The 57,671-nt window shown below is 42.1% G+C and carries 47 protein-coding genes (1 of these 47 running past the window's edge); 38 read left to right on the top strand and 9 right to left on the bottom strand.

Annotation, left to right across the window (positions count from 1 at the left end; all coding sequences use genetic code 11):
* Positions 1 to 511, bottom strand: partial view of a substrate-binding periplasmic protein gene (locus BIZ38_RS02610; protein WP_054552462.1) — the 5' portion only. Its footprint begins 251 nt before the window's first position; only the first 511 of its 762 coding nucleotides appear in the window; its start codon is at positions 509 to 511; its stop codon lies beyond the left edge, outside the window.
* 104 nt (positions 512 to 615) lie between these two features.
* Here BIZ38_RS02610 and BIZ38_RS02605 point away from each other — a divergent pair, with 104 nt between their 5' ends.
* The 7 genes from BIZ38_RS02605 to BIZ38_RS02575 all read left to right on the top strand — a co-directional run bounded on the left by BIZ38_RS02605 (position 616) and on the right by BIZ38_RS02575 (position 9,535).
* On the top strand, positions 616 to 1,893 hold the full coding sequence (locus tag BIZ38_RS02605) for an EAL and HDOD domain-containing protein (protein ID WP_262387546.1): 1,278 nt from the start codon (positions 616 to 618) through the stop codon (positions 1,891 to 1,893).
* A 54-nt stretch (positions 1,894 to 1,947) separates the two neighbouring features.
* Positions 1,948 to 2,562: a paraquat-inducible protein A gene (locus BIZ38_RS02600; protein WP_138600179.1), complete on the top strand. Its 615-nt coding sequence runs from the start codon at positions 1,948 to 1,950 to the stop codon at positions 2,560 to 2,562.
* 43 nt (positions 2,563 to 2,605) lie between these two features.
* Positions 2,606 to 2,959, top strand: a complete 354-nt coding sequence (locus BIZ38_RS02595) for a hypothetical protein (protein WP_187489497.1) — start codon at positions 2,606 to 2,608, stop codon at positions 2,957 to 2,959.
* A gap of 104 nt (positions 2,960 to 3,063) precedes the next feature.
* Positions 3,064 to 4,386, top strand: coding sequence for a TolC family protein (locus BIZ38_RS02590; protein WP_187489496.1), 1,323 nt, complete (start codon positions 3,064 to 3,066; stop codon positions 4,384 to 4,386).
* Positions 4,379 to 5,836, top strand: coding sequence for an efflux RND transporter periplasmic adaptor subunit (locus BIZ38_RS02585; protein ID WP_187489495.1), 1,458 nt, complete (start codon positions 4,379 to 4,381; stop codon positions 5,834 to 5,836). The genes BIZ38_RS02590 and BIZ38_RS02585 overlap by 8 nt, the downstream gene beginning before the upstream one ends.
* Entirely contained in the window at positions 5,833 to 8,937 is a 3,105-nt protein-coding gene (locus BIZ38_RS02580; RefSeq protein WP_187489494.1) for an efflux RND transporter permease subunit, read from the top strand. The genes BIZ38_RS02585 and BIZ38_RS02580 overlap by 4 nt, the downstream gene beginning before the upstream one ends.
* Before the next feature lie 142 nt (positions 8,938 to 9,079).
* Positions 9,080 to 9,535 carry a hypothetical protein gene (locus BIZ38_RS02575; RefSeq protein ID WP_187489493.1) on the top strand — a complete coding sequence of 152 codons (456 nt, stop codon included), beginning with the start codon at positions 9,080 to 9,082 and terminating at the stop codon, positions 9,533 to 9,535.
* A gap of 3 nt (positions 9,536 to 9,538) precedes the next feature.
* On the opposite strand, the gene ppx is transcribed toward BIZ38_RS02575, so the two are convergent.
* The 3 genes from ppx to BIZ38_RS02560 form a co-directional block, all read right to left on the bottom strand.
* On the bottom strand, positions 9,539 to 11,026 hold the full coding sequence (gene ppx, locus BIZ38_RS02570; RefSeq protein ID WP_187489492.1) for an exopolyphosphatase: 1,488 nt from the start codon (positions 11,024 to 11,026) through the stop codon (positions 9,539 to 9,541).
* Positions 11,019 to 13,100 carry a polyphosphate kinase 1 gene (ppk1, locus tag BIZ38_RS02565; RefSeq protein WP_187489491.1) on the bottom strand — a complete coding sequence of 694 codons (2,082 nt, stop codon included), beginning with the start codon at positions 13,098 to 13,100 and terminating at the stop codon, positions 11,019 to 11,021. The genes ppx and ppk1 overlap by 8 nt, the downstream gene beginning before the upstream one ends.
* A 120-nt stretch (positions 13,101 to 13,220) precedes the next feature.
* On the bottom strand, positions 13,221 to 13,727 hold the full coding sequence (locus BIZ38_RS02560; protein WP_187489490.1) for a glycine cleavage system protein R: 507 nt from the start codon (positions 13,725 to 13,727) through the stop codon (positions 13,221 to 13,223).
* Between the two features lie 347 nt (positions 13,728 to 14,074).
* On the opposite strand from BIZ38_RS02560, the gene BIZ38_RS02555 reads away from it, so the two are divergent.
* From BIZ38_RS02555 to BIZ38_RS02510, 10 genes are all read left to right on the top strand, one after another.
* Complete coding sequence (locus tag BIZ38_RS02555) at positions 14,075 to 16,309, top strand: ABC transporter permease subunit (protein ID WP_138600186.1); 2,235 nt, start codon at positions 14,075 to 14,077, stop codon at positions 16,307 to 16,309.
* 15 nt (positions 16,310 to 16,324) lie between these two features.
* Entirely contained in the window at positions 16,325 to 17,974 is a 1,650-nt protein-coding gene (gene pstA, locus BIZ38_RS02550; protein ID WP_054552474.1) for a phosphate ABC transporter permease PstA, read from the top strand.
* Between the two features lie 26 nt (positions 17,975 to 18,000).
* Positions 18,001 to 18,828 (top strand): phosphate ABC transporter ATP-binding protein PstB, encoded by an 828-nt coding sequence (gene pstB, locus BIZ38_RS02545; protein WP_054552475.1) that lies wholly within the window; start codon positions 18,001 to 18,003, stop codon positions 18,826 to 18,828.
* Between the two features lie 47 nt (positions 18,829 to 18,875).
* Positions 18,876 to 19,577, top strand: coding sequence for a phosphate signaling complex protein PhoU (gene phoU / locus BIZ38_RS02540; RefSeq protein ID WP_138616855.1), 702 nt, complete (start codon positions 18,876 to 18,878; stop codon positions 19,575 to 19,577).
* Between the two features lie 150 nt (positions 19,578 to 19,727).
* Positions 19,728 to 20,405 carry a TIGR00153 family protein gene (locus BIZ38_RS02535; RefSeq protein ID WP_054552477.1) on the top strand — a complete coding sequence of 226 codons (678 nt, stop codon included), beginning with the start codon at positions 19,728 to 19,730 and terminating at the stop codon, positions 20,403 to 20,405.
* A gap of 43 nt (positions 20,406 to 20,448) precedes the next feature.
* Positions 20,449 to 21,717 (top strand): inorganic phosphate transporter, encoded by a 1,269-nt coding sequence (locus BIZ38_RS02530; protein WP_054552478.1) that lies wholly within the window; start codon positions 20,449 to 20,451, stop codon positions 21,715 to 21,717.
* A gap of 76 nt (positions 21,718 to 21,793) precedes the next feature.
* Complete coding sequence (locus BIZ38_RS02525; RefSeq protein WP_054552479.1) at positions 21,794 to 22,711, top strand: hydrogen peroxide-inducible genes activator; 918 nt, start codon at positions 21,794 to 21,796, stop codon at positions 22,709 to 22,711.
* A 120-nt stretch (positions 22,712 to 22,831) separates the two neighbouring features.
* A complete protein-coding gene (locus BIZ38_RS02520) occupies positions 22,832 to 23,374 on the top strand; it encodes an RNA polymerase sigma factor (protein ID WP_054552480.1) in 543 nt (180 codons plus the stop codon).
* Positions 23,367 to 23,966, top strand: coding sequence for a hypothetical protein (locus BIZ38_RS02515; protein ID WP_187489489.1), 600 nt, complete (start codon positions 23,367 to 23,369; stop codon positions 23,964 to 23,966). Before BIZ38_RS02520 ends, BIZ38_RS02515 begins: the two co-directional genes overlap by 8 nt.
* Position 23,967: 1 nt before the next feature.
* Positions 23,968 to 24,876: a hypothetical protein gene (locus tag BIZ38_RS02510; protein WP_187489488.1), complete on the top strand. Its 909-nt coding sequence runs from the start codon at positions 23,968 to 23,970 to the stop codon at positions 24,874 to 24,876.
* A gap of 23 nt (positions 24,877 to 24,899) precedes the next feature.
* On the opposite strand, the gene BIZ38_RS02505 is transcribed toward BIZ38_RS02510, so the two are convergent.
* Together BIZ38_RS02505 and BIZ38_RS02500 are read right to left on the bottom strand one after the other, a co-directional pair.
* Positions 24,900 to 25,103: a hypothetical protein gene (locus BIZ38_RS02505; RefSeq protein ID WP_054552483.1), complete on the bottom strand. Its 204-nt coding sequence runs from the start codon at positions 25,101 to 25,103 to the stop codon at positions 24,900 to 24,902.
* 233 nt (positions 25,104 to 25,336) lie between these two features.
* Complete coding sequence (locus tag BIZ38_RS02500) at positions 25,337 to 27,847, bottom strand: EAL domain-containing protein (RefSeq protein ID WP_054552484.1); 2,511 nt, start codon at positions 27,845 to 27,847, stop codon at positions 25,337 to 25,339.
* A 214-nt stretch (positions 27,848 to 28,061) separates the two neighbouring features.
* Here BIZ38_RS02500 and queA point away from each other — a divergent pair, with 214 nt between their 5' ends.
* The 5 genes from queA to secF all read left to right on the top strand — a co-directional run bounded on the left by queA (position 28,062) and on the right by secF (position 33,565).
* The gene (gene queA / locus BIZ38_RS02495) at positions 28,062 to 29,093 is read left to right on the top strand and encodes a tRNA preQ1(34) S-adenosylmethionine ribosyltransferase-isomerase QueA (RefSeq protein ID WP_054552485.1); all 1,032 of its coding nucleotides are present in this window, start codon (positions 28,062 to 28,064) and stop codon (positions 29,091 to 29,093) included.
* Between the two features lie 138 nt (positions 29,094 to 29,231).
* Complete coding sequence (gene tgt / locus BIZ38_RS02490; protein WP_058583935.1) at positions 29,232 to 30,359, top strand: tRNA guanosine(34) transglycosylase Tgt; 1,128 nt, start codon at positions 29,232 to 29,234, stop codon at positions 30,357 to 30,359.
* A 29-nt stretch (positions 30,360 to 30,388) separates the two neighbouring features.
* Positions 30,389 to 30,727, top strand: coding sequence for a preprotein translocase subunit YajC (yajC, locus tag BIZ38_RS02485; protein WP_036973302.1), 339 nt, complete (start codon positions 30,389 to 30,391; stop codon positions 30,725 to 30,727).
* A gap of 22 nt (positions 30,728 to 30,749) precedes the next feature.
* A complete protein-coding gene (gene secD, locus BIZ38_RS02480; RefSeq protein WP_166339885.1) occupies positions 30,750 to 32,609 on the top strand; it encodes a protein translocase subunit SecD in 1,860 nt (619 codons plus the stop codon).
* An 8-nt stretch (positions 32,610 to 32,617) separates the two neighbouring features.
* The gene (gene secF / locus BIZ38_RS02475) at positions 32,618 to 33,565 is read left to right on the top strand and encodes a protein translocase subunit SecF (RefSeq protein WP_054552488.1); all 948 of its coding nucleotides are present in this window, start codon (positions 32,618 to 32,620) and stop codon (positions 33,563 to 33,565) included.
* A 66-nt stretch (positions 33,566 to 33,631) separates the two neighbouring features.
* On the opposite strand, the gene BIZ38_RS02470 is transcribed toward secF, so the two are convergent.
* Together BIZ38_RS02470 and BIZ38_RS02465 are read right to left on the bottom strand one after the other, a co-directional pair.
* The gene (locus BIZ38_RS02470) at positions 33,632 to 35,128 is read right to left on the bottom strand and encodes a mannitol dehydrogenase family protein (RefSeq protein WP_138616866.1); all 1,497 of its coding nucleotides are present in this window, start codon (positions 35,126 to 35,128) and stop codon (positions 33,632 to 33,634) included.
* Between the two features lie 17 nt (positions 35,129 to 35,145).
* Complete coding sequence (locus tag BIZ38_RS02465) at positions 35,146 to 36,858, bottom strand: purine-cytosine permease family protein (protein ID WP_138616868.1); 1,713 nt, start codon at positions 36,856 to 36,858, stop codon at positions 35,146 to 35,148.
* A 596-nt stretch (positions 36,859 to 37,454) separates the two neighbouring features.
* Here BIZ38_RS02465 and BIZ38_RS02460 point away from each other — a divergent pair.
* The 5 genes from BIZ38_RS02460 (at position 37,455) to BIZ38_RS02440 (ending at position 43,475) form a co-directional block, all read left to right on the top strand.
* Positions 37,455 to 38,804 carry a carbohydrate porin gene (locus BIZ38_RS02460; protein WP_187489487.1) on the top strand — a complete coding sequence of 450 codons (1,350 nt, stop codon included), beginning with the start codon at positions 37,455 to 37,457 and terminating at the stop codon, positions 38,802 to 38,804.
* 256 nt (positions 38,805 to 39,060) lie between these two features.
* Positions 39,061 to 40,017 carry a sugar-binding transcriptional regulator gene (locus BIZ38_RS02455; RefSeq protein ID WP_138600201.1) on the top strand — a complete coding sequence of 319 codons (957 nt, stop codon included), beginning with the start codon at positions 39,061 to 39,063 and terminating at the stop codon, positions 40,015 to 40,017.
* A 117-nt stretch (positions 40,018 to 40,134) separates the two neighbouring features.
* Complete coding sequence (locus BIZ38_RS02450) at positions 40,135 to 40,683, top strand: hypothetical protein (protein WP_187489486.1); 549 nt, start codon at positions 40,135 to 40,137, stop codon at positions 40,681 to 40,683.
* Between the two features lie 87 nt (positions 40,684 to 40,770).
* Positions 40,771 to 42,561: a GGDEF domain-containing protein gene (locus BIZ38_RS02445; RefSeq protein WP_054552494.1), complete on the top strand. Its 1,791-nt coding sequence runs from the start codon at positions 40,771 to 40,773 to the stop codon at positions 42,559 to 42,561.
* Positions 42,562 to 42,644: 83 nt separating this feature from the next.
* Positions 42,645 to 43,475: a substrate-binding periplasmic protein gene (locus tag BIZ38_RS02440; RefSeq protein WP_166339893.1), complete on the top strand. Its 831-nt coding sequence runs from the start codon at positions 42,645 to 42,647 to the stop codon at positions 43,473 to 43,475.
* Positions 43,476 to 43,508: 33 nt separating this feature from the next.
* Here BIZ38_RS02440 and suhB read toward each other — a convergent pair whose 3' ends face one another.
* Positions 43,509 to 44,312 carry an inositol-1-monophosphatase gene (gene suhB, locus BIZ38_RS02435; RefSeq protein ID WP_054552496.1) on the bottom strand — a complete coding sequence of 268 codons (804 nt, stop codon included), beginning with the start codon at positions 44,310 to 44,312 and terminating at the stop codon, positions 43,509 to 43,511.
* Positions 44,313 to 44,826: 514 nt separating this feature from the next.
* On the opposite strand from suhB, the gene trmJ reads away from it, so the two are divergent.
* The 11 genes from trmJ (at position 44,827) to nagP (ending at position 57,321) form a co-directional block, all read left to right on the top strand.
* Entirely contained in the window at positions 44,827 to 45,549 is a 723-nt protein-coding gene (gene trmJ / locus BIZ38_RS02430) for a tRNA (cytosine(32)/uridine(32)-2'-O)-methyltransferase TrmJ (RefSeq protein ID WP_187489485.1), read from the top strand.
* A 202-nt stretch (positions 45,550 to 45,751) separates the two neighbouring features.
* A complete protein-coding gene (iscR, locus tag BIZ38_RS02425; RefSeq protein WP_054552499.1) occupies positions 45,752 to 46,243 on the top strand; it encodes a Fe-S cluster assembly transcriptional regulator IscR in 492 nt (163 codons plus the stop codon).
* Positions 46,244 to 46,265: 22 nt separating this feature from the next.
* Positions 46,266 to 47,483, top strand: a complete 1,218-nt coding sequence (locus tag BIZ38_RS02420; RefSeq protein ID WP_054552500.1) for an IscS subfamily cysteine desulfurase — start codon at positions 46,266 to 46,268, stop codon at positions 47,481 to 47,483.
* A gap of 40 nt (positions 47,484 to 47,523) precedes the next feature.
* Complete coding sequence (gene iscU / locus BIZ38_RS02415; protein WP_054552501.1) at positions 47,524 to 47,907, top strand: Fe-S cluster assembly scaffold IscU; 384 nt, start codon at positions 47,524 to 47,526, stop codon at positions 47,905 to 47,907.
* Positions 47,908 to 47,918: 11 nt separating this feature from the next.
* A complete protein-coding gene (iscA, locus tag BIZ38_RS02410) occupies positions 47,919 to 48,242 on the top strand; it encodes an iron-sulfur cluster assembly protein IscA (protein ID WP_054552502.1) in 324 nt (107 codons plus the stop codon).
* A 78-nt stretch (positions 48,243 to 48,320) separates the two neighbouring features.
* Positions 48,321 to 48,848 carry a co-chaperone HscB gene (gene hscB / locus BIZ38_RS02405; protein WP_054552503.1) on the top strand — a complete coding sequence of 176 codons (528 nt, stop codon included), beginning with the start codon at positions 48,321 to 48,323 and terminating at the stop codon, positions 48,846 to 48,848.
* 47 nt (positions 48,849 to 48,895) lie between these two features.
* Entirely contained in the window at positions 48,896 to 50,758 is a 1,863-nt protein-coding gene (hscA, locus tag BIZ38_RS02400) for a Fe-S protein assembly chaperone HscA (protein WP_187489484.1), read from the top strand.
* Between the two features lie 11 nt (positions 50,759 to 50,769).
* Positions 50,770 to 51,108 carry an ISC system 2Fe-2S type ferredoxin gene (gene fdx, locus BIZ38_RS02395; RefSeq protein WP_054563549.1) on the top strand — a complete coding sequence of 113 codons (339 nt, stop codon included), beginning with the start codon at positions 50,770 to 50,772 and terminating at the stop codon, positions 51,106 to 51,108.
* Positions 51,109 to 51,218: 110 nt separating this feature from the next.
* Positions 51,219 to 52,646, top strand: coding sequence for an NAD-dependent succinate-semialdehyde dehydrogenase (locus tag BIZ38_RS02390; RefSeq protein WP_187489483.1), 1,428 nt, complete (start codon positions 51,219 to 51,221; stop codon positions 52,644 to 52,646).
* A gap of 372 nt (positions 52,647 to 53,018) precedes the next feature.
* Positions 53,019 to 55,667: a family 20 glycosylhydrolase gene (locus BIZ38_RS02385; RefSeq protein ID WP_187489482.1), complete on the top strand. Its 2,649-nt coding sequence runs from the start codon at positions 53,019 to 53,021 to the stop codon at positions 55,665 to 55,667.
* Between the two features lie 367 nt (positions 55,668 to 56,034).
* Positions 56,035 to 57,321, top strand: coding sequence for an N-acetylglucosamine MFS transporter NagP (gene nagP / locus BIZ38_RS02380; protein ID WP_262387545.1), 1,287 nt, complete (start codon positions 56,035 to 56,037; stop codon positions 57,319 to 57,321).
* Positions 57,322 to 57,671 lie beyond the last annotated feature (350 nt).

Below are 57,671 nucleotides of genomic sequence, written 5' to 3'. Positions count from 1 at the left end.
GCTGTTGTTCAGAGTGAAAATCAACCCGTTTAAAGCGGTTATCGTCATAATAGTAATAGCCTAAAACAGTCCCTACGGGTTGATTACGAATACTGTTGAGTTGCTGCCATTGAGCCACCGAGCTTTTTAAACTCACGAGATACTCCTCAACTGCAAACAGGGTGTCTGAGTAACTAAATTGTCGGTTTTGTTTTTCTGTCTGGCTCAGCCACTCGGGGCTTATGACATCAAAATCAATATTCCCTTGGTGAAGGTATTTGACGGTTCGTTTTGCAGGAAGCTCGACATGCTTTACTTGAACATCAGCAAGCTGCATAACTTGCTTGATCAGTTCGGGGAGGATCCCTGGATTGCTTTTGTCATCAATATAATAAGGATAGTAGTTCCCAGAGCCGGTTACATTATATTTCAGTACAGGCTGCTGCTCAGCCAAAACTGCTTGAGTAAGAAAAAGTAACAGTAAGAAAATCGAGTTAGAGAAGCGCAATGGTCTGATTGAATTCGTTTTCATGTACCTAGTTTGGTTGGATTTTTGTTTTTTAGCAAGGCAAACATCTTTCACTATACTTATAACAATAGTAATGTGGAGTTAGCCACATTTAAGTGAGAAGTTGAATGTCAGAATTAAGTATGGAAGGTAATAAAAGTCAGAGCATGACTCAGTATATAGCCCGGCAGCCAATATTTAATGCTGATAGAAGTTTATATGCTTACGAATTATTGTATAGAGAATCGAGCGATAATGTCTTTCCGGTAGGAACGAGTGATGGCCAAGCAACGGGGCGGCTGTTTTTTAACGCGTTAATGTTGATGGGACTCGAGAAGCTAACAGGTTTTCAACCTGCGTTTATCAATCTATCGACTGACGCTATTTTGGATGACTTTCCTAAGCTGTTGCAGCCACGCAGTGCGGTTATCGAAATAGTGGAGCGGGCTACTAGCATTCCAAAAGTAGTGAACCGCGTTAAACAATTAAAACAAGAAGGCTATTTGTTCGCGCTTGATGATTATGATGGCACAGAGAAATGGCAAGATATTTTGCCTTTGATGGATTTTATTAAGCTTGAAGTTACGCAGCCGATTATCAAAACCAACATGATGATCAAAAAGCTTAAACGCAGCTTCCCAGAAACCACTATCATAGTGGAACGCATTGAAACTTATGAAGATTTTCAACAACTAAAAGCGGCAGGTTGTGACCTGTTTCAGGGCTATTTTTTTGCCAAGCCGGAGCTTTTGAGTTTTGGTAATGTTGAACCATCAAAAATTGCTGTGCTTGAATTACTTAACTGTACTGCGCAAACAGATTTAAATTTTGATGCAATTCAACAACGTGTTGCTAAAGATATTGGCCTTACTGCACGCATTTTAAAATTAGTTAATGCGCGTATAAGTAATAGCCGGCAAACAATTCGTTCGATTTCACAAGCGGTTATTTACCTTGGTGAAGATGCGATTAGACAATTTGTGCGGGTATTAGCGCTAAGCGAATTAGGCAATGACAAACCGCAAGAGCTGACCAAACTTGGTTTAACAAGAGCTAAATTTATTGCTTTGATGCTTGAACCCGGCGGTAAAGACCTAGCTGAACAAGGTTATTTAGTCGGCTTACTCTCTGTTTTAGACGCTATTTTAGATATGGAGCTTAATATCATTGCCAAAGAGTTTTCATTGGGTAGTGAGCTTTCGAGTGCACTGTTAAACTTTAATGGCATGCAAGGGGCGAGCTTACAACTTGCTAAAGCAATGGAAGAAGAGCAGTGGCACACAGCCCTTGAACTACTCAAGATGATCCGCCCAGCCTCAAAAATGGATGTGGTTTTTCAAGCTATGTATGATGCCCGCGCATACGCAGATGAAGTATTCGCAAGCTTATCTTCGGTTACAGACTAAGAGCGCAGAGTTCGTTATGATGCAGACTCTGAGTATTAAAAAGGTTTGTAACTAATGCGTGTTGTTTTTCCTATACTGGCTATTTTAATTGCCTTAGTGTTACTTATTCCCGGTGTAACCCAGCCAGTGCTCACCCTTGAAGGAAAAATTGATAAATCTAAGCTTGCCAAAACAGGTATTGAAATGATTGCCGATGAAGGCGATCGCAATACCCGTAGCGTGTTAATGATGGCATCAAGCATGCTGGGGCTTGATAAGCTTGAAGGAGAAATCGATGCCTACAAAAAAACACGCAGCATTTGGGGCACCGTGAATGAGCTTGCTAATAACAAAAACTACCTTGTTGCCGCGCTTGTAGCAGTGTTCTCAATTGTCATTCCCACCTTAAAACTCCTGATGCAATTGCTTTATTGTTTCTTACCAGTGAATAGGTTTAAGTATTTGCTCGGTCAACTCATACAAGGCCTAAGTAAATGGAGCATGGTCGATGTGTTTGTGATTGCATTGATCGTGTCTTATTTAGCAGGTAATGCCGATGGGCAAATGGGCGAGTTGATAAAAATGCATGCTGAATTGGGTGATGGATTTTGGTATTTTACAGGTTATTGCTTGTTTGCTATTGCTGCCAGCAGTAGCATAAAAATAGATAAACCCTTGTCGAGTTCGTAAATTTCGGGCTACAATTTGGGCACTTAATTTTTAAGGTATGATGATGACGCGACTTTCAAGCTACTTATTGATAGCTATGATGCTGCTCACTTTTGTGGGTCAGTCAGTTGCGTCTGTTGCTATGGTATGTGATATGCCACATGCCAGCATGCAAATGGATCATCATGCTAATATGAATGCTGACAGCGACATGAGTGATATGGATTGTTGCCATGAAGACGTAATGGATAACAGCGATTGTGCGTGTCCGTTCAATGCCTGTACAGCTCACTCACTCCTGCCGTTAAATGATTTAGTTGTTAAATCAATTAAGCAATCAGAAAAAGTCACCATGTCAGGCGCCAGCCAGCTTAGTTTTCACGTCAGTTCTTTATATCGTCCACCTATTACTGCTTAAGCAGGATAGGTCTGTCTAAAATTCAGTAAAACGCTGAAATACACCTCATTCTGCACCCAAAATCTATTGTTTTTTAACCATTTTTAAGATTTTTGGAGCATGTGATGATTCACAGCAAATTGATTAAGTCGCTTTCTCTAGGCGCAGTATTGATAACCTCAAGTTTAGTGAAAGCAGAGCCGTTAGCACTCAATAAGGTGATTGATTATGCATTGACTCACGAGCCTTGGTTACAGGCAAATAAATACCAGCAACAGGCGATAGAAGCGCAAAGCATTGCGGCAGGTACCTTGCCAGATCCTGTATTAACCGTTGGACTCATGAACTTACCAACCGATGGCTTTGCCTTTGACCAAGAGGGTATGACGCAATTCAAAGTGGGCTTGTCACAACAATTTAGCCGAGGTGATAGTCTTGCCTTACAGCAACAAGCTTTAAAGCAATCGGCTGAGCAATACCCTTGGCTTAGAGCAGACCGCCAAGCACAGGTTAAAGCCATTGTTAGCGAAGCATGGCTAAATGCCTATCGCGCACAAAAAAGCATTCAACTGATCAACCAAGATAAAGCCTTATTTAATCAACTTATTGATATTACAGAAGCAAGCTATGCCAATACACTAGGTGCGACTCGCCAGCAGGATATTATTCGCGCCCAGCTAGAGCTGACTCGGCTTGAAGATAAGCTGGTGATGTTAGAGCAACAGTTTGATAGTGCCAAAAAGCGACTAGCACAATGGCTACCTATTGAAATGCTAAACGGTGCAGTGAGCGATGAAAACACCAAGGTGGCCGCAGTAATGCCTTATCAAGAGCTTACATCATCGGGGGTGACTGAAGTGCTGATGAGCCACCCGGCAATTATCGCTATTGATCATGCTATGCGTGCCAAAAACACCCAAGTGCAAGTGGCTAAAGAGGCGTATAAGCCGCAATTTGGTATGAACCTAGGTTATGGCTATCGTGATGATACCCCGATGGGTGACTCTCGCGCTGACTTATTCTCTATTGGGGTGAGTATTGATTTACCGCTGTTTACTGATAATCGCCAAGATCAACAAGTTAATGCAGCAATAGCTAATGCCGAGGCGGTAAAAACCAACAAGCTTATTACACTGCAAAAATTGCAAGGTCAGTATTTTAAAGAGCTTAGCCAGTTGAGCCGACTTGCCAAGCGAAAAGCACTCTATCAACAGCAGCTATTACCGCAAATGGCAGAGCAAGCCGAAGCGACATTAAATGCTTACACCAATGATGATGGTGACTTTTCAGAAGTGATGCGCGCACGCATCAGCGAACTTAACGCAAAAATTGATGCGTTGAATATCGAAATAGACAAACAAATAACCCTCGCTCGCCTTAACTATTACGCAGCAGCAAAAGATAACCAAATAAATGCAGCACAAAGCCAAGGAGCTAGCAATGAATAACACAGTGAAATTAGTTATCGCTTTGGCGGTAGGTGCAGCATTGGCTACGGCTGTAAATAAATTGGCTGAGCCAGAGCATGCACAAATGCCAAGCGCTGAGAAAAAGCCGCTATATTGGGTGGCGCCCATGGACAGCAATTACCGCCGTGATGAACCGGGGTTATCACCAATGGGTATGGAATTAGTGCCCGTTTATGAAGAGCAAAGTAGCGCTGAAGACAGCCCTGGTACTGTGAGGATCTCACCCGCGGTCGTTAATAACTTAGGGGTAAGAACAGCGCCCGTACGGTTTAAATCATTACAAACGACGGTTGATACGGTTGGTTATGTGCAATACGACCAAGACCAACTCGTGCATATTCACCCTCGTGTCGAAGGTTGGATAGAAACCTTATATGTAAAAGCTGCAGGTGACCAAGTTAAGCAAGGCGAGCCACTTTATACCTTGTATTCTCCACAGCTAGTGAATGCACAAGAAGAGCTACTGCTTGCCCTTAAGCGTAACAATGCAGTGCTTATACGTGCGGCAAAAGCACGCTTAGCCTCACTGAATGTTTCTGACGATTTTATTGCGCGATTAGAGCAAAGCCAAAAGGTCAGACAAAACATTACCTTTTATGCCAAGCAAAGTGGCGTACTGGATGAGCTAAATATCCGCGAAGGTTTCTTTGTGAAACCAGGCACAACTATGATGAGTATTGCTCACCTAGAAGAAGTATGGGTTGAGGCTGAAGTTTTTGAGCGTCAAGCTGGGCTTATTCATAAAGGCTTGCCTGTTACCATGAGCTTAGATTACTTACCGGGCAAACGCTGGCAAGGCAAGGTCGATTATATTTACCCAACCCTTGATGAGAAAAACCGTACCCTGCGCGTGCGTTTACGTTTTGCCAACCAAGATGGCTTATTAAAACCGAATATGTTTGCTGAAGTGAGTATTACTACCAAGCCAACTGAGCCGCAATTAGTGATAGCAAAAGAAGCGGTGATCCGCACAGGTAGCCAAGACCGTGTCGTCATTGATTTAGGTGAAGGACGCTTTAAATCAGTCGCAGTGACACTAGGCCGCAGTGATAATCATGATGTCGAAATTTTATCAGGCTTATTGAAAGACGATAACGTAGTGGTTTCAGCGCAGTTCTTAATAGATTCCGAATCAAGTAAGAGTTCTGACTTTATGCGTATGCAAGAACCAGATAGCGAGAGCGCAATGGTGAATGGCGTGATCAACAGCATTGATCGCGAAGCCCGTACTGCCGTGATTAGTCGCGAAGCCATCCCTAAGTGGGGGCGCGGGGCTGCAACTATGGAGTTTCACTTTTCGCCGCGCATCGATATGTCTAGGTTACAAAGCGATGATGAAGTGCATTTTACCTTTAAATTGGTGGACGGTGAGTTTGTGATTTTTGACATCATGACCATGAGCCACCCTATGCAAGGAGAAATGCAATGATAGCTGCCGTGATCCGTTGGTCAGTCGGTAATCGCTTCTTTGTATTACTGCTGTCTTTAATGTTGGCAGGTTTTGGGATGTTTTCTTTAAAGAATACCCCAGTTGATGCCTTGCCTGACTTATCTGATATACAGGTTATTGTAAAAACATCTTACCCAGGACAAGCGCCACAAGTGGTGCAAGACCAAGTAACGTTTCCTATCACTACAGCCATGTTGTCGGTGCCGGGTGCTGAAACGGTAAGGGGTTTTTCGTTTTTTGGTGACTCTTATGTATACGTTATTTTCAACGAAGACACCGACCTTTACTGGGCCCGTAGTCGGGTGCAAGAATATTTGAGTCAAGTAAGTGCTCGCTTACCGGATTCAGCGAGGCCTGAACTTGGCCCAGATGCAACAGGGGTAGGCTGGATTTACTTGTATGCGCTGGTGGATAAAACTGGTAAGCACGATATTAGCCAGCTACGAAGCTTGCAAGATTGGTTTTTAAAGTTTGAGCTGCAAACGGTGCCGGGCGTATCAGAAGTAGCGTCTGTTGGCGGTATGGTTAAGCAGTATCAGGTTAATGTCGACCCCGATAAATTGCGTGCTTATGGTATTCCGCTAAGTTTAATTCAAACAGCAATTAAGCAAGGTAACCAAGAGCGCGGTGCCTCAGTGGTAGAAATGGCTGAAGCCGAATACATGGTATCGAGCACAGGTTATATTAAAAGTGTCGCCGATTTAGAGGCCATTCCGCTGGGTACTAACTCCAATGGCACGCCACTGCAATTACGTGATGTGGCCGATATAAAACTTGGTCCGCAAATGCGCCGTGGTATTGCCGAGCTTAACGGCGAGGGCGAAGTAACAGGTGGTGTAGTGGTGATGCGTTTTGGAGAAAACGCCGAAGCAACCATCAAACTAGTAAAACAAAAGCTAGAGTCGCTCAAAAAAGGTCTGCCTGAGGGGGTTGAAATCATCCCTGTGTACGACCGCTCAAACCTTATTACCCAAGCGCTTGATAACTTAAGCTCAAAGTTAATTGAAGAATTAATTGTCGTGGCCTTAGTATGTGTGGTGTTTTTATTCCATATACGTTCATCGATCGTAGCCATTATCACGTTGCCAATGGGCATTTTAACGGCTTTTGTGGTGATGTATTGGCAAGGTATAAACGCCAATATCATGTCGCTTGGCGGGATAGCGATTGCTATTGGTGCAATGACCGATGGTGCTATCGTGATGATAGAAAATATGCATAAGCATATGGAGAAAACCCCACTGACCGATGAGAACCGCTGGCAAGTGGTGATGGACTCAGCCTCAGAAGTCGGGCCCGCGTTATTCTTTAGTTTATTAATTATCACAGTCAGCTTTATGCCGGTGTTTATTCTTGAAGCACAAGAAGGGCGTATGTTCTCGCCACTGGCTTATACAAAAACCTATGCGATGGCAGCTTCGGCGGGTTTAGCGATTACACTAGTGCCGGTATTAATGGGCTACTTTATTCGCGGTAGGGTTATTTCTGAGCAGAAAAACCCTGTAAACCGCTTATTGGTGGCAGCCTATAAACCTTTATTAAGTGCGGTGTTAAAAGCGCCGAAAACAACATTGGTACTGGCCTTGGTGTTGGCTGCTATCGGCTTTTATCCGGTTAATAAAATTGGCAGTGAGTTTATTCCTCCCCTTGATGAGGGCGACTTAATGTACATGCCAACGACTTATCCAGGTATTTCCATTGGTAAGGCCCGTGAAATCTTACAACAGACCGATAAGTTAATTGCCAGTATGCCAGAGGTCGAGTCGGTGTTTGGTAAGGTAGGTCGCGCAGACACTGCCACAGATCCTGCGCCGCTTACCATGATCGAAACCTTTATTCAGTTAAAGCCAAAGTCACAGTGGCGCGAGGGCATGACAACCGAGAAACTGAAAAAAGAGCTCGATAATCTGGTTAAGTTCCCAGGGCTTACCAATGCGTGGGTTATGCCAATCAAAACCCGAATCGACATGCTGGCGACTGGTATTAAAACGCCTGTGGGGATCAAAGTTGCAGGGCCAAAGCTAAGTGAAATTCAAAAAATCGGTGAGCAAATAGAAGTCATCTTAAAAGATTTACCGGGCACAGCGTCGGTGTACTCAGAGCGCGTTGCCGGTGGTCGCTACATCAAAGTTGATATCAACCGTGAAAAAGCAGCACGGTACGGTTTGAACATTGCTGATGTGCAACAGGTAGTTGCCACCGCTATCGGTGGTATGAATGTGACCGAAACGGTTGAAGGGCAAGAGCGTTACCCAGTTAACTTGCGCTACCCGCAAGATTATCGCGACTCGCCAGAAGAGCTTAAGTTGTTACCGATAGTGACACCAAACGGACAGCGTATCGCATTGGCTGATGTTGCCCATGTCTTTATCGAAGATGGCCCGCCGGGTATTAAAAGTGAAAATGCACGTATTAATGGCTGGAGCTTAATCGACATTGAAGGCAGTGATATCGGCAGTTATGTTGAGCGTGCGCAACAAGCGCTGCATGAGCAACTCGAGCTACCTGCTGGTTACTCAATTACGTGGGCGGGGCAATATGAATACATGGAGCGCGCAAAAGCTAAACTCAGTTATGTATTGCCACTCACCTTGGCAATTATAGTGGTGCTGTTATACCTCAATTTTAGAAGCTTTATTGAGGTGGCAATGATCATGCTGACCTTACCGCTTGCGATGATAGGCGGTATTTGGCTGATGTACCTTGAAGGCTTTAACTTCTCGGTTGCAGTTGGGGTAGGTTTTATTGCCCTAGCTGGGGTTGCTGTGGAAATTGGCGTGATCATGCTGGTTTATCTTAACCAAGCGTATCAAGATGCTAAAGCGCAATCAGCACAGTTTACGGTTACAGAGCTGCGCCAAGCAATCATCAATGGTGCAGGCCTTCGGGTTAGACCAGTGATGATGACAGTTGCCACTATTATCATAGGGTTACTGCCAGTGCTTTATGGCACTGGAACGGGCAGTGAGGTGATGAGCAGAATAGCCGCGCCTATGGTCGGTGGGATGCTCAGTGCCATAGTTTTAACACTACTTGTGCTACCTGCGCTTTACTTTATATGGCGTAAACGCCACCTATAAATTTTACAGTCAGTGTGTAACTTGTACGCTTTTACTGGCTGCAAGTTACACATTTTATTTTTAACTTATTGATAATTGGTTTGTTTATTGCTGGTGTGATTTATGCAAAGTCATATTAAATTGATTTTAATAAGGAATGCACATGCAAGTTAAAACAATACAACAAGTTTATGATTGGACCGTGTTATTTCATACTCAAATGGCAGCCAATTTCCACAGTGTTAAAGACTTACTGGACGAGCATAATCAAATGCTGGTGGATTATTACCTGCAATATGAGAAGAAACTAGCAGAAGATCTCGTTGGCTTTAAAGCTATTACAGAAATAAACACGCTTGATACCTATTGCTATGAGTATTTTGCTGAAAACCCAGAGTTAATTACTTTTAACGATATCAGCACAGAACAGCAAATTGATGAAAAGGCGATTCAGGTTTACTTAACCACTCAACACCAAAAAGTAATCGACTTATACGAGTACTTGGTATCGCGAGCTGAAACAGAGCAAAGTAAAGAAAAGCTCGAACGTTTACTTGAGCTTGAACATCAAGGCCTTAAGCAAATGATGCAAAGCTCTAACCGCCATATGGATATGTAGTCTTTAATGAAAATCGAGTAAGAAGCCGACTTTTTTAAGGTATTTTTGCTCTTGCTGTAAGTCAGCTAAAAGCAAGGTATGTTCTTTAAGCCACTTATTGTGAAACTTTAAGAACATACTATTTTGCTTGGCTGTTACCTCAAGTTTAAAACCTTGATCGGTAATACGCTTTTGATTCAGTAGTACCGCTAAGCGCAAAATCACAATAAGCTGCAATATTTCATAATGCTGCATGGTATGCAGAGCCGGAAACTCTTCTAAACGAATTTTTTTACGATAAAAACGGATCATGCAACTAAGCAAGGTTTGTTGTTGCTGCGTAAAGCCAGGTAATTGGCTATTCGCAACGATATACGCGCTGTGCTTATGTATTCCTGATGAATTAACCCCTAAGCCAATTTCATGCAGCTGCGCAGCCCAATCCAATAAATTTATGTAATCTGAGTCGGTCAGATGCCATGTTTCTCTTACTTGTTCAAACAGCCACTTTGCAGTTGTCGAGACACGATTAGCATGCTCTTTATCTATGGCGTTACGCTCAGATAGGTTCGCTATGGTATTAGTGCGAATATCTTTGTGGGCGAGCTTTTGCTGCATTTCATGTAGCAGGCCTTCACGAAGTGAAAAATCGCTGTATTGCATCGCTTCGATTTTAAACAGCCTAAATACCGCGATTAAAATGGCTAAACCACCACAAATACTCACTTGCCGCTCAGGCGTAAGACCTTCAATTTGCAGCGCTTGTATTTGTTTAGATGCAATAAACTGGGTTTTTAGTTCTAATAACCGCTCTAAAGTAATTAGCTCTTGCTCTGCATCATTGGCATTGATCATGGCAAGGATAGATTTAATTGTGCCTGATGTTCCCACAACAGATTGCCAGCCAGCCGATAAGTAATTAGCAAAAATTACTTCGAGTTCTTGTTCTGCGCGTACCTCAGCTTTGGCAAAGCGCTTAGCAGTGATTTGTCCATCTGCAAAAAACTGCTTGGTATAGCTAACACAGCCCATGTTGCGACTAGCAAGTAGCTTGTGCTTAAAGTGTTTACCAATGATGAGTTCAGTACTGCCGCCACCGATATCAATAACTAAGCGGTTTTCATCGTGATGAATGTAGTGAGCTACACCTTGGTAAATTAAACGTGCTTCTTCTTGCCCTGATATTACTTCAACTGGGTAAGGAAACACCTTACTAGCTTGAGTTAAGAACGAATGAATGTTTTTCGCGCGGCGCAATGTGTAAGTAGCAGCCACTTTGACATTCTCAAGGGGAAAGTCCTGTAAGGTAGTAGCAAACTGCTTAAGAATCGCCAGCGCGCGCTCTATAGCTTCTTGGCTTAAGTGATTTTTATCATCTAAACCATCAGCTAAATAAACGCGCTGCTTTTCTTTGTGTAAGATTTGCAAAGAGCCATCGACCTCTCTTGCCACCACTAAATGAAAACTGTTTGAGCCTAAATCAACGGCAGCAATTGAGGGATAATCATTCATTATTATAGTTACTTTCCCATTTCTTAAGGTGGTCATAAATGGCAATTTGCGAGCGAATTTTTTTACGATTGCCACGGCGCACATAGCTGTTTTTTTGTTCGCTATCGATTATGCGCGCTTTTGATCTATCTTTAAACTGTAGCTCAAGAATATCAATAATAAGCTGTTTTAATTTTTCATCATAAATCGGTGTGGCGACTTCAACACGGTGATCAAGATTTCGAGTCATCCAATCCGCTGATGAAATATACACTTTTTCTTCGCCATTATTATGAAACACCATCACCCGAGGGTGCTCTAAAAAGCGGTCAACAATACTAATAATACGAATGTTATCGTTCACGGCAGAGGGCACTAATGAACACATGCCACGCACAATAATGCGAATTTTCACGCCGCGTCTTGCGGCAAAATAGAGGTGATCAACCAGCTCTTTATCAACAAGATTGTTTATTTTTAGCGTAATTTTGCCAGCCTTACCATGCTCTACATTGGTTATTTCAGCATCAATTAGCGACATAATAGTTTGTCGTGCGTTGACTGGTGATAGCATCAAGTGATCAAACTGAAATGGTTTATAGCTACTTTCGATGAATCTAAAAACGCTATCGCACTCTTCGCTAATACCTTCATGTCTGGTAAATAAACTAAAGTCAGTATAAATTTTGGCAGTTTTCTCATGGAAGTTACCCGTGCCTATATGGGCATATTTCACGATGTTGTTCTTTTCTTTACGATGAATAACGCATAACTTGCTGTGCACTTTCAATGCAGGAATACCAAAGATTACTTTAACACCGGCATTACTCAGAGTTTTTGCCCATTCAATATTGTTTTGTTCATCAAAGCGCGCTTTCAGCTCAACCATAACGGTTACGTGTTTGCCATTTTTTGCCGCATTAATAAGCGTAGAGACAAGTCGAGACTGGCTCGCAACGCGATAAATATTGACCTTAATTTGGGTTACATCTGGGTCAAACGCCGCTTGGCGTACAAACTCAAGTAAGTGGTTAAAGGTGTGGTAGGGGTAATACAGTAAAATATCTTGCTCTGAAATGGCATCAAACACACTTGAGTGATTGTTAAAAGCCGTGCTTTGTAATGCAGGCAGTGGTTTGTTTTCTAAATACTGACGACCAACATTCGGAAACGCAATAAAATCGCGGAAATTACGGTAACGACCGCCGGGGATCAACGCATCATGTTGACTAATATTAAGACGCTTTTTCATCACTTTAAGCATTTCAGCTGGCATGCTCTCGTCATAAACAAGGCGCACAGGCTCAGCAGAAATACGTTGCTTAAGACCCTTTGACATTTTATCGAGCAAGCCTTCTTCTAGCTCATCATCCAAATTGTACTCGGCATCACGGGTGAGTTTGATGGCGTAGCATTGAATATCATCAAAGCTAAAAAAGCTGCTAAACACATCGCGAATAAAGTAGGCGATGATGTCATCTAGCATCACGATGGTTTTGTGACGGCGTGTTTTCTCTGGTGGCAAAATAACAAAGCGTGAGACGCGGTCGGTTGGCACTTCCATCATGGCATAATGACTTTTTTGATTGGTCATCTCGACGAACAAATAGGTCATGGTGTCGTTGATTTGATCTGAGTAGTCTTTCTTTTCAGAGAGTAAAATCGGCAATATGTGTTGTAGCACATTGTCGTGGAAGAATTTTTTCAGCCAACTCAAATGAAATTCAGACAACTCTTCTGGTTGTTCAACATGAATATTATGCTCGTTTAAGTCATTTAAAATATCTTTATGAATTTGATTAAACTTTTTACCAAGCTGGAGCACTTTACTTTGGATCTGATGAAGTAATATTTCGTCTTCTTCAAAGTTCGCATCAGGAATTTTATTAAGTAATATGCGGCGTTTTACATCGGCAACACGAACACGGAAAAACTCATCCATGTTGTTTGAGTAAATACCTAAAAAGCGCATGCGCTCAATAATTGGGTTCGATTTATCTTTGGCTTCTTGCAGCACGCGTTCATTAAAAGACAGCCAACTTAGCTCTTTGGCAAAGTAATTAACGGCTTGAGAAGAAGAATGTGATGCGTTCATCTGGTTTTCCAACGTTTATAGCTAGTTAGAATGTAGAGGATGCAGATGACACAAGTATGACAAGCGTGTCAGTTTTGTGACACGCTTAATCTAACTTTAGTTGTAGAAGTGGTACTTGGTTTAAGCATCCTCAATATCAACAATTAGGTCTGTGGTAATAGACTCAAGTGCGCTGATCACTTCGTCTTTGTTCATGCCTATTGGCAAAGCAACGGTGGCAACAGCACTAAAAATTGGCACTCCCCAGTTAGGTGCACTTTGTTGTTTTGAATTTAGGTGAGTGATATTCGCTCCTTTGTGACGAATAACGCTGGCTAGCTCTTGTACAATGCCTGGTCTGTCGTTACCAGTAATCACGAAGTTAATTTCCTCAGACGGAACATCAGGCAAGGTATCAGTTCCACGTTCAATTCGAACTTCAAGATAAGGTAAGCTGTGAAGAGCATCTTGTAATTCTTGCAAATGCTCTTCGGGTACTGCGGCTTCGATAATTCCGGCAAAATGACCTGCAAGGTGGCTCAAATTACTTGTCAGCCAGTTACCATGATGGTTTAAAATTGTGGCAGAAATATCTTCAACTAGGCCGGGTTTGTCTGGCCCTAAAATAGTAATTACTAACTGCTTCATACTTAAATCTCTATAAAAAGCCTCAGAAAAATGCAATAAAAGGGAGGAGGCGTTGGTTAAAAATGATTCTTATTGTTGAAAAAAATAAGTCTTATTGAGTATTGATGCTGTTTTAATGTTTGTCCAATTTTTTCACTGTAGTTATAAAAAATTAGTTATAACAATTTGTTAGCTTGATTGTGGTACTGTAATAAAAGTGCTCCACAATGACTTATTTTGGTCATTCTTTAACTTTAAAATACGTCCCTGAAATACTCGCTTTATTACACTGAATTATGACGTTTGTAACATTACTGTCATCTTGGTGAAATATAATTCGCGCAACGTTAAGTTTTAAGGGTGTTTTGATGACTTCCAATCCGAATAAACCTACCTTTCATACGGATAGAAGCCGTCTATTTAAAGACAGGTTTGCCAAGTGGGGTATTTCCGCGGGTGGCGTAATGGTGCTTGTAGCACTGCTACTCATATTCTTTTACCTTCTTTATGTTGTTCAACCTATTTTTGAATCAGCAAAAGTAGAAACACGTAATAGTGTAAAACTACAAAATGCGTCAGAAGTTGTTGGACTTGGCATTGAAGAGCAAACAGAAGTTGCCTTTTTACTCGGTGAAAAAGGTAATGTGGACTTTTACAATGTTGAAAAAGAGCAATTTGGTAAAAAGATCACCACTCTTAATACAGAATTACCAAGCGATGTAAGCAGCTTTGCAAGCTCTGCACCGTTTCAGGGGCAATACGCATACGGCCTAGAGAATGGCTCTGTTGTTGTGGTTGCGCCAAAATTCTTAGTGACATTCCCGAACAACCAACGCCAATTAACACCGCGTTTAGATTACCCGTTGGGTGATATGGCGCTTGAGGTTGACGATCAAGGTGCGGCAATCACTAAATTTGCATTTAGCCACTACGAAGATAAAACAGCTGTTGTTGCTTTAACCGCTGACAAGCGCGTTTTATTTAGCAGCTTTGTGGGTGAAGAAAACATGTTCACCGGCGAAGTAGAGTGGGTTGTTGAGCGTACTGAGCTTGATATCGAAGGTCGTGTTGATGAGCTATTAATCTCACCAGATACAACACGTACATTCGTGCGTTCAGCAAATCAAATTTACGTATATGATACACGTTACCCTTCTGAAGTTGAGCAAATCCAACTGCTTGCAGCTAACGAAGAAAACGCGAACCTAGTTTCAACTCAGCTATTAGCGGGTGCAAACTCACTGATGCTTGCTAACGATAATGGCGAAGTATCACAGTGGTTTGAAGTAAACACTGAAAATGGCCGTGAGTTCCAAAAGATTCGTGCATTTGAAACCAGCAAGCAATCGAAACTAAATATTTTTACTGAGTTCTATCGTCGTACCTTCTTCACAGCGGGTGCTAACGGTGAGCTTGGTATTTATTACACAACCAGTGATGCAAAACTATGGCAAGGTAAAGTAAGTGATGGTCCAATTCAAAACTTTGCTATTTCACCACGTTCAAATGCGGCACTGATTCTTGCTGATGACGCGTTAAAAGTGATTGAAATCCATAACGAGCACCCAGAAGTAACCTGGTCTGCATTATGGCAAGAAGTGTGGTACGAAGGCTATCCAGAGCCGGGTTATATCTGGCAGTCAACGTCTGCGAGTGATGACTTTGAATCTAAGTTCTCGTTAGTGCCAATTTCATTCGGTACGATTAAAGCTGCAATGTACGCAATGTTATTTGCGGTACCCATTGCGCTTTCAGCGGCAATTTACACGGCGTACTTTATGTCGAGTGAATTACGTAAAGTGGTTAAGCCGACTGTAGAAATTATGGAAGCATTACCAACGGTAATCTTAGGTTTCTTAGCAGGTCTTTGGTTAGCACCATTAATTGAAGAACATTTACCAGCGATTGTCGGATTATTGGTGTTGCTGCCAATTGGTATCTTATTAACTGCATTCGGCTGGAACAAACTACCGGCGTCAATTCGTCACCGTATTCCTGAAGGTTCGCATTCAATTTTACTTATCCCAGTGGTTATCTTTATTGGCTGGTTATCGTTTGCGATGAGTAACTCAATTGAGCTTTGGATGTTTGACGGTAATGTGCGTCAGTACCTAACCAATGAATTAGGTATGACATTCGACCAACGTAACTCACTAGTTGTTGGTATTGCGATGGGCTTTGCTGTTATCCCAACTATCTTCTCAATTGCTGAAGATGCGGTATTCAGTGTTCCTAAGCACTTATCAAACGGTTCATTAGCACTTGGTGCAACGCAATGGCAAACATTGGTTCGCGTAGTACTACTAACAGCAAGCCCGGGTATCTTCTCTGCAGTTATGATGGGCCTAGGCCGTGCGGTAGGTGAAACAATGATTGTACTAATGGCAACAGGTAATACACCTATTATGGACTGGAGTATCTTCCAGGGTATGAGAACACTTGCAGCGAATATCGCGGTAGAAATGCCAGAGTCTGAGGTAGGTAGCTCGCATTATCGCATCCTATTCTTAGCAGCATTTGTATTATTCATATTCACATTCGTTTTCAACACAGTGGCTGAGTTTGTTCGTCAGCAACTGCGTGAAAAATATAGTTCAATGTAGGTGGAGAGACACGACATGGTAAAGCAGTGGTTTAAGTCTGGTTCTCCTTGGATTTGGATGACCGGCGGTGCGGTAAGCATCAGTTTAATCTCGGTTCTTGGCTTACTAGCCATGATTGCTTGGAAAGGTTTAAGCTTTTTCTGGCCATCAGAAGTAGTGCAATTTGAGCTGCAAGGCTCTGTTGCAAAACAAACAGTGATCGGTGAAATTTATGACCGTGAACTAGTTGCAAAATCACGTATTGAGGCGACGGGCGTTGATTTATCTCATTACGACAAAGAGCAGCTAGAGCGCTTACTGATCAAAACCGGTAACCGTGAGTATGTTGATCTCGATTTCCGTTGGGTACTAGAGACAGACATTACATCGCGTACTGCGCCAGCAGAGCTTGCAGTATTCGAACGTAGCAAAAACGGTAACTTTTACGGTTATGTTGAGCAGGTTATTAAAGACGGTGAAGTTATCACAGATAACAAAATCGATGTGCTTTATGATCTTGTAGAGCGTGCTGTTGACCTAAATGACCAAGCGTTAGACTTACAAAATGGTGATATTGGTCATATTAACTATGAACTTGAGCGTTTACGCTTAAAAGAAAAAGCATACCAGCTTGATAACGAACTAACCGATGAGCGTGTTGCTGAGCTTGCACAAACTCGTGCTGAGTTACGTGCTGAATACACAGTGTTAGAAAAGCAGTTATTTGCACTTCGTAAAGAAGCAAAGCGTGACCAAGTAACTGTGAGAGACATGCGCGGTGAAGTGGTTACTTTACCTCTGTATCAAGTTCTTGATGTGTGGTTCCCTAATGACATGGGCTTCTTTGCTAAGCTTGGTCACTATTTTGTACAACTTGGTAAGTTTGTAGCGGATGACCCACGTGAAGCAAACACTGAAGGTGGTGTATTCCCGGCAATTTTCGGTACTGTATTCATGGTATTACTAATGGCAGTGATTGTGACGCCATTTGGTGTGGTTGCAGCGATTTACTTGCATGAATACGCAGCAAAAAATGCCGTGACTAAGATGATCCGTATCGCGGTAATCAACCTTGCGGGTGTACCTTCGATTGTATACGGTGTATTTGGTCTAGGTTTCTTTGTATACATGCTCGGTGGCAGCATTGACCAATTATTCTACCCTGAGTCGTCGCCAAGCCCAGTATTTGGTACGCCAGGTGTGATTTGGTCTGCATTAACGCTCGCAATTTTAACGCTGCCTGTTGTTATTGTTTCGACAGAAGAAGGTTTATCACGTATACCAAGTACGGTTCGTCATGGTTCATTAGCACTTGGCGCAACAAAAGCAGAAACGCTATGGCGCATCATCATTCCGATGGCAAGCCCTGCGATTATGACAGGTTTAATCCTAGCGGTTGCACGTGCAGCCGGTGAAGTAGCACCACTAATGCTTGTTGGTGTTGTTAAGATGGCACCAACACTGCCTCTTGACGGTAACTTCCCATACATACATTTAGATAGAAAATTTATGCACTTAGGTTTCCATATTTACGATGTTGGTTTCCAAAGCCCTAACGTAGAAGCGGCTCGTCCGCTGGTATATGCCACGGCATTCTTACTGGTATCAGTAATTATCGCCCTGAATATCACCGCGATTGGTATTCGTAACCACTTACGCGAAAAGTTTAGAGCTCTTGAGCATTAATACAGAATTTTTATAGGTAGACAGAGATGATTACAGTTGCACCACAAGTAAACCAAGCGAAAAGCGCGGCAAAGCTAGATTTAGATAACCTAACTGCAGAGCAAACAGCGTTAGAGATTAAAAACTTAGATCTATACTACGGTGATAAACAAGCGCTTAGCGGCGTAAATATGAACATCCCGAAAGGTCAGGTAACAGCATTTATCGGTCCATCGGGTTGTGGTAAATCAACACTTTTACGTTGTATCAACCGTATGAACGACCTTGTTGATAGCTGTCGTATTGATGGTGAGATCTTACTACATGGTCACAATATCTATGATAAGAATGTAGATGTTGCTGCACTACGAAGAAATGTCGGGATGGTATTCCAACGTCCTAATCCATTTCCAAAATCAATCTACGAAAATGTCGTTTATGGCCTACGCTTACAAGGTATTAAAGAAAAGCGTAAACTAGACGAAGTGGTTGAACAATCTTTACGTGGCGCGGCGTTATGGGATGAAGTTAAAGACCGTTTACACGATAGTGCATTTGGCCTATCGGGTGGTCAGCAACAGCGTCTTGTAATTGCTCGCTCAATTGCTATCGAGCCTGAAGTACTACTTCTGGATGAGCCTACATCGGCACTAGATCCAATTTCTACTTTAGTTATCGAAGAGCTAATTAACGACTTAAAGAATAAGTTTACCGTGGTAATCGTTACTCACAACATGCAACAGGCTGCTCGTGTATCAGACCAAACTGCGTTTATGTACATGGGTGAGTTGATTGAGTATTCAGATACCAATACGTTATTTACAACACCAAGCAAGAAGAAAACAGAAGACTACATTACAGGCCGTTACGGTTAGTTAATAAAGTTACTTGGTACCGTAAACGAAATTTATAGAGGTAGACAATGGAACATAATATCAATAAACACATTTCGGGCCGCTTTAATGAAGAGCTTGAAAATGTGCGTAACCATGTATTAAACATGGGTGGTTTAGTTGAACAACAATTAAACAGTGCACTGGATGCTGTTAGCAATGGTGATGCAGATCTTGCACAGAAAGTTCGTGAAAACGACTATAAAGTAAATGCAATGGAAGTGAATATTGACGAAGAATGTACACGCATTATTGCTCGTCGTCAGCCGGCAGCGAGTGACTTACGTCTTGTCATTGCCATTGCAAAAACAATTGCCGATTTAGAGCGTATTGGTGATGAAGCTGAGCGTATTGCTAAAGTTGCGCTAGACTCATTCACTAAAGATCAGCAAGACTTACTGGTAAACATTGAAAACATGGGGCGTCTAGTATCAAAAATGCTTCATGATGTACTTGATGCATTTGCACGTATGGATGTGCAATGTGCGTTTGAAGTACATAAAGAAGACGCTAAAGTTGATCGTGAATACGAAGCAATTACCCGTCAAATTATGACATATATGATGGAAGATCCACGCTCAATCCCGAAAATTATGGATTTAGTGTGGTCAGTACGTTCATTAGAGCGTATTGGCGATCGCTGCCAAAATATTGCTGAATACATCATCTATTTTGTTAACGGTAAAGATATTCGTCATACATCTCAAGCAGATATAGAAAAGTCGCTGTAATTAAGCCGCTACTTTTCATTACTAAATCGAGCGGCCCTAGGGCCGCTTTGTGTTTTATTGCTGATGTAAGGCAGAAAAAGCGTTCACAATCGAACACAATGCTGTAAAATTCGCAGCTGCCAAAGCATACTAATTTATAAAGGGTCAGTTATGCCTACAAATGCATTTTTAGGGGTTTTTGCTAAATCACCTATTAAGCCTATGGAAGATCACATTAAGAAAGTACATCAAGCAAGTAAAGCATTGATCCCTTTCTTTAATCACGTGTTTAAAGAAGAATGGCAAGAAGCGGAAGAAATCCGTTTAAACATTCGTAATTTAGAGCGTGAAGCTGATGAAATGAAACGTAACATCCGCCTTCAACTACCTCGTGGCTTATTTATGCCAGTTGAGCGTACCGATTTGCTAGAGCTTGTTACTCAACAAGACAAAATTGCTAACAAAGCAAAAGATATCGCAGGTCGTGTAGTTGGTCGTGAGATGATCATACCTACCGAAATCCAAACAGATTTCCTTGCTTATGTAACTCGTTGTGTTGATGCGACTAAACAAGCGTCAAAAGCAATCAATGAGCTAGATGAGCTGCTTGAAACGGGCTTCAAAGGTCGCGAAGTGACTTTAGTTGAAAAAATGCTCGTTGAATTGGACGCTATTGAACAAGACACGGATGACATGCAGATCAAAATTCGCCGTCAATTGCGCGCCATCGAAAATGAACTTAACCCAGTCGACGTGATGTTCTTATACAAGATCATTGAGTGGGTGGGCGAGCTTGCAGATATTGCAGAGCGCGTAGGTTCTCGTCTTGAGCTGATGTTAGCTCGTTAATTAAAAATCAGTTCAAACACGAAAAAAATTAAAGGTTCACACAATGGATATCATTGCAAATTACGGCACGTTATTGGTTTTAACTGCCGCCGCAGTCGGTTTCTTTATGGCTTATGGTATTGGTGCAAATGACGTTGCCAATGCAATGGGTACATCAGTAGGCTCAAAAGCACTTACAATTAAACAAGCAATCATCATCGCGATGGTGTTTGAATTCGCTGGCGCATACCTTGCCGGTGGTGAGGTTACATCTACAATCCGTAAAGGGATTATCGATGCCACGCCATTTATGGACATACCTGAGTTAATGATACTCGGTATGATTGCCGCATTATTCGCTGCAGGTAGCTGGTTATTAATTGCCTCTTTCTTAGGCTGGCCAGTATCTACGACTCACTCAATCATTGGTGCCATCATTGGTTTCGCATTGGTTGCAGTAGGTAGTGAAGCAATCCAATGGAACAAGGTAATGGGTATCGTAGGTAGCTGGATTGTTACGCCTGCTATCTCTGGTTTTATTGCTTATTTGATTTTCATGAGTGCGCAAAAGCTAATTTTTGACACTGATGCACCTCTTAAAAATGCTAAGCGTTACGTGCCTATCTATATGGGTCTAGCGGGCTTCATCATGTCACTTGTAACAATCAAGAAAGGCTTGAAGCATATCGGTATTAACTTAGGTGCTGTTGAAGGTTATGCGCTTTCTATCGCGATTGCTGTTGTAGTTGCTATCATCGGTAAGATTGCGATTGCTCGCCTTAAAATCGATCCTAAAGCTGATAAGAAAATGCAGTTCAACAACGTTGAGAAAGTGTTCGCAGTACTTATGGTACTAACAGCATGTTGTATGGCATTCGCACACGGTTCAAACGACGTTGCTAACGCGATTGGTCCATTAGCTGCTGTTGTAAACATTGTTGAGCACAACGGTGAAATCGCTAAGAAAGCGGCTATCGCATGGTGGATTTTACCACTAGGTGGTTTAGGTATCGTTGCTGGTCTTGCTATTTTAGGTAAGAAAGTAATTAAAACAATCGGTGAAGGTATCACACACTTAACACCAAGCCGTGGTTTTGCTGCTGAACTTGCTGCTGCTTCAACAGTTGTTATCGCATCAGGTACTGGTTTACCTATTTCTACTACGCAAACACTTGTAGGTGCGGTACTAGGTGTTGGTATGGCACGCGGTATTGCGGCTCTTAACATGGGTGTTGTAAGAAACATTGTAGTTTCTTGGGTAATTACATTGCCAGTTGGCGCAGCCCTTGCTATTGTTATTTTCTATGTACTGAGAACTGCCTTCGGGGTATAAAAAGTACTAAAAGACTTTTAGCTTGAAAAGATCTCAATGCCTTAGGTATTGGGGTCTTTTTATTTGCAGGTAGAGAATGAATAACTTACCAAGTATTAAACAACTACAGTATTTATTAGCAGTCCACCAACATCAACACTTTGGCCGCGCAGCAAGCGCCTGTTTTATTGGTCAGTCAACCTTAAGTAGTGCAATTCAAAACTTAGAAGAAACCTTAGGTTGCCAGCTTATTGAGCGCGAAAATCGCAGCCTAATGTTTACCGCAATTGGTGAAGAGGTTGTCGAAAAAGCACGTAAGATTATTGACGACACCCTTAGCCTTAAAGAGCTGACAAAGAGTTTTTTAACGCCTTTGAGCGGCACACTCACGCTTGGTGTTATCCCGACGATTGCCAGCTTTATTGCTGCGCCTTTATATCATTTCTGCAAACAGACCTTTACCGAGTTAGAGTTAGTCTTGGTTGAAGACACCAGTGACAAACTGCTCGACAAACTTGAACATGGCCAAATTGATATGGCATTGCTCGCGTTACCGTATGACACTGAAAAGTTTCATACACAAGTACTTGCTAAAGATCACTTCAGCCTAGTGCATCATAAAGATTATACTCCCGCAGATGGTGTGGAAGATTTTAATCTTTTACCGGATGCGAGTGTGTTCTTACTAGAACGTGAGCACTGCATGACTGGCCATGCACTAAGTGCTTGCCATTTGAATCGCTCAAGTTGTATTAACCCATTTGAAGCGGCAAGCTTACATACGCTATTAAGTATGGTTGAACACCAGCTTGGTGTTACTTTTTTACCACAAATGGCTATCAATGCGGGCATTTTAGATAAAAAAGAGATGGTCGCAACACCATCTCAAAATGATGCATACCGAGATATTGGTATCGTGTGGCGTAAAACCACGGGCCGGATCAGAGACTTTAGGCTATTTAGCCAGCAGCTAGAGCTGTTTCTCAATAAGCAATGTAGCTTAGACGGTCAATGAACAAAAAACCCCAAATAAAAATATTTGGGGTTTTTTATTATTTAAGCAAACTATTTTTTTCCTTCCCTCGACTAACATAATAACAAAACCATTAAAGGCAGATCAGATGACGAGGCTAGTTTGTTTTTTCAATCACTTGAAACACTAATTGCTAAAGCGCAACAGGGTAATAAACGGGCGTGGTTGAAATTAGTCAAGCAGCACGAAACACAGGTATATAACTATTGCCTAAGGATGTTAAGTCACCCTGATGATGCAATGGATTTAATGCAAGAAGTGTTTATTTCTGTTTATAAAAGCTTACCGAGCTTTCGTGGTGAATCGAGTTTCAATACTTGGCTCTATCAAATTGTGCATAGGCGTAGTGTTGAATATTACCGCCGCCGTAAGCTGCATCAAGGTTTAGACGATATACCAGAAGAAAGCTGCGAGCATAGTGAGTTAGAAACCAATCAACTGCAATCTGAGCAGCATCATGAACTCAAAGCAATGATGAACAATTTACCCTGGGAGCAACGCTTGGTGGTGGAGTTAAAGTTTTTTCAGCACTGTACATTTGAAGAAATAGCTGAGCAATTGGGTATTTCAACCAATACAGCTAAATCAAGACTATACAGTGCGCTTGGTAAGTTAAAAGTGCATTTGGAGGCCGTAGATGGCTAATTTAGATTCATTATTTACCGCATGGTTAGAAGGCGAAAGCCTCACTGAAGAGCAAATTGCGTTGCTACAAGCCAATGCTGAGTATGCATCAATGATGAACAATGCAATGCAGTGGCAACAACAAAGTCAACATTATGAAACGGTACCCGTACCAAATTGGGATCGAGAGTCTACGATGCCCAAAGTGCAAAAACAAAGTCTGTTTTTTGGTGCTGGAATGTGGGCAGTGGCTGCGTCAATAGTATTTTGCGCATGGGTTTTTGTTAGTAATCCACAGCAAGGAAATCAGCAGTTACTTGAGCAAGTGGCCAAGCAAACCAATTTATTAGAGTCACAACAAAAGCAAATTGATCAGTTGCAAAACATCATTACTGCGCAAAACGAAGTGCAGCAACAACAGATGTACCAACTGGCCAAAGAAGCGATTAAAACCGGGCGAGTAGAGCGCCAAGAAGATATTGCCAGCGTGCTGGCTTATATCAAAACACAGCGTGCCCAAGACCAAGCATACTTACGTATGCAGTTAAATGATTTAGCAGAGCAAGTGGAAGGCGGACCATTGCCAACCGTTGCCAACAATTTGGAGTATTAAGATGTCAAAATACAAATCAACTACGGCAGCATTATTGCTTTGCGCAGCAGTAAGCTTACAAGCACAAGCAAGTGATGAGTTAGATAAAATTCAGCGTGAAGTCGGGATTATGGAAAAGATTCTCTCAGCGGCGTTAAAACAAGACACTGATAACAAGGTAAGGAATGTCTCTTCGAGTTATTTGCAGCACCAAGGCGTGGTGTTTAGTTTTGATGTACGAGGCAGTTCACGCTGGTCTACAGTGTTTGCCTCTGTGCCCGATGCGCCGTTGCCACCAATGCCTGATATTGATTTTGAAGAACTCACTGAAATAGAAGTACTAGGCGAGCATGTGCAAGTGATCAGCGATGCGGTGGTAGTGAAAACGCAAGAAGCCTACCAACAAGCTATGGAAGTGATGCGCGAAAGTGCAGAGCGAGTACGTGAAGTGGCTGAGCAAGAGCGAGATGTAAGCCGTGAAATTCGTGATCTTGAACGTGAAAAGCGCGACCTTGAATTTGATCGTCGCCACGATAAAGATGCCAAAGAGCAAGAGCTCGAAAAACGTAAACAAGCATTACAAGCATCGATTAAAGAGCTTGAAAAGCAACAGCTAAAGTTATCACAAAAGCAGCAGCAAATGCGCAAAGAGTTAGCTGAGAAAAAACAAGCCCGCGTAAAAGAGCAAAAGCAACAGCTAGCAGCCCTAGCACAGCAAGTAGATAAAAGCTTATCTCTGACTCTATGTGATTATGGTAGCGGTTTAAGAAGCCTGCCTAACGATGAACATGTGAGCTTTATCATCCGTGGTGTTAGCGAAGGTAAAACTGAACAAGTAAAAGTGTTTAAAAAGTCAGACATTAAAAAGTGTGTGGTTGGCGATATAAAAGCCGCGCAATTACTCGAAAAAGCATCAAGTTATAGTTTTTAAATTCTCCCAACTAAAAAAGCAGCCTAAAGTGGCTGCTTTTCATTCATTGAAAATGGTTTTAAGTCGGGTAAAAACAACAAGTAAACCCACACGACTAAGTTAAAGTAAGGTACTAAACCTAACCCTGTAAAGGTTTTTACCGGATACCCTTTTAAGCTCGCATTACGGTAACATTGATACGCTATCCCTAGATTTACAATCAGCAACAAAACGATTAGTTGTGTCATCACTTTTCTCCATTATACCGCCAATACATGGACTTAACGATGTTAAGTTATGCTTAGTATGTTTAATATAATAAGTAATGTCATGTTTATTATAGATAATCACCATAAAAACACGACATTTAACCTTGCTGTGGATTTAAGTATAGATGAGTATTGTCAGTATGGAAGCAAAATTTCTTAGAAAAAATGTTTAAAGATGTATCAAGCTTTGCTCTAAATAGGCTAGATAATTGTTAGTTAAACAGATTATTTTCAGATATTTTTTTAAGTTCAGCCGTTATTTTTTCAACAGGCATCGGGCGAGCAATGAAGTAACCTTGCCCATAATCTACGCCGATATCTTTTAGCGCTAAAAATATCTCTTGATTTTCAACATATTCAGCAACAGAGCGTTTATCAAGGGAACGGCTAATATCATTAATTGCTTTTACCAGCGCTAAATCGATTGGGTCGTTCAGCATGTCGCGAACAAATGAACCATCAATTTTTACATGTTGAGCCGGTAATTGTTTAAGGTAGTTGAAGGTACTAAAGCCTGTACCAAAGTCATCAATTGAGAAGTGACACCCTAAGCCGTTCAAACGCTCGATCATGGCACGGGTTGCAACGAGGTTATTAATACTCGCAGACTCTGTGATCTCAAAAATGATACGTGTTGGTTCAACAGCATATTCTTTTAAGCTCGACTCAATATGAGGCAGTAAGCGTTCATCTAAAAACGACTGTGCTGATAAGTTAATTGCTATTTGATTGAGCTCCGGGTACTCGGCAACACTCTTAATTGCATTACGAATAACACATTGATCCATTAAAAATGTATCGTTTAGAAGTTCAAGAGCTGGGATAAATTGATTTGGGTAAACAATTTCATCGTTTAATTTTAAGCGTAATAGCGCTTCAAAATAGGCAACATGGCCGCGCTTAAAGTCCCAAATAGGCTGATAGTGAAGCTCGATAGCATCGTGCTGTAATGCCTGACGAATACTGTGCCCCCACTCTAACCCCGCTTGTAAGCTATTGTGGCTGGAGTCTTCTTTAGAGTAGCAATGAACGAGGTTACGTCCTAAGCTTTTTGCTACATAAAGAGCGATATCAGCTTGTTTTAAGCATTCACTTGGATCGTTATTTTGCTCAGTGATTTGTGTTAAACCAATTGAACAGCTAATTGAGTACTCTTGGCCTTCTGAATGAAAACGGTGTTTTTCAATCGCCATGCAAATGCTTTCTGCAACCAAGTGTGCATCGAGTAGGTTCGTATTTTTTAAGATCACGGCGAATTCATCACCACCGATGCGACACACCAAGTGCTCATCACTGATATTCGCTGTAAATAACTGAGCGACTTCTTTTAGAACGATGTCGCCTTGTTGGTGACCTTTACTGTCGTTGATGATTTTAAAGTGATCTAAGTCGATATAAATCAGCGCATGCTCGGTATCGTTACTGGTGTACTTGGCCTTACAAATACGTTGTAATTGTTGGTCAAAGTAATAACGGTTATGCAGCTCTGTGAGCGTATCGTGCAAGGCTAAATGACGAAGTTGTAGCTCTGCCTGTTTACGCTCATGAATGTTATCGATAGTGGCGGTAATAGTCGCTGAGTTTTGGCTATTTTTTATTAGTTGTAAGCGACATTCAACCCAAATGGCATTACCATTTTTATGTTTTAGCTGGATCTCTACCTGTTGCTGTTGCTCACCACCAAGCAAAATACGCTGAATGGTATCTTGTAGCTTTGTTTTGCACTCCGGTAAGCAAAAGTCTGTTAGTGACTTTGCTAAACTAGATTTTATGCCATAGCCCGTTAAATGCTCCCAAGCTGGGTTAATAAAGCGAATATTACCCTCTTGGTTAAACTCAAGTACCACCGTATTTAGGTGTAATAAAATACGTTGGTGGGCAGAAAACAGCTCTTTATAACGGCTTTGACTTTGGCTTAGTTGTTCTACTTTTTGTGCAAACTCTGCGTAGCTCACCATGAAATCTTCACGACGAGCAGCGTGGTCACACACTTTGCTTAATAACGAGTGATCGTAAGGGGCGCGAATAAAATCAGTAACGCCAGAAAGTAACAACTGCTCCGCGTAATCTGCATCATTGTTATCAATGATGGTTACAATCGCTTGTTTTGGGTTGTGTTGTAATATTTCGCTAATTAACCCAGCTGCGGTATCAGAATGAGACTCGGTGGCGTCAATCAATACAATGGCAAATTTTTGTTGTAAAAAAGTAGCTAGCGTCGCTTTTGTAGACGTGGTGTGAGTAATAGCAAAACTGAGTTTAAGCTGCTCGCTAATATCTTTTGCTTTGCGACTATCGGTTTCAAGTAGCAATAAATTAAGGCGACTACTTTTCTCAAGATGGGTTGATAACACGTTGGCTAACATTTGCGGCAGCATATCTTGGCGTTCAAATGGCAATACGGCATCAATGCCATAGCTGCGAGCCGTGGTTTCGGCTATACGTTCACAATAAATTGGTGGAGTAAGTAAAATAGGTGTGTTTTTTGGTGTTTTTAATAACCCTGAACGGATCATGCGCGAAAAACGCCAACCATCAATCTTACCAACCTCAAGACCGGTAATGATAATATCCACTGGGTGGCTTTTAAGAATTTTTAGCGCATCTTGAGAGTCACTGGCTTCGATAAACGTGAAGACATTAAGTTTGTTTAATGTGGTCTTAATTGTTTCACGCTCAGCAACGCTTGCGTTTAAAATTAGCAGTTTCAACTGCTTTGCCATGGCGCTACTACCTCTTACCTAACCCATGTTTATTGAATAGGCTAGAATAATGACATTTTGCCTAATCTACAAGCAAACTTTACCTAAAAGCGGTTAATAAGCACTTAAGTGTGTAAACCTGTAAGCGGCCATTCACTTGGTCTAGGGCTTTGCTTGAGGTAGTAGGCGTATCAGAGTAAACTTGGCGCGTTTTTATTAATGAGAGATATGCTCTATGCGCGTAGCTGATTTTAGCTTTGACCTTCCTGATGAATTAATTGCTCGTTTTCCGAAAGCAGATCGAACTAGCAGTCGTTTACTGACGCTTGATGGCCCATCAGGGCAAGTTGAGCATAAAGTATTTAGTGATATTTTATCGCTCGTTAATGAAAATGACTTATTAGTTTTCAATAATACCAAAGTGATCCCTGCTCGCATGTTTGGGCAAAAAGAATCAGGCGGTAAGCTTGAGGTGTTAGTAGAGCGTGTACTTGACGAACACCGTGTGCTTGCGCATGTACGAGCTAGTAAATCGCCAAAACCAGGCTCAAAAATCATTCTAGAAGGTAAAGCAGAAGCAACCATGGTTGCGCGTCATGGCGAGCTTTTTGAGCTTGAATTTGCCAAAGACGAAAATGTACTCGATATCCTAAACGACATCGGTCATATGCCATTACCACCTTATATTGACCGCCCTGATAATGAGTCAGATCGTGAGCGTTATCAAACTGTTTATGGTGAAAAGCCAGGTGCCGTAGCCGCGCCAACAGCTGGCCTGCATTTTGATGATAAATTAATGGCAGCCTTAAAAGACAAGGGCATTAACATGGCCTTTGTGACCTTGCACGTGGGCGCTGGTACATTCCAGCCTGTGCGCGTTGACTCAGTTGATGAGCATGTTATGCACTCAGAGTACATCGAAGTACCAGATGAAGTGGTTAAAGCGGTAGCCGAAACGAAAGCAAAAGGTGGTCGTGTAATCGCTGTAGGGACTACATCAGTCCGCTCATTAGAGTCAGCAGCTAAAGTGCACGGCGGCAAACTAGATACTTACTTTGGCGATACCGATATCTTTATTTATCCGGGTTATCAGTTCAATGTGGTTGATGCCATGGTGACAAACTTCCATTTACCTGAATCAACGTTAATCATGTTAGTAAGTGCCTTTGCAGGCCAAGAGAACATAATGGGGGCTTACCATACGGCTATTGAGCAGAAGTATCGCTTCTTTAGTTATGGTGATGCGATGTTCTTAACGCGCAAATAACGTTAAAAAGCCCAGTTTTTGAACTGGGCTTTTTATTTTCGAATTTAGCTCAATTAATAGTAATAAACCTGCAAACAGGGTAGAATCGAGCGGTTAAATTATAGCTTGTTGGACTGTTTTTCCGACACTGAGGATAATATGAAATTTGAATTAGACCGCACTGACGGTAAAGCGCGCCGCGGCCGCTTGATTTTTGAACGTGGTGTTGTAGAAACGCCAGCATTTATGCCGGTAGGTACTTACGGTACTGTAAAAGGTATGACGCCTGACGAAGTGAAAGATACTGGTGCACAAATTTGCCTAGGTAACACTTTCCATTTAATGCTGCGTCCTGGTACAGAAATCATTAAGCAGCACGGTGACTTACACGACTTTATGAATTGGGATCGTCCAATCCTAACTGATTCAGGCGGTTTCCAAGTATTCAGCTTAGGCGCAATGCGTAAAATCACAGAAGAAGGCGTGATGTTCAGCTCACCAGTTAATGGTGAAAAAATCATGCTTTCGCCAGAAAAAGCGATGCAAGTTCAGCGTGATCTAGGCTCTGACATCGTGATGATCTTTGACGAATGTACGCCATACCCTGCGACTGAAAAAGAAGCGAAAGATTCTATGGAGTTGTCACTTCGTTGGGCTAAACGCTCAAAAGAAGGTCATGGTGATAATCCAGCTGCGCTGTTTGGTATTATCCAAGGTGGTATGTACCCTGAGCTTCGTGCACAATCGCAAAAAGGCCTAGAAGAAATCGGCTTTGATGGTTATGCATTAGGTGGTTTATCGGTTGGTGAGCCGAAAAACGAGATGATCAACATTCTTGACCACTGTGCTTACAAAATGCCTGAAGACAAGCCTCGTTACTTAATGGGCGTTGGTAAACCAGAAGACTTAGTTGAAGCGGTTCGCCGTGGTATCGATATGTTTGACTGTGTGATGCCTACGCGTAACGCCCGTAATGGTCATTTATTCGTAACTGGCGGCATTGTTAAAATTCGTAATGCAGTACATAAAACAGACACCGGTCCATTGGATCCTGAGTGTGATTGTCATACGTGTAAAAACTATTCACGTGCATACTTGCATCATCTTGATAAATGTAATGAAATCTTAGGCGCACGTCTAAACACGATTCACAACTTACGTTATTATCAACGCGTGATGGAAGGCTTACGTAATGCCATCAGTAATGGCAAACTAGACGAATTTGTTGCAGATTTTTATGCACGCCGCGGCCAAGAAGTGCCAGAGCTTGCAGATACATCAGATTAAATTTTTAGAAAAATTAAAGAGGAAGTGAAATGAGTTTATTCATCTCAAACGCCCACGCAAGTGCGGCAGGTGCAGCACCAGCAGGTGGTGGCATGGAAATGCTAATCATGTTGGGTATTTTCGGTCTGGTATTTTATTTCTTAATCTACCGTCCACAAGCTAAGCGTGTAAAAGAGCATAAAGCCCTAATGAGCGCAATGGCGAAAGGCGACGAAGTACTAACGCAAGGTGGTTTAGTAGGTAAGATTGCTAAAATCGCTGATGACAAAGACTTCATCGTGATTTCATTAAACGACCAAGCAGAAGTAACAGTACAAAAATCAGCTGTTTCTGCAGTATTGCCAAAAGGCACTATGAAGTCGCTATAACAATAAAAATAAGGACTCACACGTGTTAAACAAGTTTCCATTATGGAAGTATTTACTTGTTCTTGTAGTGTTAGTCGTTGGTATTTTATATGCCTCTCCTAACTTGTATGGCCGAGACCCGGCCATACAAGTATCGGGCACTAAAGGTACTGATGCTGACCTCAGCGTACTCGATAAAGTAAATGCGACTCTCAAAGAACATAACGTTACTGTTAAATCAAGCAAACTTGAAGATGGACAAATCCTCGTTCGTTTTAAGAATGTTGAAGACCAACTAAAAGCGCAAGATCTACTGCGTGATTCCCTTAGTGAAGATTATATCTCTGCAATCAATATGGCACCTGCTCAACCAGAGTGGTTAAAGTCACTGGGTGGTAACCCAATGAAACTAGGCCTAGATTTAAGCGGTGGTGTTCACTTTACTATGGAAATCGACATGGCGACGGCGGTTGATACTCAGCTTGAGCAAATGGAACAAGATTTCAAAAGTGACTTACGTGAAGAAAAACTACGTTATCGCACTATTCGCCGTGTAGCGAACAGCGAGCGATTACGTGTTGAAATGCGTAACGAAGAAGATAAAGACGCAGCAGAGCGTTTCTTATCAACTCGTTACCCATTAAACGTTTACGTTGATGATAGCAGCAGCGACAATGCTTTTTATGCCAGCATGAGCGAGCAAAAGCTAAAAGAAATTCGTGACTACGCTATCAAGCAAAACGAAACGATTATCCGTAACCGTATTAACCAAATCGGTGTTGCAGAGCCTAACGTACAGCGCCAAGGTGCTGAGCGTATCATCGTGCAACTTCCGGGTGTACAAGATACAGCGCGTGCTAAAGAGATTCTAGGTGCAACAGCAACTCTAGAGTTCCGTGAAGTTGACGAAAACGCAGATGCAAGTGCAGCGCTTCAAGGCCGTTTACCGCCTGGTACAGAAATGATCATGGCGCGTGAAGGTTACCCAGTGGTTCTTAAACAGCGCATCATTCTTGAAGGTAGCCACATCACTGGCGCGCAATCAGGTATGGATGAGTATCAACGTCCACAAGTTAGTATTACGCTAGATAGCAAAGGTGGCGCAAAAATGAATGCGTTCACTAAGCGTGCTATCGGTAAACGCATGGCTACAGTATTTATCGAATACAAGCCATCAGGTAAAACAGATGAAAACGGTAAAGCACTTCCGCCAATTAAAGTTGAAGAAGTGATTAACGTGGCGACCATTCAAGCGCGTCTTGACCGTTCATTCCGTATTACAGGTATCGATAACCCAGCTGAAGCACACAACCTTAGCCTATTACTTCGTGCTGGTGCACTGGTTGCGCCAATTCAAATCGTTGAAGAACGTACGGTAGGTCCAAGCCTAGGTCAAGAGAACATCGAAGCGGGTATGACTGCCGTTGTGCTTGGTTTCGTGTTTGTACTGGTATTTATGCTTATTTACTACAAAGGTTTCGGCATGGTGGCGAATATCGCTCTGGGTGCCAACCTAGTATTAATTGTTGGTGTGATGTCGCTTATTCCGGGTGCTGCGTTAACGTTACCGGGTATTGCAGGTATCGTATTAACCGTAGGTATGGCGGTTGATGCCAATGTACTTATCTTCGAACGTATTCGTGAAGAACTTGCTGATGGCCGTAGTCCACAACAAGCCGTTCATTTTGGTTACGACAGCGCGTTTAGCACCATTTTAGATGCTAACATCACAACGCTTATCGCAGCAGTGATTCTATTTGCAGTGGGTACAGGTCCTATTGCTGGTTTCGCAGTAACGCTAGCGATTGGTATTATCACCTCTATGTTTACAGCCATTGTTGGTACCCGTGCGGTAATCAACTTGTTCATTGGCGGTAAGCGTATTGATAAGTTGTCGATTTAGGAGTCAGCATGCAAATTTTAAAACTCGGTGGTAAAACACTCCCGTTTATGAAGTTAAGAAAGTTTGCCATGACATTATCAACTTTGTTGATTTTGGCTTCTTTCGTGTCGTTTTTTACTAAAGGCTTAAATTTTGGTCTCGACTTCACTGGCGGTACCGCTGTTGAGGTAGGCTTTACACAAGCACCTGATCTTAAAGAAGTACGTGATGCAATCACTGAAAGTGGCTTTGAAGATTTCTCAGTGCAACTGTTTGGCTCAAGTAAAGAAATTCTAGTGCGTCTTGCTCCGCAAGGTGCTGGCGTAAAAGCAGAAGTAATTGGCAACCAAATCATTACGGCATTACAAAAAGTTGAGTCGACAGTAGAAATGCGTCGTATCGAATTTGTTGGCCCAAGTGTTGGTGAAGATCTAAAAGAGCAGGGTGGCCTTGCCATGTTAACTGCGCTTATCTGTATCTTGATCTACGTGGCGTTTCGTTTTGAATGGCGTTTTGCGGTAGGTGCTGTATCAGCACTATTACACGACGTTATCATCACACTAGGCTTATTCTCAGTACTAGGCCTAGAGTTTGACTTAACGATTCTTGCGGCGATTTTGGCGGTAATAGGTTACTCACTCAACGATACCATCGTTGTATCTGACCGTATCCGTGAAAACTTCCGTAAAGTGCGCATTGATGACACGATTGAAATTATCGATATTTCATTAACGCAAACGTTAAACCGTACCCTAGTAACATCAATCACCACTATCCTAGTATTGATTGCGTTATTTGGCTGGGGTGGTCAAACGATCCACGGTTTCGCAACCGCATTACTATTTGGTGTGTTCATCGGTACTTATTCATCTGTTTATGTTGCTTCAGCTGTAGCAATTGCAATGGGTGTAAGTAAAGAAGACTTAATTCCTGAAGTAATTGAAAAAGAAGGCGCGGATCTCGATCCTATGCCTTAATCAGTGATACAAAAAGAAACCGCCCTAGGGCGGTTTTTTTTATTTTTAAACTTACTCTGCCTGATACTACTTGGCCTTATAACTACTTAACACCGCCTCCATAATCTGCTCAATTGCCACTCCCGCATAGAGTTGGCTGATGTAATATTTATATTCATTACAAAATGACTCGTTCTCAATAATTGAGCCGAAAATGCTCGGTTGCTCAAGAAAAGCAAGTGGTGAAATGCGTGATGCATGAGCAGCCTGCTGTAATGTTTCAGCCATATCATCGATAACCTCTAAAGGCTGACCTTGTTGAGACGAATGCGTGTCGCTGTATAAGCACCAAGCTGCAATTACTAAATTAGCAATCGCACCATTCCCACCAATTTTAAGGTTCTCTACTATCGTAGGTACTAAAAAGGTGGAGACTTTACTTGCGCTTTGAGAGCAAATTCGTGCAAGGCTATCCTTGATGTTAGGGTTTGCAAATCGAGTTATCAGTGTTCGCTTATAATCACTTAGATCAATACCAGGTACGTCATCTAAAATCGGTGTTACTTCGTTATCCATGAAGTTGCTTACCACTGTAGCAAATAAGGGATCTGAAATTGTTTGCTCTATGGTTTGATAGCCACGCAAAGATCCGAGTATTCCCATAACAGTATGGCTTGCATTTAATAAGCGAATTTTCATGGTTTCATAAGGCGTTACATCATTGACTATTTGCGCACCTACTTTCTCCCAAGCTGGGCGTTGTTGACAAAATTTATCCTCGATGACCCATTGGTGAAAAGGCTCACACGTGACAGGCCATGAATCAATCACTCCCAGCTGTTCTGCTAGAGCCATATCTTTATCTGTGGTTGCAGGCGTAATACGGTCGACCATTGCATTAGGGAAGCTAACTTGATTTGCGACCCAATCAGCAAGCTCTGAGTCATATGAACTAATGTAAGTAACTAACATTTTTCGTATGACATCACCGTTGTGTTGAACATTATCACAAGACTGAACTGTAAACGGTTTTTGACCACTCTTTCTGCGGCGATCTAAAGCAGCAGCAAGGTAGCCAAAAATCAGCTTTGGCTTGTTTGGGTTTGCTAAGTCATGTTGTATATCGGGGTTTGAAAAATCGAACTCGCCGGTTGATGGATCATAGTTATAACCCCCTTCGGTTATTGTTAATGAAACAATCTGGGTTTCCTCAGCGGCCATTTTATTTATAACAGCTTCTGGATCATCTGGCGCTAAGAGAAAATCGGTTAAACAGCCAATTATTTGCGTATCAGTTTTGCCATTTGGGTGCTTTACCAATAGTGAGTACAGATAATCTTGTGCTTCTAAAGATTGCTTAATAGCCCGATCAGCCTCGCGTAAGCCTATACCGCAAATGCCCCAACTTAGATCGCCAGTATGGTTGATGTAGTTATCAGTATAGAAAGCTTGATGAGAGCGGTGAAACCCGCCCACACCAACATGGACAATCCCAGCTTTTAGTGATTGTCGGTTATAACGCGGCACTGATATAGATGTAGGAAAAGAGCTCAGTGTTGAGTTATTTAAAGAAAGTGCGCTCATGTTTTGCCCCCGAGCAGTTAAACGGCTGAAAATTGTTTTTTACGCTGCATAGCCCAATACGCACTCGCGAAGTAAATGATGGTACAAGCGAATCCACTATTGAAAAATAACGTTCTATTGTGTTCATAGGAAGCAACATCTGGTGAGTTGAACATGGCATTTGCTGCTAGCACCACAGTAACACCTAGACTTAACCAAGCAACCGCAGTGAGTACTTTGGTTAACAGGCGCTGATCAAGAATAAATCCTGGCTCATTGGCTGCTTGTTCGGCGTGAAATCTTTCTACTTTTTTATCAAAATTAGCTAGCTCTGCTTCTTCTTCAGGATACTTCTGCGCAGCGCCATTGCGTTTTGCTAATAAAATATATACGACAATACTGAATACCCAAGTTGGTAAGAAAAGGTAGTAGAATGGGATTATATTGATCGCGTTTAGTGTAAATCCGAACACTAGGCCAAGTGCCCACGCAATAACAGCCGCAGAGCTATGCTCAAGCTTTTTGTAGGTGACCCAATAACGAGTTAGACCTATCTTTGGAAATAAAAAATGTTCAGCAAAAACGATAGCGCCAACAGGTACGACTAAAAGTCCTGCGTATGTAAGAAGTGGCAGTAGCTTAGTAAATACAAATGGAAAGCAAGCAATTAAAACAGTAACAATGCCCACTAAAAATGTCGTTCTGGTACGCGAAAGGTTACTAAATATAGCTTGTGCAGCAAGACCAGCTCGGTATAAGTTTGCATTTGCTGTAGTCCAACCTGCAACAATAACAATAACTAACCCAGATAACCCAAGTGCATGGAACGCAACATCGCCAGGATCTAGCTCAGTAATCGACTTTTTCACCAAAACTGCTGTACCCGCACCCATAATGCCTGCAGAGATCCAAGCGATATAGTGACCAAATAACATACCGGCTGATGTGCATAAGCCATAGCTTTTTTTCTTCGCGTAACGCAGCAGAGCCATGTCTATTAAACCAAAGTGAGTGATGGTGTTTGCTGCCCAAGAGAAACCAATGACTTCTAATAGTCCTATGCCTGGCTCACCATTGGCATCTAACCCAGTCCATACAGAGACACTGCCAATGTGCATGAAGTCTCCCCAACTCGAGACAGAGGTTTCACCAATGACCGAATTGGCAAGTTCAGGCATGAGTACTAATGGACCGCTGATGAACATAACAAATAACCACGGAGCACAAATACCTGAGAATTGCGATACAGCGTTAAAACCATACATAGCAACCAATACAACGATAATGCCTACGGCAAGAACGACCATGACAAACCATGCGTTTGTTGGATACCAATTTAATTGCGCGGGAATATCAAGTGCAAAGCGAACAGCCGTTGCAGAAACGGTGATCATAGCAGCAGAAATAACCGTAAAGATTATGACGTTCGCCCAGTTATATAACCGGGTCATTGAGTTTCCTGCTATTTTTTGAAGGTAAGTATATAGACTCAGGCGTGTTTCAACAGCAATTGGGGTGGTGATTAGTGTCCAGCTTAGCACGGCGAGAATATTACCAATTAGCAAGCCAAGCAGAATATCCGTCATGGTTGCGCCAAGTGCGACAAAGGTTGCGCCAAATACAAATTCAGTAGCAGCAACATGCTCTCCTGCGTATAAACCTAAAAAATGTCTCCATCCTTTGAGCTTATGTTTTGCAATAGGTAATTGCTCTTCTTCTATATGGTTTAGGTCTTTATGATTAGTATTCATAAGTAACGATCCCAGTACTTTTTAGGCATGCTGATTTGTAAGCAAATAGCTTAACTGCATCTTTATTTGTGTGTTCATTGTTTAACACTAAAACTTTTTATTAGATAAATAGAAAATTTCAAAAATCAACACGCCCATGATTGTTGTCATAGAGTATTTACATAAAGTAAATCTTCCTGTTTGGGCAAGTGGATTGCACTTGGGCATAATCCTATTTTGGTTGCTGTTTGTCAATGTTAATGAATCAGTCTATTTAATCGGCTGATTGTCATTAATAAGTCGAAGTAATTGCTCTTGTTCTGAAATTAAAACTTCATTAAATCAACATTGATAAAGTTGTTATTTTTTAATTGGTTATGGGGGTGGTTGATTTTTCCTGAAATGGTGTTCACATGAAAGAGGATTAGTTTTATCCATTTTAATTTCTCTTTCACAGATTCTAATTTCTTTTAATTAGAATTTGAGCTCTATTTTTTGATGTTGACAAATATATTTTGTGTTAGGAATATGCTCATTATGTTGTCATTTGCTCTTTCTTGGGCGTTGAATACTAAGATGTTGATCAGCTAGGGCAAATTAAAATGGAGAACACGCATATGAACACAAATCAACAACCAAAGTTTTATCGTACATGGAAAGGGGAAAGTGAACGCTATTTAAACGTCGCTCGGCTTAAATCTATCGCAGCCATTATGTTGCTGTATTCTCAGTCAGGTTATGCAGATGAAAGTTTTGATGTTCACAGCCATCTAAGTGGCGGTTGGCTAGGGGCAAGAGATAAGCTAGCAGAGCAAGGTGTGGATGTTCGCTTAGGCTACTTCAGTCAAACAGCTCACAACTTAAAAGGGGGAGAAAGTACAGAAACGGCTTATGCCGATCAGTTTTTTGCCGGTGGCTACTTTAATTTAGAAAAATTGCTTAATTGGTCAGGTGCCGAATTTAAGGTGGAGCTTACCAACCGTAATGGCGAGCTTATTAATGAAAAAGCAAACCTGCCAGTTTTGCTGCAGTCGCAACAAATTTATGGTCGTGGCAATGTAACGCGTTTAACTCAATTCTCTCTAACTCAGCATTTATTTGAAGATCAACTTAGCATTAAAGTGGGTCGAATTTACCCAAGTGCTGATTTTTTTGCCATGAGTTGTGCCTTTCAGCACCTAACATTTTGCAGTGGTGGCTCATCCAATTATTTGAGTAGTAGTTGGTATGGTGACCCCCTTAGTGCACTAGGCGTGCAACTAACATACAAAGTCACTGATAATTTGCTTTTTAAACTAGGCAGTTATGATGCAAACCCTGCAACCATGTCATTAAATCAAGGATTAAAATTAACAACATCAGGAGAGGTTAACGGCACGACCTTAGTAGGTGAGCTGGAATATAAACGCCAATACAAGAATGGTTTAGATGGAGATTATCGATTTGGCGTTGTCCGCAGCAGTTTAGATAAAACTAAACTAGTCAATAATGCGGGTTACCCTGCTGGCACGACAAGCGATATGGTTGCTATAGAAGATACTGATAATGCATTTTATTTTAATATTGAACAACAGCTAACTCGAAATAGTTCTGGAGGGGGCTTACGAATATTTGCGAGTATGATTCACGCAGATCAAAGCGTCAGTGCTGTTGGCGAAGTTTTGGCGTTTGGCGGATATATTGATGCACCTTTAGTTAGTAGACCACACGACCGTATTGGTTTTGCAGTGGGCCGAAACAGTGTGAGTAATGAGCTTAATGATGCTCAGCGCTTTTATAACGCGAATTTTTCAGATGATGAAGTAATCGTAAGAGACCATGAGTACCCGATTGAGTTAAATTATAACTATGTTGTTACCCCAGCAATACAGTTAATGCCTAGTATTCAGTATATCATCGACCCTAATGGTGATAATGATGCTGAGAATGCATTGATTGCAGGTTTGCAGCTAAATTTAAATTTTTAGTTAAAGCTTAAACCGACGTTATTTGGCAGCGAGTGCACGACTTTTGTTGTGCCGCTGAGAAGGGCTTGCGGTTATTGTCTCTTTGTGAAATACATAGGCACCTCACTAATATTTAACAAAATTAAGTAAGGTGTCTTGTTAGTTTAGAGTGTGAACCCTAAAATTGTTATTCATGACAGATTATGTATAGAATAGCCGCTGAATAGCTGATTTTTCTAATCATTTACCTCATTTATTGTTCAAACAGGCGTATAAAATGGCTTCAATTCCTAGCAATGATAATCAAAAATTAGAGGAAGCAGCGAGGGCTGGCTGGCTCTACTATGTTGCTGGTAAAACACAAGATGAAATAGCTAAGCAACTTAATACGTCTCGCCAATCTGCGCAAAGGCTTGTTGCTTTAGCAGTATCTCAAGGGTTAATAAAAGTACGATTAGAACATCCAATTCGACGCTGTATGGAGCTTGCTGATGCGCTACAAAATCGATACGGTTTGCTTAGTTGTGAAGTGGTGCCTAGCGAGAGTAACGATATTAATTCTACCATTGGCTTGGCTCAAGCGGGTGCCGCAGAAATTGAAAGACAACTAAAGCAGCGCCATGCAAAAATCATTGCGTTTGGTACTGGAAGAGTGTTGCGCGCATGCGCAGAAGAGCTACCTACTATGCAATGCCCACACCATCGTATTGTATCCCTAGTTGGAAATATTGCTCAGGATGGCTCAGCAAGTCGCTATGAAGTAGCTATTCATGTTGCAGAAAGGGTTGGTGCGCAACATTTCCCTATGCCAGTTCCAGTTATAGCAGAATCTGAAGCTGATAAAGCAGGTTGGCAGCAATTAACGCATGTTAAAAATGTACATCAACTGGCATCACAAGCGGATGTTTCATTTGTTGGTGTTGGAGATTTAGGAATAAATTCTCCTCTTCATTTAGACGGCTTTATTACTCGACATGAACTAGCTGCGCTTGACGCTATTGGTGCAACAGGTGAAGTAATTAGCTGGATTTTCGATAGTGAAGGTCATCTCGTCGAATCAGAAATAAATAATCGCGTGACGAGTGCGGTACTTTCTCCATCAAATGATAAACGTGTTATTGGGATTGCTGCGGGTGACAGTAAAGTGCCAGCCATTGCAGGAGCGATCGAATCAGGAATGATCAATAGTCTCATTACAAATGAACTAACAGCAGAAGCACTGTTGCTGAGGTAAGTCTTGGTATGACTAAACTGACTAAACTGACTAAACTGACTAAATTGGTAACAAGTGACAGTTTTACAGCTGTTTATGATTTTTAAAAACGAGTCTAACTATACTCTCGGAGACATTATGAAACACCTGATGTTTAGCGTGTTTATACTTTTAATGCTCAGTGCTTGTGAAGATAAGCCAGAGCCAAAACAGACAGAAGTACAGCAAATACCTGAGGTAACACTTCAGCAGCAGTTCGACAGCTACCAAGGTTTAGCTTGGCAAGTTGTAGAGGCACTACAAAACCAATCAGCTGCTCAGCAATTACAAGACCTGACGTTCAAGTTAATTACTTCATCAACAGGTTTGTTTTTAAACCTAAAAGCACAATTGCCAGAGTGTGAGGCAAGTTTGCATGCGCTGGCAGACGCAACAGAGTTTCAACAACAAAGTGATGACGCAGATGCATTGCAGAATGAAATGACAATTAATGTAGATCCTGAACTACCTGAGTTTGCGGCGCCAAGCTGTTATCACGCACAGCAGTTATTACTTAATCCACTTGCAGTTTATAAATTAGCGCAACAAGCTGATTTAGCTACGAGTGATTACCAAAATGCTAAATTAAAAATGACTGATAGTTTTGCCCGCATTAAGCAACTTGAGCTCATCACCGCTATTGAGTAGTCTGCACTCGTCATAGCCTTGCCATAAAATTGTCATACAAGGTTGATAATTTACCCACCTATTTGTATTACTAACGCTAGGTGTAAGGTGAACGCACAACTACAGCAGATCTTAGATAACAGTGCAATTGAGACCTTGTTTCAACCTATCTTTGATATTTCTAATCAACATATTTTGGGCTATGAGGCATTAAGCCGCGGCCCAAAAGGGTCTGAATTAGAAATGCCGAGTGCATTATTCAGCGCAGCAATTGCTTGCCATAAGATCTCTGAATTGGAGCTACTTTGCCGCAGTAGAGCAATTGAGAACTTTGTGAAACTCAATTTACAAGGCAAGTTATTCTTAAATGTAAGCCCTAAAACCTTACTCGACCCTTGCCACCCTAAAGGTGAAACATTACACCTAGTTGAACACTTTGGCCTTGCAACCAATCGGGTCGTTATTGAGGTTACAGAACAAGAAAAAGTCGATGATGGTTTTTTATTGTTAAAAACCATTGCTCATTATCGTGAGTTAGGTTTTTCGATTGCTATTGATGACTTAGGGGCTGGCTATTCTGGCTTAAAGCAGTGGTCTGAGTTATGTCCTGAGTTTGTAAAAATAGACCGCTACTTTATCGACCACTGCGATCAGAGTGTGGTTAAAAAAGAGTTTTTAAAGTCAATTATAGAGCTTGCAAAAGCCACCAATACGCAAGTTATCGCAGAAGGCATAGAACGGGCAGAGGAGCTTCGTTTACTCGAAAGCTTAGGTGTGCAACATGCACAAGGCTTTTTACTTGAAAGGCCGAGCTTACAGCCAAGTTACGAAATAAATATTCACTGCTTAAAGCACTTAGAGTCATCAGATAATAGCAATACTTTTGAGCAGTCTATGGCGATTGGTTGGTTGGCGGTCGAGCACGCCAGCATAGAAGCAACAACCCGCTGTAAAGATGCCCACAGTATCTTTGAGCAAGATAAAACGCTAACTAGTCTTGCCGTATTAGAGCACAATATTCCTGTTGGTTTATTACACCGAGATCAACTCACTGAAGTGTTTGCTGCTCCCTATGGCCATGCACTTTATGATAAGCAGCCAGTTACTTCTTTAATGGATAAACAGCCGTTAATCGTTGACGAAAACGAGTTACTCGATACGGTGAGTCAGCAAATTACCGAGTTTGAGTTTGATATTCGACGCCATATTGTGATCACTCGAAATGGTGAATACTTAGGTTTGGCGCCATTGCGTAATATCTTAAAGCACATTACCGAAGAAAAAATCCGCCATGCACAACATGCCAACCCGCTGACTATGCTGCCGGGTAATGTCGCGATTAACGAAGCAATTGAGCTGAGACTTCGTAATAACTATCCGTTCTCACTCGCATACGTTGATTTAAACCACTTCAAACAATTCAATGACCTGTACGGTTATGCCAGTGGTGACAGCGTTATAAAATTACTTGCTGAAGTCATCGTCGAGGCCTGTAGTACTAGCAAAGGGTTTGTCGGGCACATTGGCGGTGATGACTTTATGGTGGTGTTTGACAAAAATGATGCAGAGCAAGTTTGCCATAACATTATTAGTAAGTTTGAGCTGCAGTCTCGGGCCTTTTTCACACCAGAACATATTGAGCAAGGGGGTTATTGGGCAAGCAATCGAGAAGGTAAAAAGCAGTTTGTGCCACTGCTTACATTATCAATCGGTTTAGTTAAGCCTGATTTAGAGCTATGTATTAACAGCCACCAAGTCGCAGCGCTGGCAACTGATGCGAAAAAAGAGGCCAAACGTTATCAGAGTAGCCACTTGTTTGTATGTAAACGTAGCCGACCAGCCCCCGCAGTGGTACGTTTAAGCAGCCATAAAGATGAAGCGATATCTGCCCGCTCATGAAGAAATTTTAAGTTTGCTTAATTTTACTTGTGTCCCTGTTTAACTGGGTGTAGCTTAAAAAAAACACAATAAACAAAATAACAATGAAGCGACTATGTAGTGCAATCCTAGTATTGCTAAGCCTAGGATACAGCCTTACCACAGAAGCTAAAAATGTGGTCAATTTAGCGATTGAACAACGCCCACTTTATAAACGCGATTATTACCTTCATGAATTGCTGGCAGCGGCTTTACGCGCCAGTAATTATCAAGCAGAAATCAACGAAGTTCTGGTTCACCCTCATCAACAGCGCACTTTGCTGATGCTCGATGAAAAGCAGGCCGATGTGTTTTGGAGTATGACAAGCCCCGAGCGAGAACACCTTGCAATAGCAGTCAAAGTACCTCTGTTTAAAGGCTACATTGGTAAACGCGCATTACTCACTAAACGAGCGTTTCTACCGCGTTTTAAAGATGTAAAAACGAAACAAGATTTAGCGCAGTTTAGTGCCATTCAAGGCCATGATTGGCCTGATACAAAAATCCTTGCGCAAAACGGCTTAACAGTCAGGCCACTGGCAAATTATCAAGCGATGTTTAACTTAGTGATTAGAGGGCGAGTAGATTATTTTCCACGTTCGTTTATTGAAGTCATGTCTGAAATGGAACAAATCAAAAGTGACGAGCTGGTTATAGTGCCTAACCTTTATATTAGTTATCCAACAGCATTTTACTTTTTTGTCAGTAACCACAAGCCTGAACTAGCTGAGGTATTATTAAAAGGGCTCAACACGATGAAAAGCTCGGGCGAATTTGAGCAATTATTTGCCAGTTACTTTGCTGAAGACTTAGCTAAGTTGCCATTTAAAGAAGGTGAAGTCATAGAGATAAAACTCGACAACGATTATTTTCAGCCACAAAAAAAGGAGCCTTAGCTCCTTTTTTGCATTTTTACATTACAACCGCTATTAGCGAAGTAGTGACTCAGTTAACACTGGGCGAATTTCACGAATGATCGCTTGAGTTAACTTAGGTGCACCACAAATGATGTTGCCGCTTTGGTTATAGTTAATACCACCTGCGAAATCAACAACCATACCGCCAGCTTCTTTAACTAAAAGCTCGCCTGCTGCTGTGTCCCATGGCTTAAGGCCAATTTCAAAGAAACCATCAACACGACCCGCTGCAACATAAGCCATATCTAATGCAGCAGAACCTGCACGGCGGATATCAGCAGTGTGCACGAAAAGTGCTTTAAACGCTTCAGAGTATGCGTCTAAGTGGTGCTTTTGTTTGAATGGGAAACCAGTTGCAAGTACAGAACCTGCTAATTCGTTAGTTTTAGTTACGCGTAAACGCTTGCTGTTAAGCTGTGCGCCTTGACCACGAGAAGCAGTGAATAATTCACCGCGGATTGGATCATAGATAACAGCTTGATCTAAACGACCTTTAACTTTAAGTGCAATAGATACTGCGAAATGAGGGATACCCTTGATGAAGTTAGTTGTGCCATCAAGAGGGTCTACAATCCATTGGTAATCTGCATCTTTACCTTTATGCTCACCAAGCTCTTCACCTACGATAGTGTGATCTGGGTAAGATTTTAAAATAGTGTCACGAATTGCGGCTTCAGCTTCTTTGTCGATGTTAGTCACTAAGTCGTTAGTGCCTTTTTGTTGTACATCAACTTTTGATAAGTCTTCACTTGCGCGAAGTAAAATTTTGCCTGCGTTACGCGCAGCGCGAACCGCAATGTTTAACATTGGATGCATAGCATTACCTTTGGGTTGTAAAAGAACGAATATATTTAAGCCGGCGTATTCTAGCGATTTCTAGCGTAAAGTAAACAATAAACTCGAATAAATTAGGTTGTTTTTTGTACGATTCTGATTTTGTTATTGATTTAATTTCAGAAGAAGGGGTTAGTGGTCAGAGGAAGTGGTTAGTCGTCAGAAGTTAGATATCAGTGGCCCGAGTGGGTTTGGTATCTTGATGGCTCCAACAAATATATAATGATTATTGTTTATAAGGAGGTATTGCGTAAAGTTACTGAAACCTGAAACCTGAAACCTGAAACCTGAAACCTGAAACCTGAAACCTGAAACCTGAAACCTGAAACCTGAAACCTGAAACCTGAAACCTGAAATCTGAAATCTGAAATCTGAAATCTGAAATCTGAAATCTGAAATCTGAAATCTGAAATCTGAAATCTGAAATCTGATACCTGATAACCAATAGCTATGTTATAATCCCGGCAATTTTTGACTTTCAGTAAGTAACAACGCAATGACACTTGATGATATTCGTATCGTATTAGTTAACACATCACATTCTGGTAATATTGGCTCAGCGGCACGTGCTATGAAAACGATGGGCTTATCAAATTTATATCTTGTTGATCCTGCTTGTGAAATTGATAGTCATGCGAGTGCGCTTGCAGCCGGTGCAACAGATGTTTTAGGTAAAACAGTGGTTGTTGATACACTGGCAGATGCGATTGCTGATTGTGGCTTAACAATTGGTACCAGCGCACGCTCACGTACTTTATCTTGGCCAATGGTTGAGCCGCGTGAATGTGGTGAAAAGTTAGTGGCTGAGGCTGAACAGGGTCCTGTTGCACTCGTATTTGGTCGCGAAAATAGTGGTTTAACGAACGAAGAACTACAACAATGTAACTACCACGTATGTATTCCTGCAAACCCTGAATACAGCTCGTTAAACCTAGCGATGGCCGTGCAAACGCTGTGTTATGAAACACGTATGGCGTACTTAAACAAACAGCCAAAAGTACAAGAAGAAGACGAAGCAGTCTATCCAAACGCAAAGCAAACTGAGCTGTTTTACGAGCACTTAGAGCAAACATTAAATGACACGGGTTTTATCATCAAACAACACCCAGGCATGGTGATGACTAAGTTACGTCGTTTATTTAATCGCGCGCGTCCAGAAGAAGCTGAGATGAACATCTTACGCGGTATTCTTACCTCAATTAATAAGTCTATTAAATAAGTTTAGGTTATAAGCTTTATTCACCAGAATACTTGACTAAATTACTCAGGTAATTACAATGTACCCAGTACTTGACTGTTTTTGTCAAGTATTCGGTTTTATCAATGGCAAGTATCAATTTTTATCAAGTGATAATACTTGACTATTTTGGTCTGGTAATTAAAATTTGCACACCTTAGCGTGCAGTAACATCGGGGGCTCCATGAAGTTAACATCAAAAGGCAGATACGCAGTAACCGCCATGTTGGATGTTGCACTACATACAAATGTGGGTGCAGTGCCTCTTGCCGATATTTCTGAACGCCAAGAGATTTCGTTATCTTACCTTGAACAACTATTCGCCCGTTTACGTAAAAACGGCCTTGTGACCTCTGTGCGTGGCCCAGGTGGCGGATATTTACTAGGTCGAGAAGCGAACGAAATTTCTGTCGGCGATGTGATTAACGCCGTTGATGAGTCTGTTGATGCAACACGTTGCCACAATGCAACGGGTGGCTGCCAAAGCGGCATGCGTTGTTTGACTCATACCTTATGGTCGGACTTAAGCGCACGTATCGAAGAGTTTTTAAATAGTATTACCCTTGCTGAATTGGTGGAAAAGTCAGATGTGAAAGAAGTCGCATCGCGCCAAGATAACAGCATCAACAATGCAATTAAGCAACTGGAAAACATTCAAGTAAGCTGTCAACTGTAGCTTGACGAAAGCGGAGAGAGAAATGAAGTTACCGATTTATTTAGATTACGCAGCAACCACGCCTGTTGATGAACGTGTGGCAAAAGAAATGATGCAATGCCTGACTATGGACGGTAATTTTGGTAACCCTGCATCACGCTCACACCGTTTTGGTTGGCAAGCAGAAGAAGCCGTTGATCAAGCACGTACAGATATTGCTGATCTGATCAACGCTGACCCGCGTGAAATTGTTTTCACTTCAGGTGCTACAGAATCAAATAACCTAGCAATTAAAGGTGCTGCGCAGTTCTATAAGAAGAAAGGCAAGCACGTTATCACTGTTAAAACAGAGCACAAAGCAGTGCTTGATACGTGTCGTGAACTAGAACGTCAAGGTTTCGAAGTAACCTATATGGACGTTGAAGAAAACGGTTTACTTGACCTTAAAAAGCTTGAAGCTGCAATGCGTGACGACACAGTACTTGTGAGCGTAATGCACGTAAATAACGAGCTAGGTGTTATCCAAGATATCGCGACAATCGGCGAAATGTGCCGTGAGCGCAAAATTATGTTCCACGTAGATGCTGCACAAAGCGCAGGTAAAGTACTTATCGACGTGCAACAGTTAAAAGTAGATTTCATGTCGTTCTCTGGCCACAAAGTATATGGCCCGAAAGGTGTAGGCGCACTTTATGTTCGTCGTAAGCCTCGCGCACGTTTAGAAGCGCAAATGCACGGTGGTGGTCATGAGCGTGGTATGCGTTCAGGCACACTAGCTACTCACCAATTAGTTGGTATGGGTGCGGCATTTAGAATCGCTAAAGAAGATTTCGAAAAAGACCATGCACACATCAGCGCACTTCGTAAGCGCCTGATCGATGGCATCATGGCTGATATGGACGAAGTTTACTTCAATGGTGAACCAAGTCACTCAGTTCCAGGTATTGTAAATATCAGCTTCAACTTTGTTGAAGGTGAGTCGTTATTAATGGCTGTTAAAGACATTGCTGTTTCATCAGGTTCAGCCTGTACCTCAGCAAGCTTAGAGCCTTCTTATGTACTACGTGCATTAGGCCGTAATGACGAGTTGGCACACAGCTCAATTCGTTTCAGCATTGGCCGCTTTACGACTGAAGAAGAGATTGATTACACCGTCGAACTAATCAAAAACTCGATCGGCCGTTTACGTGAGATGTCTCCTTTATGGGAAATGCATCAAGAAGGTATTGATTTAGATTCAGTTGAGTGGGCGCATCACTAATCAGTGATCGCCGCCGCTAGCAGGTAGTGAGGATAGTATTATGGCTTATAGTGATAAAGTAATCGATCATGTTGAAAATCCACGTAACGTGGGTGCTTTAGACAAAAATGATCCGTCAGTTGCAACAGGTATGGTGGGTGCACCAGCATGTGGTGACGTAATGAAATTGCAAATCAAAGTATCACCAGAAGGTGTAATTGAAGATGCAAAATTCAAAACATATGGTTGTGGTAGCGCAATCGCTTCTTCTTCACTTGTAACTGAGTGGGTAAAAGGCAAAACATTAGATGAAGCTGCAACAATCAAAAACACTGATATCAGTGCTGAGCTTGAATTACCGCCAGTGAAAATTCACTGCTCAATTTTAGCAGAAGACGCGATTCAAGCAGCAATTGCTGACTACAAAAGCAAACAAGCGAAGTAAGAGATAAATTCATGGCAGTGACATTGACAGATGCGGCAGCAAACCGCGTAGAATCATTTTTAGCAAATCGCGGCAAAGGCATTGGCCTACGCGTTGGCATTAAAACGACGGGCTGTTCAGGTCTTGCTTATGTTCTTGAATTTGTTGATGAGTTAGCAGACGGCGACGAAATTTTTGAAAGCCGTGGTGTGAAAGTGATCGTTGATGCTAAAAGCTTAGTCTACATTGATGGCACTGAGCTTGATTACACCAAAGAAGGTTTGAACGAAGGGTTTAAGTTTAACAACCCGAACCAAGCCGATGAGTGTGGTTGCGGCGAAAGCTTCACCGTTTAAGCTTAAAAAACTTTCTTTGCTTGAAGCCCTGCCTATGTAGGGCTTTGTTCTTTCCTGTTTACCGAGTTGGATTATGTAATGCGTTACTTTGAGTTATTTGCAATTCCAGTAGATTACAACATTGATTTAGCGACTATTAATAAACACTACCTTGAGCTGCAACGTGCAGTTCACCCAGATCGCCACGCAAGCTCTAGCAGCCGTGACAAATTACTTGCTGTGCAAAATGCAGCAGAAATCAATGATGCATTACAAACTTTAAAACACCCGGTAAAACGTGCTGAGTACATGCTAAGCGAGCTTGGTGTAGATATTCGCGCCGAGCAACAAACATTGCAAGACCCGCTATTCTTAATGCAGCAAATGGAGCTGCGTGAAGAATTAGAAGAACTTGAAAATGCCGCAGATCCTGATGCAGCAATTGCCCAGTTCGAAGCGCAAATTAAACAGCTCGATAAACAATACAGCAGTGAATTAGCCGCTCAGCTGGCAAGTAATGATGAGCAACAATGGCAAGCCGCCGCTGACAATATTCGTAAATTGAAGTTTGTTTATAAGTTACGCGATGAACTAGAGCGTATTGAAGACAGTTTATTTGATGATTAATCGTTAGTTGTTACACAACAGCTATTTAAGAGTTTAAAAAGAGCATTATGGCATTATTGCAAATTGCTGAGCCGGGGCAGAGCGCGGCACCACATGAGCACAAATTAGCAGTCGGTATTGACCTTGGTACAACTAACTCGTTAGTTGCAACAGTGCAAAGCGGCGAAGCGCGCACACTAACTGATTTAGCAGGCAATGCGATGCTACCATCGGTTGTTCAATACCAAGCAGATAGCATTGTGGTTGGTGAACGAGCGGCAGCAGCTGCAACTCAAGACCCTGCAAACACACTAATCTCGGTTAAGCGTTTTTTAGGTAAAACTCAGGCTGAAATCGAAAAAAGCTATGGTCAACTGCCGTACGAATTTTGTGAGCATGATGGCTCATTAGCAATCAGCACGGTTTCGGGTGCAATTAGCCCTGTTACTGCATCGAGTGAAATTTTAAAAGCATTAAAACTGCGCGCAGAAGACAGCTTTGCAGGTCAAGACATCTTAGGTGCAGTTATTACTGTGCCAGCTTATTTTGATGATGCTCAGCGTCAAAGCACCAAAGATGCTGCCGAGCTTGCTGGTATTAAGGTATTACGTTTATTAAACGAGCCAACAGCTGCGGCTGTTGCTTATGGTCTTGATTCAGGCCAAGAAGGTATTATCGCCGTATACGATTTAGGTGGCGGTACCTTCGATATTTCTATTTTACGTTTACACCAAGGTGTATTTGAAGTGCTTGCTACAGGCGGTGACTCAAGCCTTGGTGGTGACGATTTTGACTCGCTACTAGTTGAATACTTCAAAAAACAAACGGGTGTGAGCGAGCTTTCTGCATCGGTATTGCGTTTATTCATCAATAAAGCAAAAGCGTGCAAAGAAGCACTAAGTCAATACCAAACTGTGAATGTAGGTTTAGAGTTTGACGGTCAAAGCCACAAAGTTGAAGTAACCCGCGAAACGTTTGATGAGCTTGCTCTTAGCCTTGTGAAGAAAACGCTACGTTCTTGCCGTCGTGCGGTTAAAGATGCCGGTATCGAGAACGAAGAAGTACTACAAGTTGTAATGGTTGGCGGCTCGACTCGTATGCCAATTGTACGCTCTCAAGTTGCTGCATTTTTTGATAAAGAGCCACTGACTTCTATCGACCCAGATCGCGTAGTTGCACTCGGTGCAGCACTGCAAGCAGATGTATTGGTAGGCAATAAGCCAGATTCAGACATGTTGCTATTAGACGTATTACCACTGTCGCTAGGTCTTGAAACCATGGGTGGCTTGGTTGAGAAAATTATTCCACGTAACACCACGATCCCTGTTGCACGTGCACAAGAGTTTACCACTTTCAAAGATGGTCAAACGGCTATGTCACTGCATGTACTACAAGGTGAGCGTGAGTTAGTTGACGATTGTCGTTCATTGGCTAAGTTCAGCTTAAAAGGTATTCCTGCCATGGCAGCCGGTGCTGCGCATATTCGCGTAACCTTTAAAGTAGATGCTGATGGCCTATTAAGTGTATCGGCAATGGAAAAATCAACGGGTGTGCAAGCTGAAATTCAGGTCAAACCATCGTTTGGTTTATCGGACGACCAAGTTTCAAACATGCTTAAAGAGTCAATGACTAACGCTAAAGACGACATGCAAGCGCGTATGCTTAAAGAGCAGCAAGTTGAAGCGTTACGTGTTGTTGAAGCACTTGAAGCATCACTGGCAACCGACAGTGCATTACTTGACGAACAAGAATTAGGTGCGTTAAAAGCAGAAATTGCTAAACTTGTTGCCGTACGCGAAAGCGCAACAACACCTGCAGAAATTAAAGCAGCGATTGAAGCTGTAGACAATGCAAGTAGCGAATTTGCTGCTCGCAGAATGGATGCATCAATCAAAAAAGCGCTGCAAGGGCAGTCAGTAGACGAAGTTTAACGAGGTAAGGTATGCCACAAATTATTTTTCTTCCACACGAAGAGTTATGCCCAGAAGGCGCTGCTATTGAAGCTCCTGCAGGTGAAACGGTATTAGATGTAGCGCTAAAGAATGGTATTAGCATTCCACATGCATGTGAAAAATCATGTGCATGTACAACATGCCACTTAGTCATCCGTGAAGGCTTTGACTCTTTAGATGAAAGTGATGAGCTAGAAGACGACATGCTAGATAAAGCATGGGGTCTTGAGCCTGAGTCACGCCTTGGTTGCCAAGCGGTGATCAAAGATGAAGATTTAGTGGTTGAAATTCCAAAGTATAATCTCAATATCGTTAATGAAGAGCATTAATTTTTAACGGCTTTGATTTCGTAAAACCGCTGTAGTTGCTTGGTCTCTACAGCGGTTTTTTGTTTTTTAGAGCTGATAGCTGATAGCTGATAGCTGATTTTGGAGGTTCTATGTCTGATTTGGTTTTTTCTGATTCGTTTATCGACGGTGACTTTTACTCTACGAGCCAGCGTTTTAGTGTAGATAACCCCGCAACTGCAGAGGCGATCACTCATGTCTCTGATATTGATGAAGCTGGGGTTGAGCAGGCTATAAAAAGTGCTGACGAGGCATTTAGCAAACTAAAGCAAACAACTGCAACCGAGCGAAGTGAAACGTTGCGTCGCTGGTATGAGTTGGTTATTGAGCACAAGCAACAGCTTGCTGAGTTGATGACTAAAGAGCAGGGTAAGCCCTTAAAAGAAGCCTTGGGCGAAGTTGAATACGGTGCAGGCTTTATTAAATGGTTTAGTGAAGAAGCAAAGCGTAGTTATGGCGACACCATCCCTGCTACCGACAGCAAACATCGTTTAACAACGATAAAGCAGCCCATTGGTGTGGTGGCTGGTATTACCCCTTGGAATTTCCCGATTGCCATGATCACCCGTAAAGTGGCACCAGCTTATGCCGCGGGTTGTAGTTTTGTAATTAAACCTTCGGAACATACGCCATTATGCGCTATTGCCTTAGCCTATCTTGCTGATAAAGCGGGATTTGTAAAAGGATCGCTGAATGTGGTGGTCTCTGAAAACGCCAAAATGGTGGGTGAGATCATGACCGAGTCGGAGCGTGTGCGTAAGTTCACATTCACTGGCTCAACCGGTGTAGGTAAGCAGTTACTTTCGCAGTGTGCCTCAACAATTAAACAAACGTCAATGGAGCTTGGCGGCAATGCCCCATTTATTATTTTCGATAATGCCGATTTAGATGAAGCAGTTGCAGGCCTTATGGGGGCTAAATTTAGAAACGCAGGGCAAACCTGTGTCGCCGCAAACCGCATATTTGTTCAGCGTTCAGTACTTGAAACGGTGCTCGAAAAACTCACAGACAAAGTAGCTGAGTTAAAGGTAGGTAATGGACTTGATGACGGGGTAGATATCGGCCCATTAATTTACCCTAAAGCAAAAGAGAAAGTTCAAACGCTTGTGCAAGATGCGGTTGATAAAGGGGCGTCGTTAATCGGTGATAACAGCGAGCTTGAAGGTAGCTTTCAAGCGCCATTAATTTTAACCGATGTGACCCCAGAGATGGATATCTATCATGATGAAGTGTTTGGCCCTGTAGTCAGTATCATCGCTTTTGATGATGAAGAAGAAGTACTTCAGCTTGCGAACGACGTACCTTATGGTTTAGCTGCGTATTTTTATAGTGAAAACATAAAGCAAGTTTATCGAGTAAGCGAAGCACTCGAATACGGCATGATAGGTATTAACGAAGGGCTTATCTCAAACCCAGTAGCGCCATTTGGCGGCGTTAAACAGTCTGGTTTAGGCCGAGAAGGCGGCCACCAAGGTCTAGATGAGTACCTAGAAGAGAAGTATCTTTGTGTTAAGGTTTGAGCTATAAGCTATAAGTGCGCGTGAAAAAAATTTCACGCCTACAATACCTCGCACCTCGTAGGAACGGCTTTAGCCGTGAATAGGTCAGATCTATTCGGCGTTAAAACGCCTCCTACCACGTAGGCGTCACGCTTGCTTGGCGCGTCTTACATTCAACACTCTTTCGATGGATTTACGCCTTACTAACAAACAACACAATTCGGCTTCAAACTTACAGCTTATGGCTTAAAGCTTCAAACTCCTCGCCTTTATTTTTCACAAAATGATAGCGCTGTCATTTTAGTTTTTATATGATAGGAACGAATTATTAACAAAAATGAAAAATAGTACGCAGAAATACCGTACACTCAGGGCTTAAACGAGGAGAAAGTAATGGATTTTAAAAAGTCACTATTCGCGGTAATGCTAGCGACTGCGCCTTTAATGGCTAGTGCAGCATTAACTCAATCACAAGTTGATCAGTTTGCGAAAGGTACCGAACTGTTGTTTTCGGTAGAAGATAACTTTCGTAATAAAGATGCGGGCTTTTTAGGAAAAATTACCCTCAATAATGGCTCTGATGTCGCGTTACCTGCAGGCGAGAGCGACTGGCAGCTATATATTCACTCTGTTCGTAAAATCTCAACCGAGCATGTCGCAGGCCTGAATATTGAACACGTTAATGGTGACTTGCACCGCATCGTACCAACGAGCTCATTTAAAGGTTTAGCTGCAGGTGAAAGCTTAGAGCTACCGTTTGATGCGCAAGTATGGGTTGTTGCTTATAGTGACTTTATGCCACGCGCATTTTTTGTGTCAGGTAACAATAAACCTGCCGTATTTGCCAACACCGACACTGAAGACTTTAAACAGTTTGTGACGCCATTTACCCGTGAGAATCAGTTACGCCGTTATAATGAGCCAAAAGATTTATCGGTTTTAGCAACGGCAAAAGTACGTTTCGAGCGTATTAGCGCTGACAAGGTTGCGGTCAGTAAAGATGATGCTTTAAAGCGTATTATTCCTAAGCCTCGTAAAGTCGATTTTAACCGTGGCAGTGCGACGTTAAACAATAATTGGCAAATCAGTTATCAGGGCCAGCTTAAGCACGAAGTTATGGTGTTTATGCAAGACTTACAAGATGACTATGGCATTAGCCTTAAAGCACAGCCTGATCATATCAATGTTGGCAAAGACAAAGTAATTCGTTTAAAAGTCGACCCTAAACTCAATAATGCAAAAGCAGAAAGCTACACCCTAGAGATTGATGATGAAGTGATCACCATCGTAGGTAGCGATAACGCCGGTGTGTTTTATGCGATGCAAAGCTTATTGAACCTCATCCCTGCCAACAGCCAAGGTAGTGCCAACCTACCGCAGTTAGAACTTGAAGATTCACCGCGTTATGGTTGGCGTGGTATGCATTACGATAATGGTCGTAACTATCATGGCAAAGAGGCAATGTTTAAGCTGGTTGAGCAAATGGCTCGCTATAAAATGAATAAGTTACACTGGCACTTTTCAGAAGATGAAGGTTGGCGACTTGAGATCCCAGGCTTACCAGAGCTCACCGACGTTGGCGGCTATCGCTGCTTTGATTTAGAAGAGCGTGAGTGTTTATTAACTCAGCTTGGCACTGGGCCATTTAAATCGGGTTCAGGTAATGGTTATTTGAAACGTGATGAGTTTGTTGAGCTATTAAAGTTTGCGAAAGACCGCCACATTCAAATCATCCCAGAAGTTGAAGGGCCTGGCCATGCGCGTGCCTCAATCAAAGCGATGGAAGCGCGTTATCACAACATGTTAGAAGAAGCTGAGAAAGCCGCTAAAAACAACATTAAAACGCGCTCTGCAAACAAAGAAATTCAACACATAGATATGGGACCGGCAACGCAATACTTGCTTACCGACCCTAAAGATACCTCTGTGTACATGACGGTACAAAACTACAAAGATAACTCAATGAATGTGTGTATGGACTCTACCTACGCATTTTTAGATAAAGTGACTTATGAACTTCAGCAGATGTATCGCGAAGCTGGTGTTCAGCTAAAGAACCTGCATATTGGTGGTGATGAAGTTGGTGCTGGTTCGTGGATAGGTTCACCAATCTGTCAGGCGTTATTTGCCGATCCTAATAACGGTGTAGCTGGCCCTGCTGATTTAAAACCTTATTTCACACAACGTGTTGCAACCTTACTTGAAAAACGCGGTATTTCTCCGGGTATTTGGGAAGATGGTATCATGTATGACCGTGAAAATTCGTTTAAACGTGATGAGTTCCCTAACAAAACCTTTACCGTTAATACTTGGGATAACATTTGGGAATGGGGCGTTGCCGATAGAGCATACCGCCTAGCAAATGCCGGTTACCAAGTGGTGTTATCACACGGTACGCATTTGTATTTTGATCACCCATACGAAGCAAGCCCTGAAGAGCGCGGTTATTACTGGGCAACTCGTTACACAGATACTAAAAAGGCCTTTAACTATATGCCTGATGACGTGTATGCCAATGCTGATTACACCCGCACTCGTGAGCCAATTATTAATTTAGAAGCGTTGGTGGGCCGCCCGTTACCTAAACTTGAAAAGCCAGAGAACATTCTGGGTATGCAAGGTCAGGTATGGTCAGAAACAATCCGTACTGAAGAGCAAGTATTAGCAATGATCTTCCCGCGTATTCTGTCAGTGGCAGAGCGCGCATGGCACAAAGCTGATTGGGAAGGCGAAAACGTCGATAGTAAAAAACAAGCAAAAGACTGGGCTGAGTTCTCAAGTGCAGTTGGTTTAAAAGAGCTTGAGAAACTAGCTAAAGACGGCATCAACCTGCATTTACCAGTACCTGGCGGTGTGATTGAAAATGGTAAGTTGTATGCCAACAGCGCATTTGCATATTTGAGCATTGAATACAGCCTAGACAACGGCCAAAGCTGGCAAACTTATGCCGAGCCTGTGAAGGTTGATAACAATGCAAAAGTTGCGCTACGCACCCGCTTAAACGCACAGCAAACCAGCCGCGTGACCGTTGTGGGTGAGTAATTTTTTGCGATAAATAAATTTGGCGTCTACAGCAAAGCGTAGGCGTCATTTTTGCTTGCGCGTCTGACTAAAATCTGGCGGCCTAAAAACTTCGCGCGAAATAAATTTCACGCCTACAATACCTAGCACCTAGCACCTAGCACCTAGCACCTCGTAGGCGTCACGCTTGCTTGGCGCGTCTTACACTCAACACCGTTCGCTCAAAACTGACAGCTGAAAGCTGACGGCTCCTAGAAACTAATTAAAAGAAATATGTCAGCGCTGTCATTTTTGTTGCGATAGTGTTATAAATATTTAATATCTCTTTTATATAATCATCTGAATGAGCAGCGCTGTAGAGTCGAACTGTGCTGTTATAGGAAATGTTATGTCTGAAATAAATAAACAAAGCAGTGTTGTGCCTATGGCGATTGTTGCCACGCTGTTTTTTATACTGGGTTTTGCTACATGGTTAAATGGCTCACTGATGCCATTTTTACAGCAAATTTTGCAGCTTTCACCTTTTCAGGCATCGCTGATTATTTTCTCGTTTTATATCGCCGTGACTTTTACGGCTCTACCTTCGGCGATGATCATCAGAAAGGTAGGTTATAAAAACGGTATGGCGCTGGGTATGGCGACCATGATGGTGGCAGGTTTACTGTTTATTCCTGCAGCAAAAACACAAGTGTTTGCACTGTTTTTATTTGCGCAGCTTGTTATGGGGGCAGGGCAAACGTTATTACAAACAGCGGTTAACCCATACGTAGTAAGAATTGGACCAGAAGAATCAGCCGCGGCTCGCGTTAGTATTATGGGTATATTAAATAAAGGTGCGGGTGTTGTTGCACCAATCGTATTTACCGCACTGATACTCAGCGATTTTGAAGGCTTTGTAGGTAAAGAGCTTAGCCAAACTGATATTGATGCCATGGCTAATGGCTTAATTTTACCGTATTTAGGGATGGCTATTTTTATTGGTATACTCGGCTTTGCGGTAACTAAAATGCCATTGCCAGAGTTAATTGATGACGACGTTGATGAACAGAAACCGGGGCAGGTAAAAGAAGCATTAAGCCATCCGAGTCTTGCCTTAGGGATAGTGGCACTTTTTGTTTATGTAGCTGTTGAAGTAATTACCGGCGATACCATTGGTAGCTTTGCGTTGTCGTTAGGTATTGAAAAATACAGTGTTATGACATCGTACACCATGGGGTGTATGGTACTAGGTTACTTTTTAGGGATTTTACTTATCCCTCGTGTGTTATCACAACAAACAGCACTAACTATTTCAGCGGTATTGGGCTGTGTGTTAACGCTAGCGATAGTTACAGGTAGCAATGAAACTGTATTTATATCAACATTGTTTGGCCTAAAATCGGTACTGCCTGATACCTTATTGCTCATTGCTGTGCTAGGCTTTGCTAATGCGATTGTTTGGCCTGCAGTTTGGCCGTTAGCATTATCTGGTTTAGGTAAGCTAACTAGTGTAGGCTCTGGTCTGCTCGTTATGGGTATAGCTGGTGGCGCATTTGGTCCATTATTTTGGGGTCTGGCAAGTGGCGGCGTAAAAAGCGCAGAAGCACAACAAATGGCTTATATTGTGATGTTGCCTTGTTATTTATTCATACTTTTCTATGCTGTTAAAGGCCACAAGATGAAAAGTTGGAAGTAATTATGAGTTTGAGGTTGGGCGTAAAATGCACCGCCTTGAACTTTGAAAAGCATTTCTAGTAAATAGAAATAATCCCGTGTGTAATGCCACCGAAAGGTGGCATTTTTTTGTTTGGGATTTGAAAAAATTAGGCGCTAGGTATTAGGGGGGTAGGCTCTAGGTGCTAGGCTTTCGCGCGAAATAAATTTCACGCCTACAATATTTCGCATCTCGTGGGAACGGCTTCAGCCGTGAATTATCATAAAGACTTAGGCACTAAAGTACCTTATATGGACTCCTCCTATTGCACAATACCCTTCGTTAATTTTGTCAGACTGCGTGCTTATATGCGGGCTCATAATGAGGAGCTA

Origin of the sequence: Pseudoalteromonas sp. BZK2 (assembly GCF_014349195.1) — a bacterium.
GTDB lineage: Bacteria > Pseudomonadota > Gammaproteobacteria > Enterobacterales > Alteromonadaceae > Pseudoalteromonas > Pseudoalteromonas simplex.
Note: the sequence above shows the minus strand (reverse complement) of the source record. Positions and strands in the feature narration are given on the sequence as shown.

Excerpts from the sequence above, each read along its gene's own strand:
- BIZ38_RS02605 (WP_262387546.1), top strand. The coding sequence starts at position 616 with ATGTCAGAATTAAGTATGGAAGGTAATAAAAGTCAGAGCATGACTCAG.
- BIZ38_RS02600 (WP_138600179.1), top strand. The coding sequence starts at position 1,948 with ATGCGTGTTGTTTTTCCTATACTGGCTATTTTAATTGCCTTAGTGTTA.
- BIZ38_RS02595 (WP_187489497.1), top strand. The coding sequence starts at position 2,606 with ATGACGCGACTTTCAAGCTACTTATTGATAGCTATGATGCTGCTCACT.
- BIZ38_RS02590 (WP_187489496.1), top strand. The coding sequence starts at position 3,064 with ATGATTCACAGCAAATTGATTAAGTCGCTTTCTCTAGGCGCAGTATTG.
- BIZ38_RS02585 (WP_187489495.1), top strand. The coding sequence starts at position 4,379 with ATGAATAACACAGTGAAATTAGTTATCGCTTTGGCGGTAGGTGCAGCA.
- BIZ38_RS02580 (WP_187489494.1), top strand. The coding sequence starts at position 5,833 with ATGATAGCTGCCGTGATCCGTTGGTCAGTCGGTAATCGCTTCTTTGTA.
- BIZ38_RS02575 (WP_187489493.1), top strand. The coding sequence starts at position 9,080 with ATGCAAGTTAAAACAATACAACAAGTTTATGATTGGACCGTGTTATTT.
- ppx (WP_187489492.1), bottom strand. The coding sequence starts at position 11,026 with ATGAATGATTATCCCTCAATTGCTGCCGTTGATTTAGGCTCAAACAGT.
- ppk1 (WP_187489491.1), bottom strand. The coding sequence starts at position 13,100 with ATGAACGCATCACATTCTTCTTCTCAAGCCGTTAATTACTTTGCCAAA.
- BIZ38_RS02560 (WP_187489490.1), bottom strand. The coding sequence starts at position 13,727 with ATGAAGCAGTTAGTAATTACTATTTTAGGGCCAGACAAACCCGGCCTA.
- BIZ38_RS02555 (WP_138600186.1), top strand. The coding sequence starts at position 14,075 with ATGACTTCCAATCCGAATAAACCTACCTTTCATACGGATAGAAGCCGT.
- pstA (WP_054552474.1), top strand. The coding sequence starts at position 16,325 with ATGGTAAAGCAGTGGTTTAAGTCTGGTTCTCCTTGGATTTGGATGACC.
- pstB (WP_054552475.1), top strand. The coding sequence starts at position 18,001 with ATGATTACAGTTGCACCACAAGTAAACCAAGCGAAAAGCGCGGCAAAG.
- phoU (WP_138616855.1), top strand. The coding sequence starts at position 18,876 with ATGGAACATAATATCAATAAACACATTTCGGGCCGCTTTAATGAAGAG.
- BIZ38_RS02535 (WP_054552477.1), top strand. The coding sequence starts at position 19,728 with ATGCCTACAAATGCATTTTTAGGGGTTTTTGCTAAATCACCTATTAAG.
- BIZ38_RS02530 (WP_054552478.1), top strand. The coding sequence starts at position 20,449 with ATGGATATCATTGCAAATTACGGCACGTTATTGGTTTTAACTGCCGCC.
- BIZ38_RS02525 (WP_054552479.1), top strand. The coding sequence starts at position 21,794 with ATGAATAACTTACCAAGTATTAAACAACTACAGTATTTATTAGCAGTC.
- BIZ38_RS02515 (WP_187489489.1), top strand. The coding sequence starts at position 23,367 with ATGGCTAATTTAGATTCATTATTTACCGCATGGTTAGAAGGCGAAAGC.
- BIZ38_RS02510 (WP_187489488.1), top strand. The coding sequence starts at position 23,968 with ATGTCAAAATACAAATCAACTACGGCAGCATTATTGCTTTGCGCAGCA.
- BIZ38_RS02505 (WP_054552483.1), bottom strand. The coding sequence starts at position 25,103 with ATGACACAACTAATCGTTTTGTTGCTGATTGTAAATCTAGGGATAGCG.
- BIZ38_RS02500 (WP_054552484.1), bottom strand. The coding sequence starts at position 27,847 with ATGGCAAAGCAGTTGAAACTGCTAATTTTAAACGCAAGCGTTGCTGAG.
- queA (WP_054552485.1), top strand. The coding sequence starts at position 28,062 with ATGCGCGTAGCTGATTTTAGCTTTGACCTTCCTGATGAATTAATTGCT.
- tgt (WP_058583935.1), top strand. The coding sequence starts at position 29,232 with ATGAAATTTGAATTAGACCGCACTGACGGTAAAGCGCGCCGCGGCCGC.
- yajC (WP_036973302.1), top strand. The coding sequence starts at position 30,389 with ATGAGTTTATTCATCTCAAACGCCCACGCAAGTGCGGCAGGTGCAGCA.
- secF (WP_054552488.1), top strand. The coding sequence starts at position 32,618 with ATGCAAATTTTAAAACTCGGTGGTAAAACACTCCCGTTTATGAAGTTA.
- BIZ38_RS02470 (WP_138616866.1), bottom strand. The coding sequence starts at position 35,128 with ATGAGCGCACTTTCTTTAAATAACTCAACACTGAGCTCTTTTCCTACA.
- BIZ38_RS02465 (WP_138616868.1), bottom strand. The coding sequence starts at position 36,858 with ATGAATACTAATCATAAAGACCTAAACCATATAGAAGAAGAGCAATTA.
- BIZ38_RS02460 (WP_187489487.1), top strand. The coding sequence starts at position 37,455 with ATGAACACAAATCAACAACCAAAGTTTTATCGTACATGGAAAGGGGAA.
- BIZ38_RS02455 (WP_138600201.1), top strand. The coding sequence starts at position 39,061 with ATGGCTTCAATTCCTAGCAATGATAATCAAAAATTAGAGGAAGCAGCG.
- BIZ38_RS02450 (WP_187489486.1), top strand. The coding sequence starts at position 40,135 with ATGAAACACCTGATGTTTAGCGTGTTTATACTTTTAATGCTCAGTGCT.
- BIZ38_RS02440 (WP_166339893.1), top strand. The coding sequence starts at position 42,645 with ATGAAGCGACTATGTAGTGCAATCCTAGTATTGCTAAGCCTAGGATAC.
- suhB (WP_054552496.1), bottom strand. The coding sequence starts at position 44,312 with ATGCATCCAATGTTAAACATTGCGGTTCGCGCTGCGCGTAACGCAGGC.
- trmJ (WP_187489485.1), top strand. The coding sequence starts at position 44,827 with ATGACACTTGATGATATTCGTATCGTATTAGTTAACACATCACATTCT.
- iscR (WP_054552499.1), top strand. The coding sequence starts at position 45,752 with ATGAAGTTAACATCAAAAGGCAGATACGCAGTAACCGCCATGTTGGAT.
- BIZ38_RS02420 (WP_054552500.1), top strand. The coding sequence starts at position 46,266 with ATGAAGTTACCGATTTATTTAGATTACGCAGCAACCACGCCTGTTGAT.
- iscU (WP_054552501.1), top strand. The coding sequence starts at position 47,524 with ATGGCTTATAGTGATAAAGTAATCGATCATGTTGAAAATCCACGTAAC.
- iscA (WP_054552502.1), top strand. The coding sequence starts at position 47,919 with ATGGCAGTGACATTGACAGATGCGGCAGCAAACCGCGTAGAATCATTT.
- hscB (WP_054552503.1), top strand. The coding sequence starts at position 48,321 with ATGCGTTACTTTGAGTTATTTGCAATTCCAGTAGATTACAACATTGAT.
- hscA (WP_187489484.1), top strand. The coding sequence starts at position 48,896 with ATGGCATTATTGCAAATTGCTGAGCCGGGGCAGAGCGCGGCACCACAT.
- fdx (WP_054563549.1), top strand. The coding sequence starts at position 50,770 with ATGCCACAAATTATTTTTCTTCCACACGAAGAGTTATGCCCAGAAGGC.
- BIZ38_RS02390 (WP_187489483.1), top strand. The coding sequence starts at position 51,219 with ATGTCTGATTTGGTTTTTTCTGATTCGTTTATCGACGGTGACTTTTAC.
- BIZ38_RS02385 (WP_187489482.1), top strand. The coding sequence starts at position 53,019 with ATGGATTTTAAAAAGTCACTATTCGCGGTAATGCTAGCGACTGCGCCT.
- nagP (WP_262387545.1), top strand. The coding sequence starts at position 56,035 with ATGTCTGAAATAAATAAACAAAGCAGTGTTGTGCCTATGGCGATTGTT.